Annotated in this window: 55 protein-coding genes (2 of these 55 only partly in view); 31 read left to right on the top strand and 24 right to left on the bottom strand. The window is 28.0% G+C overall.

Features of this window, described 5'->3' with window-relative positions; all coding sequences use genetic code 11:
- The 5 genes from I6E17_RS02655 to I6E17_RS02635 all read left to right on the top strand — a co-directional run.
- Window positions 1–423 carry the final stretch of a bifunctional folylpolyglutamate synthase/dihydrofolate synthase gene (locus tag I6E17_RS02655; protein ID WP_235235378.1) on the top strand. Its footprint begins 807 nt before the window's first position, so the window shows 423 of its 1,230 coding nt (coding positions 808–1,230); its start codon lies beyond the left edge, outside the window; the stop codon is at window positions 421–423.
- Between the two features lie 5 nt (window positions 424–428).
- Window positions 429–626 (top strand): hypothetical protein, encoded by a 198-nt coding sequence (locus I6E17_RS02650; protein WP_235235376.1) that lies wholly within the window; start codon window positions 429–431, stop codon window positions 624–626.
- A 20-nt stretch (window positions 627–646) separates the two neighbouring features.
- A complete protein-coding gene (gene hprK, locus I6E17_RS02645; RefSeq protein WP_235235374.1) occupies window positions 647–2,590 on the top strand; it encodes an HPr(Ser) kinase/phosphatase in 1,944 nt (647 codons plus the stop codon).
- A 12-nt stretch (window positions 2,591–2,602) separates the two neighbouring features.
- Window positions 2,603–3,547, top strand: coding sequence for a DHH family phosphoesterase (locus I6E17_RS02640; RefSeq protein WP_235235372.1), 945 nt, complete (start codon window positions 2,603–2,605; stop codon window positions 3,545–3,547).
- A 70-nt stretch (window positions 3,548–3,617) separates the two neighbouring features.
- A complete protein-coding gene (locus I6E17_RS02635) occupies window positions 3,618–3,923 on the top strand; it encodes a cell division protein SepF (RefSeq protein WP_176829105.1) in 306 nt (101 codons plus the stop codon).
- A 124-nt stretch (window positions 3,924–4,047) separates the two neighbouring features.
- Here I6E17_RS02635 and I6E17_RS02630 read toward each other — a convergent pair whose 3' ends face one another.
- Window positions 4,048–4,401 (bottom strand): RidA family protein, encoded by a 354-nt coding sequence (locus I6E17_RS02630; protein ID WP_176829104.1) that lies wholly within the window; start codon window positions 4,399–4,401, stop codon window positions 4,048–4,050.
- A gap of 163 nt (window positions 4,402–4,564) precedes the next feature.
- Between I6E17_RS02630 and I6E17_RS02625 the strand changes: the two genes are divergently transcribed.
- From I6E17_RS02625 to I6E17_RS02615, 3 genes are all read left to right on the top strand, one after another.
- Window positions 4,565–5,272: a 2-phosphosulfolactate phosphatase gene (locus I6E17_RS02625; RefSeq protein ID WP_235235370.1), complete on the top strand. Its 708-nt coding sequence runs from the start codon at window positions 4,565–4,567 to the stop codon at window positions 5,270–5,272.
- A gap of 59 nt (window positions 5,273–5,331) precedes the next feature.
- On the top strand, window positions 5,332–5,805 hold the full coding sequence (ybaK, locus tag I6E17_RS02620) for a Cys-tRNA(Pro) deacylase (RefSeq protein ID WP_176829173.1): 474 nt from the start codon (window positions 5,332–5,334) through the stop codon (window positions 5,803–5,805).
- Between the two features lie 125 nt (window positions 5,806–5,930).
- Complete coding sequence (locus I6E17_RS02615) at window positions 5,931–6,644, top strand: pirin family protein (RefSeq protein ID WP_235235368.1); 714 nt, start codon at window positions 5,931–5,933, stop codon at window positions 6,642–6,644.
- A 322-nt stretch (window positions 6,645–6,966) separates the two neighbouring features.
- Here I6E17_RS02615 and I6E17_RS02610 read toward each other — a convergent pair whose 3' ends face one another.
- Window positions 6,967–7,893, bottom strand: coding sequence for a radical SAM protein (locus I6E17_RS02610; RefSeq protein ID WP_235235366.1), 927 nt, complete (start codon window positions 7,891–7,893; stop codon window positions 6,967–6,969).
- 50 nt (window positions 7,894–7,943) lie between these two features.
- Window positions 7,944–9,980 (bottom strand): hypothetical protein, encoded by a 2,037-nt coding sequence (locus I6E17_RS02605; RefSeq protein ID WP_235235363.1) that lies wholly within the window; start codon window positions 9,978–9,980, stop codon window positions 7,944–7,946.
- Between the two features lie 532 nt (window positions 9,981–10,512).
- On the opposite strand from I6E17_RS02605, the gene I6E17_RS02600 reads away from it, so the two are divergent.
- The 3 genes from I6E17_RS02600 (at window position 10,513) to I6E17_RS02590 (ending at window position 15,512) form a co-directional block, all read left to right on the top strand.
- Window positions 10,513–13,500 carry a UvrD-helicase domain-containing protein gene (locus tag I6E17_RS02600; RefSeq protein WP_235235361.1) on the top strand — a complete coding sequence of 996 codons (2,988 nt, stop codon included), beginning with the start codon at window positions 10,513–10,515 and terminating at the stop codon, window positions 13,498–13,500.
- A 139-nt stretch (window positions 13,501–13,639) separates the two neighbouring features.
- On the top strand, window positions 13,640–14,809 hold the full coding sequence (locus I6E17_RS02595; protein WP_235235359.1) for a dicarboxylate/amino acid:cation symporter: 1,170 nt from the start codon (window positions 13,640–13,642) through the stop codon (window positions 14,807–14,809).
- 256 nt (window positions 14,810–15,065) lie between these two features.
- Window positions 15,066–15,512 carry a hypothetical protein gene (locus I6E17_RS02590; protein ID WP_235235357.1) on the top strand — a complete coding sequence of 149 codons (447 nt, stop codon included), beginning with the start codon at window positions 15,066–15,068 and terminating at the stop codon, window positions 15,510–15,512.
- Window positions 15,513–15,576: 64 nt separating this feature from the next.
- Here the strand turns inward: I6E17_RS02590 and I6E17_RS02585 are convergent, their stop codons facing one another.
- Window positions 15,577–15,945, bottom strand: coding sequence for a hypothetical protein (locus I6E17_RS02585; RefSeq protein WP_235235355.1), 369 nt, complete (start codon window positions 15,943–15,945; stop codon window positions 15,577–15,579).
- A 158-nt stretch (window positions 15,946–16,103) separates the two neighbouring features.
- Between I6E17_RS02585 and I6E17_RS02580 the strand changes: the two genes are divergently transcribed.
- Together I6E17_RS02580 and I6E17_RS02575 are read left to right on the top strand one after the other, a co-directional pair.
- Complete coding sequence (locus I6E17_RS02580; RefSeq protein WP_235235353.1) at window positions 16,104–16,424, top strand: hypothetical protein; 321 nt, start codon at window positions 16,104–16,106, stop codon at window positions 16,422–16,424.
- A 171-nt stretch (window positions 16,425–16,595) separates the two neighbouring features.
- Window positions 16,596–16,799, top strand: coding sequence for a cold-shock protein (locus I6E17_RS02575; RefSeq protein ID WP_235235351.1), 204 nt, complete (start codon window positions 16,596–16,598; stop codon window positions 16,797–16,799).
- A gap of 60 nt (window positions 16,800–16,859) precedes the next feature.
- On the opposite strand, the gene I6E17_RS02570 is transcribed toward I6E17_RS02575, so the two are convergent.
- The 3 genes from I6E17_RS02570 to I6E17_RS02560 are packed head-to-tail and all read right to left on the bottom strand — an operon-like array spanning window position 16,860 to window position 18,406.
- Window positions 16,860–17,420 carry a thymidine kinase gene (locus I6E17_RS02570; RefSeq protein ID WP_235235349.1) on the bottom strand — a complete coding sequence of 187 codons (561 nt, stop codon included), beginning with the start codon at window positions 17,418–17,420 and terminating at the stop codon, window positions 16,860–16,862.
- Window positions 17,421–17,442: 22 nt separating this feature from the next.
- Window positions 17,443–18,051, bottom strand: coding sequence for a cyclase family protein (locus I6E17_RS02565; RefSeq protein WP_235235347.1), 609 nt, complete (start codon window positions 18,049–18,051; stop codon window positions 17,443–17,445).
- A gap of 16 nt (window positions 18,052–18,067) precedes the next feature.
- Window positions 18,068–18,406 (bottom strand): YchJ family protein, encoded by a 339-nt coding sequence (locus I6E17_RS02560; RefSeq protein WP_235235344.1) that lies wholly within the window; start codon window positions 18,404–18,406, stop codon window positions 18,068–18,070.
- 261 nt (window positions 18,407–18,667) lie between these two features.
- On the opposite strand from I6E17_RS02560, the gene rbr reads away from it, so the two are divergent.
- The 8 genes from rbr (at window position 18,668) to I6E17_RS02520 (ending at window position 25,900) form a co-directional block, all read left to right on the top strand.
- Window positions 18,668–19,204 carry a rubrerythrin gene (gene rbr / locus I6E17_RS02555; RefSeq protein WP_235235342.1) on the top strand — a complete coding sequence of 179 codons (537 nt, stop codon included), beginning with the start codon at window positions 18,668–18,670 and terminating at the stop codon, window positions 19,202–19,204.
- Window positions 19,205–19,286: 82 nt separating this feature from the next.
- Entirely contained in the window at window positions 19,287–20,069 is a 783-nt protein-coding gene (zupT, locus tag I6E17_RS02550) for a zinc transporter ZupT (protein ID WP_235235341.1), read from the top strand.
- A 145-nt stretch (window positions 20,070–20,214) separates the two neighbouring features.
- Window positions 20,215–21,948 (top strand): phospho-sugar mutase, encoded by a 1,734-nt coding sequence (locus I6E17_RS02545; RefSeq protein WP_235235340.1) that lies wholly within the window; start codon window positions 20,215–20,217, stop codon window positions 21,946–21,948.
- Between the two features lie 93 nt (window positions 21,949–22,041).
- Entirely contained in the window at window positions 22,042–23,124 is a 1,083-nt protein-coding gene (gene hemW / locus I6E17_RS02540; protein WP_235235339.1) for a radical SAM family heme chaperone HemW, read from the top strand.
- A gap of 14 nt (window positions 23,125–23,138) precedes the next feature.
- Window positions 23,139–23,819, top strand: a complete 681-nt coding sequence (locus I6E17_RS02535) for a YggS family pyridoxal phosphate-dependent enzyme (protein ID WP_235235337.1) — start codon at window positions 23,139–23,141, stop codon at window positions 23,817–23,819.
- A gap of 8 nt (window positions 23,820–23,827) precedes the next feature.
- Window positions 23,828–24,331: a cell division protein SepF gene (locus I6E17_RS02530; RefSeq protein WP_235235335.1), complete on the top strand. Its 504-nt coding sequence runs from the start codon at window positions 23,828–23,830 to the stop codon at window positions 24,329–24,331.
- Between the two features lie 23 nt (window positions 24,332–24,354).
- Window positions 24,355–25,359 (top strand): 7-cyano-7-deazaguanine synthase, encoded by a 1,005-nt coding sequence (locus tag I6E17_RS02525; RefSeq protein ID WP_235235332.1) that lies wholly within the window; start codon window positions 24,355–24,357, stop codon window positions 25,357–25,359.
- 199 nt (window positions 25,360–25,558) lie between these two features.
- Window positions 25,559–25,900: a hypothetical protein gene (locus I6E17_RS02520; RefSeq protein ID WP_235235331.1), complete on the top strand. Its 342-nt coding sequence runs from the start codon at window positions 25,559–25,561 to the stop codon at window positions 25,898–25,900.
- Between the two features lie 95 nt (window positions 25,901–25,995).
- Here the strand turns inward: I6E17_RS02520 and I6E17_RS02515 are convergent, their stop codons facing one another.
- Window positions 25,996–27,201 (bottom strand): ROK family protein, encoded by a 1,206-nt coding sequence (locus tag I6E17_RS02515; protein WP_235235330.1) that lies wholly within the window; start codon window positions 27,199–27,201, stop codon window positions 25,996–25,998.
- 264 nt (window positions 27,202–27,465) lie between these two features.
- Between I6E17_RS02515 and I6E17_RS02510 the strand changes: the two genes are divergently transcribed.
- The 4 genes from I6E17_RS02510 (at window position 27,466) to I6E17_RS02495 (ending at window position 32,324) form a co-directional block, all read left to right on the top strand.
- The gene (locus I6E17_RS02510) at window positions 27,466–29,268 is read left to right on the top strand and encodes a sulfatase (RefSeq protein ID WP_235235329.1); all 1,803 of its coding nucleotides are present in this window, start codon (window positions 27,466–27,468) and stop codon (window positions 29,266–29,268) included.
- Between the two features lie 48 nt (window positions 29,269–29,316).
- A complete protein-coding gene (locus tag I6E17_RS02505) occupies window positions 29,317–30,285 on the top strand; it encodes a tripartite tricarboxylate transporter substrate binding protein (RefSeq protein WP_235235328.1) in 969 nt (322 codons plus the stop codon).
- A gap of 69 nt (window positions 30,286–30,354) precedes the next feature.
- The gene (locus I6E17_RS02500) at window positions 30,355–30,807 is read left to right on the top strand and encodes a tripartite tricarboxylate transporter TctB family protein (protein ID WP_235235327.1); all 453 of its coding nucleotides are present in this window, start codon (window positions 30,355–30,357) and stop codon (window positions 30,805–30,807) included.
- A 14-nt stretch (window positions 30,808–30,821) separates the two neighbouring features.
- Window positions 30,822–32,324: a tripartite tricarboxylate transporter permease gene (locus I6E17_RS02495; RefSeq protein ID WP_235235326.1), complete on the top strand. Its 1,503-nt coding sequence runs from the start codon at window positions 30,822–30,824 to the stop codon at window positions 32,322–32,324.
- 143 nt (window positions 32,325–32,467) lie between these two features.
- On the opposite strand, the gene I6E17_RS02490 is transcribed toward I6E17_RS02495, so the two are convergent.
- The 4 genes from I6E17_RS02490 to I6E17_RS02475 all read right to left on the bottom strand — a co-directional run bounded on the left by I6E17_RS02490 (window position 32,468) and on the right by I6E17_RS02475 (window position 39,899).
- A complete protein-coding gene (locus I6E17_RS02490; protein ID WP_235235325.1) occupies window positions 32,468–33,613 on the bottom strand; it encodes a mannitol-1-phosphate 5-dehydrogenase in 1,146 nt (381 codons plus the stop codon).
- A 13-nt stretch (window positions 33,614–33,626) separates the two neighbouring features.
- The gene (locus I6E17_RS02485) at window positions 33,627–35,552 is read right to left on the bottom strand and encodes a PTS mannitol transporter subunit IICBA (protein WP_235235324.1); all 1,926 of its coding nucleotides are present in this window, start codon (window positions 35,550–35,552) and stop codon (window positions 33,627–33,629) included.
- Window positions 35,553–36,082: 530 nt separating this feature from the next.
- Window positions 36,083–38,179 carry a BglG family transcription antiterminator gene (locus I6E17_RS02480; RefSeq protein ID WP_235235323.1) on the bottom strand — a complete coding sequence of 699 codons (2,097 nt, stop codon included), beginning with the start codon at window positions 38,177–38,179 and terminating at the stop codon, window positions 36,083–36,085.
- Window positions 38,172–39,899 carry a hypothetical protein gene (locus I6E17_RS02475; protein ID WP_235235321.1) on the bottom strand — a complete coding sequence of 576 codons (1,728 nt, stop codon included), beginning with the start codon at window positions 39,897–39,899 and terminating at the stop codon, window positions 38,172–38,174. The genes I6E17_RS02480 and I6E17_RS02475 overlap by 8 nt, the downstream gene beginning before the upstream one ends.
- A gap of 163 nt (window positions 39,900–40,062) precedes the next feature.
- Here I6E17_RS02475 and nagB point away from each other — a divergent pair, with 163 nt between their 5' ends.
- Window positions 40,063–40,884 carry a glucosamine-6-phosphate deaminase gene (nagB, locus tag I6E17_RS02470; protein WP_235235319.1) on the top strand — a complete coding sequence of 274 codons (822 nt, stop codon included), beginning with the start codon at window positions 40,063–40,065 and terminating at the stop codon, window positions 40,882–40,884.
- A 56-nt stretch (window positions 40,885–40,940) separates the two neighbouring features.
- Here the strand turns inward: nagB and I6E17_RS02465 are convergent, their stop codons facing one another.
- The 6 genes from I6E17_RS02465 to ptsG all read right to left on the bottom strand — a co-directional run bounded on the left by I6E17_RS02465 (window position 40,941) and on the right by ptsG (window position 46,363).
- Window positions 40,941–41,459, bottom strand: a complete 519-nt coding sequence (locus I6E17_RS02465; RefSeq protein ID WP_235235317.1) for a hypothetical protein — start codon at window positions 41,457–41,459, stop codon at window positions 40,941–40,943.
- Between the two features lie 71 nt (window positions 41,460–41,530).
- Window positions 41,531–42,016, bottom strand: a complete 486-nt coding sequence (locus I6E17_RS02460; protein ID WP_235235315.1) for a hypothetical protein — start codon at window positions 42,014–42,016, stop codon at window positions 41,531–41,533.
- Window positions 42,017–42,037: 21 nt separating this feature from the next.
- Window positions 42,038–42,724 carry a hypothetical protein gene (locus tag I6E17_RS02455; protein ID WP_235235313.1) on the bottom strand — a complete coding sequence of 229 codons (687 nt, stop codon included), beginning with the start codon at window positions 42,722–42,724 and terminating at the stop codon, window positions 42,038–42,040.
- Between the two features lie 19 nt (window positions 42,725–42,743).
- Window positions 42,744–44,138, bottom strand: a complete 1,395-nt coding sequence (locus I6E17_RS02450; RefSeq protein ID WP_235235311.1) for a toxin-antitoxin system YwqK family antitoxin — start codon at window positions 44,136–44,138, stop codon at window positions 42,744–42,746.
- 16 nt (window positions 44,139–44,154) lie between these two features.
- A complete protein-coding gene (locus I6E17_RS02445) occupies window positions 44,155–44,625 on the bottom strand; it encodes a hypothetical protein (RefSeq protein WP_235235309.1) in 471 nt (156 codons plus the stop codon).
- Between the two features lie 253 nt (window positions 44,626–44,878).
- A complete protein-coding gene (gene ptsG, locus I6E17_RS02440; protein WP_235235307.1) occupies window positions 44,879–46,363 on the bottom strand; it encodes a glucose-specific PTS transporter subunit IIBC in 1,485 nt (494 codons plus the stop codon).
- A gap of 211 nt (window positions 46,364–46,574) precedes the next feature.
- Between ptsG and I6E17_RS02435 the strand changes: the two genes are divergently transcribed.
- Together I6E17_RS02435 and I6E17_RS02430 are read left to right on the top strand one after the other, a co-directional pair.
- Window positions 46,575–47,681, top strand: a complete 1,107-nt coding sequence (locus tag I6E17_RS02435) for a Mu transposase C-terminal domain-containing protein (RefSeq protein WP_235235305.1) — start codon at window positions 46,575–46,577, stop codon at window positions 47,679–47,681.
- Window positions 47,682–47,700: 19 nt separating this feature from the next.
- Window positions 47,701–48,276 carry a sugar O-acetyltransferase gene (locus I6E17_RS02430; protein ID WP_235235303.1) on the top strand — a complete coding sequence of 192 codons (576 nt, stop codon included), beginning with the start codon at window positions 47,701–47,703 and terminating at the stop codon, window positions 48,274–48,276.
- A 236-nt stretch (window positions 48,277–48,512) separates the two neighbouring features.
- Here the strand turns inward: I6E17_RS02430 and I6E17_RS02425 are convergent, their stop codons facing one another.
- Both I6E17_RS02425 and I6E17_RS02420 read right to left on the bottom strand, forming a co-directional pair.
- On the bottom strand, window positions 48,513–49,376 hold the full coding sequence (locus tag I6E17_RS02425) for a DMT family transporter (protein ID WP_235235301.1): 864 nt from the start codon (window positions 49,374–49,376) through the stop codon (window positions 48,513–48,515).
- A gap of 151 nt (window positions 49,377–49,527) precedes the next feature.
- Window positions 49,528–51,084 carry a nitrite/sulfite reductase gene (locus I6E17_RS02420; protein WP_235235299.1) on the bottom strand — a complete coding sequence of 519 codons (1,557 nt, stop codon included), beginning with the start codon at window positions 51,082–51,084 and terminating at the stop codon, window positions 49,528–49,530.
- 238 nt (window positions 51,085–51,322) lie between these two features.
- Between I6E17_RS02420 and I6E17_RS02415 the strand changes: the two genes are divergently transcribed.
- Together I6E17_RS02415 and I6E17_RS02410 are read left to right on the top strand one after the other, a co-directional pair.
- Window positions 51,323–51,799, top strand: a complete 477-nt coding sequence (locus I6E17_RS02415) for a flavodoxin (RefSeq protein ID WP_235235297.1) — start codon at window positions 51,323–51,325, stop codon at window positions 51,797–51,799.
- A gap of 3 nt (window positions 51,800–51,802) precedes the next feature.
- On the top strand, window positions 51,803–52,144 hold the full coding sequence (locus I6E17_RS02410; RefSeq protein ID WP_235235295.1) for a DUF2023 family protein: 342 nt from the start codon (window positions 51,803–51,805) through the stop codon (window positions 52,142–52,144).
- Window positions 52,145–52,235: 91 nt separating this feature from the next.
- On the opposite strand, the gene asnA is transcribed toward I6E17_RS02410, so the two are convergent.
- Complete coding sequence (gene asnA / locus I6E17_RS02405) at window positions 52,236–53,243, bottom strand: aspartate--ammonia ligase (RefSeq protein ID WP_235235293.1); 1,008 nt, start codon at window positions 53,241–53,243, stop codon at window positions 52,236–52,238.
- A gap of 284 nt (window positions 53,244–53,527) precedes the next feature.
- Window positions 53,528–54,070, bottom strand: coding sequence for a glutathione peroxidase (locus I6E17_RS02400; RefSeq protein WP_235235291.1), 543 nt, complete (start codon window positions 54,068–54,070; stop codon window positions 53,528–53,530).
- Between the two features lie 499 nt (window positions 54,071–54,569).
- On the opposite strand from I6E17_RS02400, the gene I6E17_RS02395 reads away from it, so the two are divergent.
- Window positions 54,570–55,922 carry a Na+/H+ antiporter NhaC family protein gene (locus I6E17_RS02395; protein WP_235235289.1) on the top strand — a complete coding sequence of 451 codons (1,353 nt, stop codon included), beginning with the start codon at window positions 54,570–54,572 and terminating at the stop codon, window positions 55,920–55,922.
- A 151-nt stretch (window positions 55,923–56,073) separates the two neighbouring features.
- On the opposite strand, the gene coaBC is transcribed toward I6E17_RS02395, so the two are convergent.
- Both coaBC and I6E17_RS02385 read right to left on the bottom strand, forming a co-directional pair.
- Window positions 56,074–57,261 (bottom strand): bifunctional phosphopantothenoylcysteine decarboxylase/phosphopantothenate--cysteine ligase CoaBC, encoded by a 1,188-nt coding sequence (gene coaBC, locus I6E17_RS02390; protein ID WP_235235287.1) that lies wholly within the window; start codon window positions 57,259–57,261, stop codon window positions 56,074–56,076.
- 10 nt (window positions 57,262–57,271) lie between these two features.
- Window positions 57,272–57,671 carry the 3' portion of a hypothetical protein gene (locus I6E17_RS02385; protein ID WP_235235285.1) on the bottom strand. Its footprint extends 317 nt past the window's final position, so only the last 400 of its 717 coding nucleotides appear in the window; its start codon lies off the right edge, out of view; the stop codon is at window positions 57,272–57,274.

Raw genomic sequence — 57,671 nt, 5'->3', positions numbered from 1 at the left:
ATAAAAAAAGCTGTTAAAAAAGTTATATGGCAATGCAGATTTGAAAGATTTTCTGAAAAACCTCTTACAGTTTTAGAAGGGGCACATAATATAGATGGAATAAATAACCTGAAAAAAATTCTTATCCAGGAATATACACCTGATGAAATAGTTTTAATTGTTTCCATATTAAAAGATAAAAAAGTTAAGGAAATGCTTGAAGTATGCAGTACATTAAGCAATAAAATAATACTTACTTCCCTTTCAGGAAATCCAAGAGGACTTTCAGGAGAACAGCTTATTGAATATACTGATAATAAATCTATTTTCACTGTTGAAGATAATATTAAAAAAGCCTATGAAGAAGCAAAAGAACTTAATAGAAGAATAATAGTTGTCTGTGGTTCTTTCTATACATGTGAAAAATTTAAAAAGGAAATATAAATATTATGAAAAAAGTGTTAAAAATATTTTATATTTTATTAATTCTTGCTGCAGGCAGTGCTCTTTTATATAAAGAATACGGTTTCTTTAAAGAAGCTGTTGCCTTAAAAGATGAAAAAGAAAGCAGAAAAGAACTTATCCTTAAAGATATAGATGAAAATTACCACTCCAGAAAAGAAGACTTTTACAAAGAAGCAAAATAACAAAAACAGGAGGGTTATAGATGGAACTTAATGAAAAAAGAGTAACTCTTAAACAAATTATAAAGCATTTTAATCTTGAAGTCCTTGCTGACGGAGATTTGGAACAGGCTCTCCATAAAAATGAAATATATAGATCAGGATATGAGCTTACAGGTTTTTTCTCTAAAGATGCACTTGAACTTAAAACTGCTATTCATGTGATGGGAGCAAGGGAAAGCCGTTATCTTTCAAGAATATGTCCTACAGAAAAAAGAAAGATTCTTGAAAAATATTTTTCTTATCCTTTTCCTGCTATGGTTTTAAGTTCTCAGGTGGCAGATCACAAGCTTCTTCTTGAGGTAGCAAAAGAAAAGAAAAAAGTAATTTTAAAATGTAATATGAGGGCAACAAAGTTTATAAGAGAACTTAATTTCTATCTTAAAAATGCTCTTGGAAGAGAAGGAATGCTTGATGAGCATATTTTCCTTGAGGTATATGGAATAGGAATTCTTTTAAGAGGCCCTGATGAACTTAAAATAGGAGCTACTGTAGAACTTCTTGAGAGAGGTCATAAATTTATAACAGATGCAAGGCTTAATTTAAAAGAAACAGAAAGTGGACTTTCTGGAATGAACAGCAAGGCAGAACTTGTCCCTGAAAAAGATTATTTCCTTGAAATGCAGGGAGAAGAAAATATTAATATTACAAACTATTTTGGAATAAAATCCACAAGACCTGTAAAAAAAGTTGATATGATAATTGAACTTGAAATATGGCAGGAAAAAAAATTTTATGACAGACTGGGAATAGATGATATCCGTGAAGATATTTTAGGATATAAGCTTCCAAAAATTACTCTTCCTGCAAGAAAAGGGAGAAATCTTGCTGTAATTATTGAGACTGCAGCTATAAACTACAGACTTAAAGCTATGGGTGTAAACTCTGCACGATACTTTATGGAAGAATCTAAAAAACTTATTGAAAAGAACAAAGAAAGAAGGGAGCGTGGAGAAGCCGTGGGTGAAGACAGCCTTTCTGTAAAAATGTTTGCAGAAGAAAACAGACTTGAAATATTAATTGGAGAAGAAATAGCTGATGAAAGATTTCTGAAAGACACAAGTATTCATAGACCTGCCCTTGCTCTTTCAGGATACTTTGACTTAGATGAAGCACCTTATGAAAATAATGGACTTCAAATTTTTACAATAGTTGAAGTTAAATATTTAAACAGTCTTGATAAAGAAACAAGAATCAGAAATTTAGAAAAGTTTTTCAGTTATAAATTCCCTGCTATTATCATCTGTGGTAAAATGGAAGTTCCAAAATATATAATAGAACTTGTTGAAAAAACAGGAAAAGTTTTACTTAAATCTGAAGAGGAAATTCCTTCCCTTATAATAGCAAAACTTAATACATATCTTGAACAGCACTTTGCTCCTTCTGTTTCTATGCATGGAGTTTTTGTTGAAATGTATGGATTTGGAGTCCTTCTGACTGGAAAAAGTGGAATAGGAAAAAGTGAAACTGCACTTGAACTTATTCACAGAGGACACAGACTTATTGCTGACGATATGGTTAAATTTAAAAAGCGTACAAATGGAGATATAGTAGGAAGAGCTGCAAACCTTCCATACTTTATGGAAATAAGAGGGCTTGGAATTATAGATATAAAAACTCTTTATGGACTTGGAGCTGTAAGAATAAAGAAAAGACTTGATGCTGTAATAGAAATTAAAGAGCAGACAACTGAAAATTATCTTACTTCCATAAACTATATGAGTAGTAAAGCTGTCATACTTGATAAGGAAGTTTATAAAGCTGAACTTTATATGTCATCTGGTAGAAATGCTGCAGCCATGGTTGAAATAGTTGTTATGAACCTTATGGCAAAAAGACTTGGACATAATGCTGAACATGCTTATAACGACGGACTGTCAAGAATGACTGAAGAAGAAAAAAGAGAAATATTCTCTGATGACTTTTAAAAAGGAGTGAATATGTTTTTAAAAAAAATAGAAGAGAGCAAAAGTATAATTATTACTTCCCATGTAAATCCTGATGGAGATGCTGTAGGAAGTGGATTATCACTTTTTCTTGCTCTTAAAAACCAATATAAAGATAAAGATATAAGATTTATACTGGAAGATGAAATTCCTGACAATATGAAATTTCTTGAAGGCTCAGAGCTTATTGAAAAATTTTCTGAAGAGATGGAAAATCTTTCTCCTGATCTTTTTATCACAGTAGATTCTGCTACATTTGAAAGAATAGGAAAAACTGCTTCTCTTAGAAAAAATGCTTTTCTTGTAAATATTGATCACCATCATGTAAGCAATCCTAATTTTGGAGATATTAATATTGTAAAAGAAGCTTCTTCTACAAGTGAAATAATATTTTTCATCTTAAGAGATATGCTTAATATTTCTATAGATAAAAAAACAGCTGAGGCTATATATACAGGAGTTATCACAGATACAGGAAACTTTAAATATGAAAGTACAACAAAAGAAACTTTTTATGTTGGAGGAGAACTTATTGATAAAGGAATAGACAGAACAAAAATTTCTGATGCTGTCTATAAAAATAAATCTCTTGGAGCAATGAAAGCTTTAGGAAAAGCTCTTACTGAAATGACAATAATACCTGAAAAAAAATTAGTTTATTTCACTTTAAAAAATGATTTTATACAAAAAGAAAATATTAAAAAAGGTGAAACAGACGGAATAGTTGAAAACCTTCTTGAGTATAAAGACTGTGATGTTTCTGTATTTTTAAGAGAAATTGAAAATGGAAAAATAAAAGGAAGCATGAGAAGTAAAAATATGATAGATGTTAATGAAATAGCATCTATTTTTGGAGGGGGAGGTCATAAAAGAGCTGCTGGCTTTACAACAAACCTTTCTGAAAAAGAAATAATAGAAAAAATTTCTGAAAAAATATAAAAATAATTTTCTTGAAAAAAACAAAAAATAATATTAAAATTTAATAAGAATAATTCAAGGAGGGCATTTTATGGATTACGATATAGTATTTTTTAAACCCACAAGATTTGAAGATTGTATGAAATGCATAGAATATATAAAAAAAGATAAGATTGTTCATGTAAATCTTTTCGGTCTTGAAGCAGATTTACAACAAAGAATTCTTGATTTTTTAAGTGGAGCTATTTTTATTCAGGAAGGTAAAATAATTAATCCTGGAGAAAAAGTTTTCTGTACAATTCCAAAAACAAAAGAATATTACATGGATTATGTAGATAAATCAAAAGTAAGTCAAAGATACGATGAAGAAGAGGAAATAATTCCAATATATAAATAGAATCAGGGGTATAAGCCCCTGATTCTTTTATTATTTTTATTCTCATTAGTCTTGTATATTTTTTTAATATATTTTTTATAAAAATATATTTTATTCACATTACTATGGAATACTTGAAAATTTTCTAGACTGCTGCTGTAACAACTATTTCAACAAGAAGGTCTCTTTCAGCAAGTGCAGCTTCAACACATGCTCTTGCAGGATAATGTCCCTCTGCTATCCATGAATCCCATACTTCATTCATTTCATCATAATAGCTTATATCTTTTAAATAAATTGTAGCCATAAGAACTTTAGATTTATCTGAACCTATTTCTGAAAGAACTCTATCAATATTTTCAAGTGTTTCTTTTGTTTGAACCTTAACATCTTTTTTTCCTTCATCACCTTCATGACAGCATTGCCCACAAAGATAAGCTACTCCATTATAAATTACAGCTTCACTGTATCTTGTTCCAAGATTATGTCTTTTTATCATTATTTTTTCCTCCTGATTTTAATATGTAACTATAAGATAACATATTTTTTAGTAAAAACACAACCCTATTTTATACAAGAGAAATGCGAAAAATTTTTTAATATTTTGCTATTTGTGGTATAATTCAATTAATACAATATTATCCTATCTCATGGAGGCAGAAATGAAAGTAAATATAATTTTTACAGCTGATGAAGTATCACAATCTAAAACACAAGGAAAAATATGTGTTGTCATTGATGTTCTTCGTGCTACATCTGTTATGATTACAGCTCTTGAAAATGGAGCAAAAAGAATATTTCCTTTTAAAGATATAGAAACTATACAAGAGAAATGCAGAAATCTAAAAAATGTAATCAAATGTGGAGAAAGAAATGCTCTTAAAATACAAGGATTTGATTTAGGAAATTCCCCTCTTGAGTTTACTAAAGAAAAAGTTTTTGGAAAAGATATTTATATGAGCACAACTAATGGAACAAAAGCTATAGAAAATTCTATTTTTGCTGAAAAAATCATTATTTGTTCTTTCTTAAATGTTAAAAGTGCTGCTGAAAAAATTATTGAATATGGAAAAGACTGCACCATTATCTGTGCTGGAACAAATGGGGAATTTTCTCTTGATGATGCTTTATGTGCAGGACTTATTATAAAGGAACTGGAAAAACATATTGATATTTCTTTAAGTGATAAACTTCTTGCTCTTGTAAGAATATCAGAATCTCACGACAATATAAAAGATATTCTTAAAGGAAGCACTCATTATTCCCGTCTTTTAGCTTTAGGATTTGAAAAAGATATGGAACATATCTTTACTTTAAATAAATATTCTTCTGTCCCTGAATATGAAAATGGGTATGTTTCAATAAAATAAATTTTTTTCGCATTACTATTGTATATTTTTATTTTAAATTTTATGGAGGACTTTTTATGATAAAAAAAACAAATGCTGTAAGAGAACTTGATCAGCATAAAATACCTTATAGCACAAAAGAATATGAGGTTGATGAAAGCGATTTAAGTGCTGTTCATGTGGCTCTTGTTACAAATACAGACCTTGACAGAATATTTAAAACTCTTTCTCTCTTAAATGAAAAAAATGAACTTATAATTGCATGTATTCCTGGAGGAGACAGCATTGATTTAAAAAAACTTGCAAAACTTGCTGGAACAAAAAGAGTTGAAATGCTCCCTTTAAAGGAATTAACTAAATATACAGGGTATGTAAGAGGAGGATGCTCTCCTGTAGGAATAAGAAAAAAACATGAATCTTTTATCCATGAATCTGCTTTAAAATTTGACTCAATACTTATTAGTGGAGGAATGAGAGGACTTCAGATAGAAATAAATCCTAAAGATCTCATTGATTATTTAAAAATGAAAACAGGAGATATTATAGTTTTCTAGTTTTTTTATTCTCATTACCCTTGTATATTATATTAAAATTTATACAAGAGTAATGAGAATTTTTATATAAAATTCTTTTTACTTTCTTAATGTAAAATAATGTATAACAACAAAAAGGAGATGAAATGATTAAACAAATACCATCAGAAAATATGTGGAAATCAAATTTAGGCTGGCTAAAAAGTAATTTTCACTTTTCTTTTGCCGAATATTATAATGAAAAAAATATTAATTTTGGAGTTTTAAGAGTTGTAAATGATGATGTAATATCCCCAGGAAAAGGATTTGATGAACATCCTCACATTGATATAGAAATCTTATCCTATGTAATAAAAGGAAAGCTTTCACATAAAGACAGTACTGGAAAAAAAGCTGTTCTTGAAAAAGGAGAAGTCCAGTATATGAGTGCAGGAACAGGAATTTCTCATTCTGAATATAATAATTCTGATGAAGATTTAAGATTTATACAACTTATGATTCTTCCGAATGTTATTGGAAAAAAAGCTGACTATAAAAATTTTAAATTTAAATGGGAAGAAAGAGTAAATAAATTTTTCCATATAGCATCAGAAAAAAATGGAAATGCCCCTGTTAAAATAAATCAAGATATAAATATTTTTGCTGCAGAGATAGAAAAAAATAAAAATCTTCACTTTGAAATTAAGGAAAAAAGACAGGCATATCTTATTCAGGCAGAAGGAGCTTCTCTTATAAATAACAGATATGTAACAAAAGAAAAAGATGGACTTCAGGCAATAGGAGAGTCTCTTGATATAATGGCTTTAAATAAATCTCATATTCTCATCGTTGAAATGAAAGAAAGAATGGATTTAAAATAATATTTATGTTTTTATCTGAAGGAAAAGCTTTTGATAAAAATATAAATCATAAAAAATTTTATATTTAAATAAATTATTTATATATTTTTACTTATAATAAAAATATAATTTTTTTTAATTCTTTATTAAAAAAATAAAAAAAATTGTTTGACAAGCAAAATATTTTATGATATTATTTAGTCAAGATTAATTTCTGCTTTAAGACTTATGGTGATGACGGTCTTAGAGTTCCTACCCTAAACTTTAAAAAACAGAAAAAGCCGACTTTCTTAATAAAGAAAAGGACGGCTTTTTCTGTTTATAAACTTATTTTTTTTAAATTCTATTTTAATCTATAAGTTTTTATTCCCTTATAATCTATTACATTTACTTTACTGTCTTCTTTAAGTCTTTCAAAAATTTCTTTTGTATTTTTTATGTCTCTTGAATTTATAAAGCTTTCAACTTCAAACTGATTCATAGGGTGTCTTCTTATAATACTTAGGACTGCTTCATAATTATCAGATATTTCGCTGAAGAAATTTCCTGAGCTTAACATATCTATTGAAATTCCTCCCAGTTCTTTAACTGCATACTCTATTGTTTCTTTTCCTACACTTTTAACATAATCTTCTGCAGGTGGTCTTACTGGAGTATTGATATATACTCTGTCATAATTTATTTTTTTTAATATTTCTTTAAAAGCTTCTATAGAATTTTTATCGCTGTTAATTCCTTCTACAAGCATTATTTCAAGCCATAACTGCCCTGTATATTCTTTAGAAAATTCTATAAGCCCTTGAAGCTCTTCATCAAATTTTATTGTTCCTAAAGGTCTGTCTATTATCTTTGATGTTTCTTCATCATATCCATCAATTGAAGGAAGAACAATGTCAGCTTCACAAAGTTCTTTTCTCACATTTTTATCATGGAGAAGTGCACCATTTGTTATAACAGCAACTGGTTTAGAAGTAAGTTTTTTTACATCTTTTATAAGCTCTCCTAATTTTAAATATAAAGTAGGCTCTCCCTCTCCTACAATTGTTATTACATCAAATTTATTTGAGTCTTTTAGATATTCTTTAAATTCTTTTAAAATATCTTCCTTTTTAAAAAATTCCTTTCTTTCTCCTGTCATTTTATCAGTTCTTCCAAGCTGACAGTAAATACATGAATAATTGCACACTTTTCTCGGTATAGGACTTATTCCCAAAGAGTTTCCCAATCTTCTTGAGGGAACAGGTCCAAAAACATACTTCATTTCTTCCATTTCAGCCTCCCAAATTAATTCTGCATAAAATATACAAGAGTAATGCAGAATTATTTTTTTATAATTTTTATACTGCTTTCTTTATCTTTTACATATTCTATTTTCATATAATATCCACCTACTGTTGCTTCAAAATGTTTTGAAATTCCTACTATTCTTACTATTTTATCTTGAGTTTCTTGTTCTATTGTATCTAAAAGTTCAAGGAAATCAAGAAGCTCCATTTGAAACAATGAAATTTCATTATAAACTTTTTTAATATCACATATTATATCAGATTTTTTTATTTTCTTTTCAGAAGTACCTTCTTCTTTTTCTTCTGTAAATGTTATATCTTCTATATCTTTATAAATATCTTCAACACTGCTTCCAGATATTTCATTTTCCTTTTCTTTATTAAAATCTTCTCCAAAAATAAGAGTTCCCATATGGATTTCTTTCATCTCTTTTTCTGGTGTTGATTTTTTATCTTTTATTTTTTCTGCATCTGTCTTGTATAAATATTCTTTTATTAAACTTTCCTTTGCTCTTTGGAAAGCTATTTTTTGTGCAGGACCTGCAACTGCTGTTCCTGACATTTTTATATAATCATCAAAAACTTTTTTTGTAACTTCTTCTTGTTCTGCTTCACTTAAATTCTTATAATAAGTATTATAAAGTTCTGTTTTCCTAGATTTTATTTCTTCATCAGCCTTATCTTTTTCTGTATTCTGCATTTCTATTGTATTAAATGTAAGCTGCTGCTCTTTCTTTTTCTGAGATTTACTTTTTTCTATTGTCATAAAGTTTTCTGCCCAGCCTTTTTCTAAAGCTTGTATAAAATAACTTCTTATTTTTGTTACTTTATTTTTACTCATATATTCAGCTGTATATTTAACATATTCAAAACCATATTGACGGATTGCATCTTTTATTGTTCCTGGCATTGTTTTTAATTCTTTTGCTCTTGGAGGAAGTTTTTCAAAAATTATATTAATTTTTTCTTCTGTTGGAGTTATATTTTCTCTTTCATGCTGAATTTCTTTAAGTGCTTCTTCACTTTCTGTTATAATTTCACCCTCTTCACCTTTATCTGTGTAAGTAATAAGAAGGTTATCAAAATGATTTTTATCATCATAAAAGAAACTTTGCTTTATAGCATTATGTTTTTCTTCAAAGAAAAACTCTATTTCAGTTTGAACAAGTTTTCCTTGTTTAATCACATTATAATCTGAAATAAGATCCATTTCTTTAAGCTGCTTACAGCTTTTTTCTAAAGATTTTATACTTCTTCCCAAAGATTTTGCATCATCACTTAAAGGTATTTTTTTTATAAGACTAAGAGCTAAAACTCTCAAGTGAAATTTATTAAATCTTAATTTATTTACAAGCATATAAAGAGCCCTTGTTATAGGACTATCCATATTTAAAAGAAGCTGAGAATCATAAACTAAGTAACCTTTTCTTATAATGTTATCATAAAAATAATTTGAAATAGATATTTTTATAACTTCTTTTGTTCTCTTATCTTGAAAGTATTCCATCTCATCTTTTTCAGCTTGATTTAAAGTTATAATTCTTATATTCATTATATTTGTATTGATTTTATCGTCAATTATCCCCTTCATTTTATTAGAATAAAGAGAATTTTTAAAAGTATAACTTGTTTGGGATAATCTCTGAAGTGCTAAAGTTATTTTTTTATAAAAACTTTTATATGAAGTCTGAGGAATTCCCATGTTATATAAAATTTCTGAAGGTTTAGTATAAAATTCATTGTTATATTTTTTATCCCTCATTATTTTTAAAATAGCAATAAAAACTCTTTCTTCAAATTCCCCAGGAATAAAATCTCCTGAAGTTGGATTAACTTGAATATAAGCTTCTTTATCTCTGTTAAAGAAATATCTTATAATTTGATTTTTTTTTCTTCTTGGATTTTTAGTAAATAAGGGATATTCAATAACATTGATATCTATTCTGACTAAACTGTGTTGTTTTTCATTTTCTACTTCTGAAACATCAAGAAATTTTTCAACTATCTCACTAGGTCCTGTATCTATTACTTCATTTTTAGGAACAGCGAATATTTCATTCTTTTTATTCATTAATCCTCCTGAGAAAAATCTTATGTATCTTGTATAAAATGTGCTTTATATTTTTTTAATTTAATATTATAATAAAATATATATTTTTGTATAACATTTTATACAAGAGATGAGATGAATTTTCTAATATGATTTTATCTTATTCTTACAAAAAATACAAGAGAGATTATAAATAAAAAAAACTGACAAAAAAACAATAAAGATATTGTTAGTATGTTCTTTATTTGTTTATTAATGTTTTATATTGTTTATGGGAAGAAAAAATATGAAAAATTTTATCTTAATACTTTATAATAAAAATAATTATAAAAATATTTTTTATTTTTTTTATTCTCTTTTATATAGTATAACTCTTCTCTTTTCTCATGTATTGTAGGATGTATTTCTCTTGTAGAAAATTCTATTTACTCATGTATTATGGGATGTATTAAAATTGTATAATTTTTCACATTTCTCTTGTAGATAAAATATACAATATAAATGCGAATTTTTGTTATAAATTTATTAGCTTTTATATAGAAAAGGAGATAGAATGAAATTTTTAATTAGAGATAATTTCTTTAAATCTATTCCAAAAGAAAAAATAGATATAGTTTCTGGGAACTTAAAATATTTTTATGAAGAAATTGAAAAAAATTCTAAAAACATAAAAGAAATTCCAAAAGGATTTTGGATAAAAAAGCTTGCTGGAGTAAAGAATCGTTTTGAATTCAGGGTAAATAATGGGGATAGAATTTTTTTCTCTTTTTCTAAAAGAGGAGATGAAGAAGAAAAAATCACATTTCTCTTGTATTCTTCTCACGACCGTGGAGTAAAAAATTCAAAAAGAGCTGAAATTCAGTCAGTAAAAGATTTTGAAATTTTTAAAGATGATTTTGAGCCATCACCAATTGAAGAAATTGATAAGAGTGTCTTTTTAAATTATAACAATGTTATAACTTATGAAATAAAAAATGATAATTTTTTTATTTTTAACAGGGATAATAAATATTTTTATTATTATTTAAATGACGAACAATATGAAACAATAATATCTCCTTCTCCTCTTTTTGTAATAGGAAGTGCAGGAAGTGGAAAAAGCACTATAACACTTAGAAAAATTTTAAATATAGAAGAACATAATGATGTCTATGGATTTAAAAAAGTAGGATATTTTACAGGAAACAGCTATCTTAAAGATAATCTTGAAGAGCAATATTATTTTTTCAGAGATAAAAATAAAAAAGCTCTCTCTTCTTTTTATACTTTAAAAGAATTTTACAGGAAGGAACTAGGAATAGATACAAGAAAAATTATAGATTTTAGAAAATTTATGGAATTCTTAAGTTTTTCATATCCGAACCGTAAAAAACTTAAAGTAGAAGATTCAAATATATATTTTGAAATCATAGGAATTATAAAAGGAATTATGGGAAAAGGAGGAGCTGATAACTGGGAAAAAGATATTTTAAATCCTCTTATATCTTTAGAGGAATATAAAAATCTCAGCAAGAAATACAGTGTATTAAGCAGCAGTCAGAAAGAAGAAATATATAAGATTGCCTTAAAATATGAAGAATGGAAAAAAGAAAATAATTTATATGATGTTAATGATTTAGCTGCAGCAGGAACTAAAATTCAGGAAAAATTTGATTTTATACTTGTAGATGAAGTTCAGGATTTGACAGAAACAGAAATTTATTTTTTATCAAACCTTGTAAAAACTCCTGAAAATATTATTTTTGCAGGGGATATTCATCAAATGGTAAATTTTAATTCTTTTAGTTTTGACAGATTAAAAAACCTTTATTATAAAAATAATATGAGATATTCTCTTTCAACTCTTGTAAAAAATTATAGAAGTTCAAAGGAAATTGTAAAGCTTGCAAATTATCTTACTGACTTAAGAAAAAAATATATAGGGAATCTGGGAATGGACGATTATAAAGAAGGAGCTGTTTTGGATGAAGGGAATATAATTTTCTCAAAAACAGATTTTTCTTTTGCTGAAAATTTTCAAAAAGATGTTAATGCAGCAATAATTGTATCAGATGATGATGAGAGAAAAAAATTCTCAGAAGCTTCAGGTATAAAGCATAGAATTTTTACTGTAGAAGAAATAAAAGGTCTTGAATACAGAGATGTTATATGCTGTAATTTAATTTCAAAAAATTTATGGGCATGGAAAAAAATTCTTTCAGGAAATGTTAAACAGGATCAAAGATATAGAAAATATTTTAACCTTTTTTATGTGGGAATAACAAGAGCAAGGAAAAATCTAATAATTATGGAAGAAGTTTCAGAAGCAAATGAGCTTCTGAAAAATATAAAATCTTTTATGAACATCAAAGAAGAAAAAGAAGTAAATAAAGATAAAATAATAAAAAATAATTCTTTTTCTTCAAAGGAAGAATGGATTTCAGAAGGAATAAAATTATATAAATTAGAAAAATTTGATGAAGCACAGTATGCTTTTGAGCAGGGAGATTATCCAACTTGGATTGCAGAAAAAGAAACAGAAATTGATATAGAAAACGGAGATTACAAAACAGCTATTGAAAAAATAGAAAAAGGAAACTTTAAGAAAAGCCGTATTTATTTTGAAAAGCTTATAATAGATAACATCATTGAAAAAGAAAACTATATAAAAGCACTTAAATATCTTGAGAGCTTTGCCCTTTCTTATAAATACTTTGAAATAAAAAGAAAAATATCAGAAGGGATAAATAAAGGGCTTTATAGTGTAAAAGAAATTAATAAAATAATTCCTATGTTTTTAAACAGAAGAGAATTTACTATTGTTGGAGATTCATATTTTTATATAAAAAAATATGATCTTGCCATAAATTTTTATAAAAAAGCTTCAAATACAGAAGGAGTAATAAGAGCAAGAAGAGAATTTCTAAAAGAAAAATTTAATGATATAGATAAAAGAGATGAAAGAATTCAGATTGTTGAAAATTATATAGGAAAAAAAGATATAAATACAGCAGACAGGCAAGGAAAGACTCCTCTTATGAATATAATGATTAATGATAAGCCAAAAGAGACAGCTGAAATGCTTCTAAGTTTAGGGTTAAATATACACGAAAAGATAAATCTTGGAAGTGTTACAGGGCACTATATTCATTTAACACAAATGATTTTACAAGATAAAATAGGCTGGCTTAAATTTCTTTATAAAAAAGGTGCAGATGTTAACTCTGAATCAAGCAGAAAAGAAACACCTCTTTTTTATGCAGGTATTTTTGAAGATATGCCTTCAGTAGAATTTCTTCTTGAACATGGTGCAGATATAAATCATACAGATACCAATGGAGAAACTGTAGACTTTAAAAAAGCAAGAGAGAGACGGGTAAAATATTTTAAATTTTTTATAGAAAGAATGGATAAACCTGATAAGCTAAATAAGCAAGGAGAAAATATTCTTAATATTTTGGAAGAAATGAAAGAGGCTTTTATTTCCAATGAAAAAGAATTAAGAAAAATATCTCTTATGGAAAAAATTTATAAAAGAGCAGTAGAAAAAAATACAAAATAGATCTGAAAAAGAACAAAATAAAATAAAAAATAAACACTTTTTTTAAAAAATCTATTGATTTTTTTCCAAAAAAAGAGTATCATTGTTTAAGTGGATTTTAATGATTATTTTATTTTAAATTTTTTAGGAGGTAGTTTTTATGGCAAAACTAAAAGATTCTCTAATATTAAAACTAATATTAGGGGTAATAGTTGGTCTACTAGTTGGATTATATTGTAATGAAAATGTAATCGGATTAGTAAATACTGTTAAATTCTTATTGGGACAAGTAATATCTTTTACAATCCCACTAATCATTCTAGGGTTTATTGCTCCAGCAATAACACAAATGAAATCTAATGCAAGTAAGATGCTTGGAGTTATGATTGGATTGGCATATTTTTCTTCTGTAGGGGCAGCAATTATGTCAATGATAGCAGGATATTCTTTAATTCCTATGCTTAATATAACTTCAGCAGCTGATGAAGCAAAAAAAGTTATTCCAGAATTAATATTCAAAGTTGAAATTCCTCCAACAATGTCAGTTATGTCAGCTCTTGTACTAGCTATATTTGTTGGACTTGCAGTTGTATGGACTAATTCTAAAAACTTTGAAAATGTACTTGTTGAATTTGGAAATATAATGCTTGCAATAGTTACAAGAATAGTAATTCCTATTCTTCCTTTATTCGTTGCTACTACATTTGCAACTTTATCTTATGAAGGTGTAATTTTAAAACAATTCCCTGTATTCTTAAAAGTTATAGTAATCGTTTTAATAGGACACTATATTTGGCTTGCAATTCTTTACAGTATCGGTGGTATAGTAAACAAATGTAACCCAATGGATGTTTTAAGATACTATGGACCAGCTTACTTAACAGCTGTAGGAACAATGTCATCTGCAGCAACTCTTCCAATTGCATTATCTTGTGCTAGAAAATCTCCAGTACTTAAAGAAGATATTGTAAACTTTGGAGTTCCATTAGGAGCAACAGTTCACCTTTGTGGATCAGTTCTTACAGAAGTATTCTTTGTAATGACTGTTTCTAAAATATTATATGGTCAATTACCATCATTTGGAACAATGTTGTTATTTATAATTCTTCTTGGAATATTTGCTGTTGGAGCACCTGGAGTTCCTGGAGGAACAGTAATGGCATCTCTTGGAATTATCATTTCTGTACTTGGATTTGATGAAGCAGGTGTAGGACTTATGCTTACAATATTTGCTCTTCAAGACAGTTTCGGTACTGCATGTAATGTAACTGGTGACGGAGCTTTAACAATGATTTTAAACGGACTTTTCAAAAACGAAGTAAGTAAATAAGTCGTAGATTAAAATTAAATATAATAAGAAAGCTGGTACTTTTTGTATCAGCTTTTTTTATTGAAGAGGGATATAGACATTTCTTTAAAAATATGTTATGCTATTCATATATGAAATTTTACTTCGTAAAATAAAAAAATTAAAATTTAGTTAATTTTTTTATTATATGTAGTAAAATTCCGTAAAATAATTTTAGATTTAAGTTTTTTGTAGAAATCTACAATAATCTTTATATTAATTTATGGAGGAAATATTGATGAAGGAAGTAGGAGAATTTTTAAACAAAGAAAGAAAAATTTTAACTGCTATTTTTATTTTTTTAGCAGGAACAACTGCTTTTTGTAATATGAAAGGAGATTTTCAGGATATTATTGTAAGCAAAGAAACAGATTCAATCTGGGCACTTGATACTGGTAAGTATGAAGAGAATGAGGAGCAGGCAGAGCTGTTGTTTAAAATAATGAAACTGAAAGATAATATTTTAGGAGCTGTAAATATAATAGATGAGACAAAAGAAGAAGAAGTTGTATATGCCGATATTATTTACGATCAATGGAACAGCCCAATAAATAATAATTGGCTTTTTTTATCAGAAAAATTTGACAGCAAAGAAATGTATGATAATTTAAAACTTGGTTGTAATCTTATTGAAGAAATGGAAAAAGTTGATAGAGGAAGTTTCGGAAGAATAGAAATAGACTAATCCACCTATCTTTAATTTATATAGTAAAAGAATCCCCTGTATTTATTTACAGGGGATTCTTTTGTTATTTTACAAGTCCAGCTTTTTTATATTTGATAAAATTATCTTCATTAACTAAAAGCTGCACATAATCATCATCACTTTCTACATCAATATAAAATTTATCGTCTTGTAAATCTACTCTGTCAATATATCCGTATACACCTTCCATTTCAAGAAGAACAGTTATTTCATCAACTTTTTCTTTTTCTTTAAGTTCTTTTGCTTTTTTTATAAGGTCAGGAAGATCTCTGTCCCTGTCATAATCATCTGTTGTGTAAGTATAAACAGGAAAACCGTTAAAACCGTCTCTTCTGTCTTTAAAATTCATTTTAAATTCAGAATATGATATAGAAGATAGTATCAGGAATAGAAATAAAACAGTTTTTTTCATAAGTAGTACCTCCTATTGAGACTTTTTCTTAATGATAGTATATAATAAATAAAATTAAAGTCAATGGTTTTAAAGAAAAATTTGCCAAAAAAGCAGTTTTTTTTTATAATAAATGATATAATAGGAATTTTTTAAACTAAGGGCAAGAGGTGATTTTTATGTATTTAACAGATTTAGAAATTGAGGGATATTTGAAAGAGAGCCCTTATAATTATTTAGAAAATAATAATCTTGATTCATGTGACAGAAAAATAGCAAGTGGTAAAGTAGTAAAAACAGATCTTTACAGTGTTCAAAAATTTATATATAAATTGGCAAAAGATCTTTTTAAAAATGGTTTTAAGCCAAATATGACATCAGAAAGGGAATTTGTAATGCTCCTTGAAACTCTTGTTCAAGAAAGATTTAAAAATATTATAAATGCAGATGAATTGTCTCAGAATATAAAAAATGAGCTGAAAGAAAAATATTCTGCATAAAAATTTGACAGAAAGATTTAAAAATGCTAAAATAAGTCGTAATATAAATTTAGGAAGTTTTTGCTTGGTTTATTTTAAAGTATATTTTATCTCAATAAAGTACTTTTAAAGGTTTAACTGAAACAAATTTCTTATTTATGTGAACAATTAGTATTTTATGGAGGTAACAAAATGAACAAAGGTACAGTAAAATGGTTTAATGCTGAAAAAGGATTCGGATTCATCACTTCTGAAGAAGGAAAAGATTTATTCGTACACTTCTCTGAAATTCAAAAAGAAGGATTCAAAACTTTAGAAGAAGGAGAAAAAGTAACTTTTGATGTTAAAGAGGGACAAAAAGGACCTCAAGCTGCTAATGTAGTAGTTGTAAAATAGTTATTAAAAAAATGTAGAAGAGCTGCAATAAAATGTAGCTCTTTTTTTATAAAAGAATTTTTATTTTTTAGTAAGTTCTTTAAAACATACAGCACATACACCATTAAAGTGATTTCCTATAGATATTCCATCTTTATCAGCTTCTATATCTCCAATCATAACATTCATAGTAGCTTTTCTTTTTCCACAATGTCCACAAACAGTTTTTATTTCATTAAGAGTAGTAATAAAAGGCAGCATGTATGCAACTGTAGGGAAAAGTTCACCTCTGAAATTACTCATAAGCCCATAAAGAAAAATATTGATATCTGTGTCAATCATAAGCTGAACTAATTGATCACAATGATTTTTAGAAAGAAATTGAAATTCATCTATAAGTATTAAATCAAACTTATTTTCAATACAGTATTTATAAAAATCAAAATCTTCTTTAACTACAACAGCAGGGATAGTATATTCCATAGCTCTGCTTGATATTACATTTCCGTCTCTGTTATTTTTATAAGGTTGAAATACTTCAACTTTTTTTCCTACACTTTTATTTCTATGAGCAGTCAGTAAAAGTTCAGATGATTTTCTTGAACCTACAACACCGTAATAAAAATTTATTTTTCCTGACATTTAATGCCTCCTTGATTATTTTTTAAAATATTATTGCAGCAGCTCTTACAGGACAGCCGTCAGATTCTGTTTTTAACGGCATACATGAAAAATAAAAATCCTTACCTAAAAGATTTTTAAGAGAGCATAAATTTTCTACAATAATTTTGTTGTTTTTTAAAAGAAGTTTATGATTTTCCATTTCTTCTGAGGAATAAGAATCTGGAGATATACAGTCTATTCCAATTCCTTTTAAATTATAAGATAAGATTTTTAAAATTATTTCTTTTGAAATAACTGGATAATTTTTAAAATAACTACTGTTATTCCAAAATTTATCCCATCCTGTATAAATAAGAAGATAATCTATATTTTTTAAATTTTCAAAATTAAAATTTTTAAGTTCTTCAAAGGAGATACAAAGTCCTTTTCCAAAAAAAGTTTCAACTGGAAAATCACAAATATTTTTTCCATTTTCTGTCATATGCAAAGGAACATCAATATGAGTTCCTATATGTGAAGAGATATTTAAAGATGTGACATTAAACCCATGAATTTTAAAAGAAAAAAGAGATTTAATATGAGGTTTTTCTTCTTCAGAATAAACAGTCATATCATTTTCTATTTTGTGAGTTAAATCATAAATTTTCATAATATCTCCTTGAAATTTATTTTAAAACTGGTAGCCAGCCTTTATAATACCAATGTCTTCCTTTTTTTACAAAATAACTTCTCTCATGATGGATAAATTCTTTATTTTCTTTAATATCAAAATACTTTGCTTTAAATTCTACAATTCCTTCAGTGTCAAAAGTTTCTCCTTTTACTACATCAAGAATTTCAAGTCCCAGCCATTTTGAATTTTTAGACCATTCTTCTGCTTCTTTCCAGTCTATTCCTTTTATAGTTTTAGGATCATGAGTTTTTTTAATAAATTCAATATCTCCTTTAACATAGGCGTTATATCTTGCTTTCATAAGTTCAAGAGCTGTTTTTGGATTTTCCATATATCCTCCTTAAATAAAATTTCAAATATTATTATATCATTTTTTATTATGATTTAAATAAAAAATAAAAAAATTAAACAAAAAAAGAATTTAAAGCATCTAATATAAATATATGAGTAAGATATAAAATATAAAAATTTATGCTGGAGCATTATTTGTAATAATTACAAAATTATATTTTAACCATTGACTTTAAAATGTCAGTGTGTTAAGATTTATATATATGATTCAGCTAATTTTAAAGTATAGGAGGAATTATTTATGAATTTAAAAGGGACAAAAACAGAAAAAAATCTTTTAACAGCCTTTGCAGGTGAATCTCAAGCATTTACAAAATATAATTATTATGCATCTAAAGCTAAAAAAGATGGATATGTACAAATAGGTGAACTTTTTGAAGCAACTGCAAATAATGAGAAAGAACATGCTAAGATTTGGTTTAAACTTTTACATGATGGAATGCCTTCAACTGTTGAAAATTTAAAAGATGCTGCAGCTGGTGAAAATTATGAATGGACTGACATGTATGCAACTTTTGCTAAAGAAGCAAGAGAAGAGGGATTTGAAAAAATAGCTATTTTAATGGAAGGAGTAGCTGCCATTGAAAAAGAACATGAAGAAAGATACAAAAAACTATTAGAAAACATAGAAGCAAAAGAAGTATTTAAAAAACTTGATATAGTTGTATGGGAATGTGGAAACTGTGGTCATTTACACATTGGAACAGAAGCTCCTTTAGTATGTCCTGTGTGTGATCATCCTCAATCTTACTTCAGAGTAAGAGCTACAAATTATTAATTTATCAAAATTATTATAAAAAATATTTTATGGCAGGGAAAAGATTTTTTCTTTCCCTGCCTTTTTTGAAAGGAAGTGATTTATGTTTGAGAATGCAGCAGCAAGAGCTTTGATACTTTCTCTTTTAGCAGGGATGTCAACTCTTTTAGGTGCTTTGATTATTTTTATTACAAAAAAGAAAAGTGAAAAACTTGTGACAGTATCTTTGGGATTTGCAGGAGGAGTAATGATAAGTGTATCATTTATGGATCTTCTTCCAAATGCAAATGAACTTTTAACAAATTATGGAGGATATAAGTTTGGTATTTTATCAGAAGTATTTTTTCTCCTTATAGGAGTTATTACAGCAGGACTTTTAGACAGATTCGTTCCACATGAACCTGAAGAAAACGGTGATGGAAAAGTACATGAAAATCTTTTTCGTGTAGGTTTTGTTTCTACAATGGCAATAGGTCTTCATAATTTTCCTGAGGGGATAGCAACTTTTATGGCAGGATATGAAAATATGGCTCTTGGAATTTCAATAGCAGCAGCAATAGCAATGCATAATATACCAGAAGGAATTTCAGTAGCTATGCCTATATATTTTGCTACAGGAAACAGAATGAAAGCTCTGAAATATACATTTTTATCTGGAATAGCAGAACCAATAGGGGCTCTTCTTGCATTTTTAGTGCTTAAACCATATATAAATGAATTAACTTTAGGAATTATTTTTGCTGTTATTTCAGGAGTGATGCTCTATATTGCTATAGAGGAACTTATTCCTTCAAGCAGACAGTATGGATATGGAAGGGAAGCATTATTTGCAACATTTGCAGGAATAGTTCTAATGCCTTTAAGTAAGTTATTTGGAGCAGTTTAAATTTTTTATTTCAAAAGTTTTAGTTAAATAATTTAATAGAAAAAAGTTTTAACATATTAAAATTAAAAAACATCTAGCTATTTTAACAAAAGTTTTGTAAAATATTAATATGTGTTGTATATTGATGTAAAGGAGATGTTTGGTGATGGATGATAAAATAAGAAAGACATATGAATTATGGATGAACTCTGATTATATAGATGAGGCAGACAGAGAAGAACTTAAGTCAATAGAAGGAAACGAAAAAGAAATAGAAGAAAGATTTTATACAAATATTAGTTTTGGAACAGCTGGAATGAGAGGAATAAGAGGTGTTGGAACTAATAGAATTAATAAATATATGATAAGAAAAGCAACTCAAGGACTTGCTAATTATATAATAGCATCTTCTGGAGAAGAAGGAATGAAAAAAGGAGTGGCAATAGCTTACGACTGTAGAATTGGATCAACAGAATATGCAATAAATACAGCTCTTGTACTTGCAGGAAATGGAATAAAATCATATTTATTTGAATCATTAAGAAGTACTCCTGAGCTTTCATTTGCTGTAAGAGAATTAAAATGTCAAGCTGGTGTAATGGTAACAGCTTCTCACAATCCTCAAGAATACAACGGATACAAAGTTTATTGGGATATTGGAGGACAAATTGTAGAACCTCAAGCTTCAGGAATTGTAAATGAAGTAAATAAAGTTGAAAATTTTGAAGATATAAAAATGATAACAGAAGAAGAGGCAAAAGCTAAAGAACTTCTTGTAATAATAGGAAAAGAAGTTGACGATAGATTCATAGAAGAAGTTAAAAAAGAAGCTATCATTACAGATATTCCAGGAAAAAAAGATTTTAAAATAGTTTATTCTCCTCTTCATGGAACAGGAAGAAGACCTGTACAAAGAATTTTAAAAGAAATGGGATTTGAAAATGTATATACTGTAAAAGAGCAAGAAGAACCAGATGGAATGTTCCCAACTTGTCCTTATGCAAATCCTGAAGATCATAAAGTATTTGCTCTTTCAACAAAGTTAGCTGATGAAATAGGTGCAAAAGTATGTATAGCTAATGATCCTGATGCAGATAGAACAGGACTAGCTCTTAAGAGAGAAAATGGAGAATGGTTCTATCCTAATGGAAACCAAATTGGAATGATTTTTATGGATTATATTTTAAAAATGACTAAAGATCTTCCAAAAAATGGAGCTGTTGTGTCAACAATAGTTTCAACTCCTATTTTAGATGATATTGCTAAAGCTTATGGAGTAAAAGTTTGGAGAACTTTAACAGGATTTAAATATATTGGAGAAAAAATAGAACAGTTTAAAAATAAAGAACTTGATGGAACATATTTATTTGGATTTGAAGAATCAATAGGATATTTAAAAGGAACTCATGTAAGAGATAAAGACGCAGTGGTTGCTTCTCTTCTTCTTGCTGAAATAGCAGCTTATTATGACAGCATAGGAACATCAATACCTGCTGAACTTGATAAAATTTATGACAGATTTGGATGGTATGGAGAAGAAACTATTTCTATAACTAAAACAGGAATGGATGGAGCAAAACAAATTGCTAAAATAATGGAAGTTCTTAGAGAAAAAGAAATTACAGAAATATTAGGAAGAAAAGTATTAATTCTTAAAGATTTCAAAAAACAAGTTGAAATTGATTACGAAAGATGTAACAGAAAAACTATTGATCTTCCTAAATCAGATGTTCTTCAATTTATCCTTGAAGGAGATGTTAAAGTTACAGTAAGACCTTCTGGAACAGAACCAAAAATTAAATACTACTTATATGTAAAAGAAGAAACAAAAGAAAAAGCTGATAAAGCTCTTAAAGAGTTTGGAGAAAATTTTGTAAAATTTGTAGATTCATTAATATAAGAAATATAAAATAGTAATATAAAAGAGGGGCTGTCAGCTGAAAATTTTATTTTTAGTCTTACAGCTCCTCTTTGTTTTTTTGAAAGGAGCAAAATGGCAGATGCAATATATATACACATTCCTTTTTGTGTAAAAAAATGTGATTATTGTGACTTTCTTTCTTTTCAGAGTACAAAAGAAGAGAGAAAAAAATATGTAGATTTTCTTGTAAAAGAAATAGAGCTATATCCTAAATATAATTATGATACAGTGTATTTTGGAGGAGGAACTCCCTCTCTTTTAGAACCTGAAGATGTGAAGAAAATACTTTCCAAATTAAGTATAAATAAAGGGGCAGAAATTACTCTTGAAGCAAATCCTAAAACAGTTGATTATGAAAAATTAAAAAGTTTTAAAGAGGCTGGAATAAACAGACTTAGTATGGGAATACAAAGTTTTAATGAAAAATTTTTAAAGAAACTTGGAAGACTTCATAACTCACAAGAGGGAGAAGAAGCATATAAAATGGCAAGAAAGGCAGGATACGATAATATAAGTCTTGATCTTATGTTTTCTCTTCCTGATCAGACTCTTGAAGAGGTAAAAGAAGATTTACAGAAAATGATTTCTTTAAATCCAGAGCACTTTTCAATTTATTCTCTTATTTGGGAGCCTGATACTAAATTTTTTGAAAAACTTGAAAAAGGTGAGTATAAAGAGACAGATAATGACTTAGAAGCTTCAATGTATGAAATGATAATAGATTATTCTGAAAAATCAGGGTATAGCCATTATGAAATATCAAATTTTTCAAAAGAAGGAAAAGAAGCTAGGCACAATTCAAAATATTGGAGAAATGATGAGTATGTTGGAATAGGATTGGGAGCTTCAGGATATATTGATGGAATAAGATATAAAAACAAGATGAAATTTACAGATTATTATGATAGTATATTAGTAGGGGAAAAACCTATTTTAGAGAAAGAAGAAGTTTCAGAAGATATGAAAGAGGAATATAGACATATTTTAGGGCTTCGTCTTTTAAAAGAAGGTATTATCCCTTCTTCCTTAGAAAAATATAAGAAAAATTATAAAGAATTGGAAGAAGATGGTTTTATTGAAAAAAAATTAGAAAGATATATTCTTACTAAAAAAGGAATTTTCTTAGCTAATGATGTTTTTGAAAAACTTATATAAAGCGGGTGAATGAAATGGGAATAGTTACAAAAAATGTACAAGAAGTTTTAGAGGATATAAAAAAGTATTCAAAAAATCCTGAAAAAGTGAAACTTGTAGCTGTTACAAAGTATCCTAATGTAGGAAGAGCTGAATTAGAAGAACTTATGGAAAATGGAATTTTAAATTTTGGAGAGAACAGAGTTCAGGTTCTTGAAGCTAAAAGAGAACTTATGGATGATGTGAAAGACAAAATAAGCTGGAATTTCATAGGGAATTTACAAAAAAACAAGGTAAAATATATAATTGATTATGTATGTATGATACATTCTGTAAATAAGTTATCTCTTGCTCAGGAAATTGATAAGAGAGCAGCTGCTTGTGGAAGAAAACTTGATGTTCTTGTTGAAATAAATCTTTCAGGAGAAGACAGCAAAGAGGGATATGATCTTGAAGAATTTTATAAAGAGCTTCCAGAACTTATGAAACTTCAGAATATAAATATAAAAGGGCTTATGACAATGGCACCTAATGTTACAGATGAAGATAAAATAAGAGCAAGTTTCAGAAAATTAAGAGAAATTAAAGATGAACTTAATGAAAAATATTTTGATGGAAAATTAACAGAACTTTCTATGGGAATGAGCCATGATTATAAAATAGCTTTGGAAGAAGGTTCTACAATCATAAGAATCGGAACAAAATTATATAATTAGGAGGAGTTATGAGCAATAACGAAAAGTTAAAAAGTAAATTCAGAAGTTTTAAAGAAATACTTGGAATGGGAGAAGGAGAAGAAGTAGCAGAAGATACAGGTATAATAGATATTGACATTCAAAAAAATGCAGGTGAAGAATCTAATCAGTCTGAACCAGTTCAAGGGCTTTTTAAAAAATCTAAGAATGAGAAAAAAGTAAAAGAAAGAGAAAAGGAAAAAACAATGGACACTTCAGCTTATCAAAGTGTTATAATTGATCCTAAAAAATTTGAAGACTGTAAAAAAATAGCAAATTATATAAAAGATGATAAAACAGTAACACTTAATCTTGAGCATCTTGACAATGAAACAGCTCAGAGAATAATAGATTTTTTAAGTGGAGCTATGAGTATAAAAGAAGCTAAGCTTATAGAGATCAGTAAAAATGTATATGTTTCTGTTCCAAAAAATATAAATGTATTTTTTGACGGAGAAAACGAAAGAAAAGAAAAATCATTTTTAAAATTATAAGAAAATAGAAGGGGTTAAAATTAGTGAATAAAAAAGTAAAAGCATTAGCATTATTTTCAGGAGGGCTTGACAGTGCTCTGGCAATAAAATTAATAACAAATCAAGGAGTTGAAGTTATAGCACTTAACTTTGTTTCTCATTTTTTCGGAGGAAAAAATGAAAAGGCTGAAGCTATGGCAAAACAGCTGGGGGTACAGCTAGAATATGTTGATTTTAGTCAGAAACATATAGAAATGATGAAAAATCCAGTATATGGAAGAGGGAAAAACATGAATCCATGTATTGATTGTCATGCTCTTATGTTTAAATTTGCTGGAGAGCTTTTAGAAAAGTATGATGCAGATTTTCTTATTTCAGGAGAAGTTTTAGGACAAAGACCTATGTCTCAGAACTATCAGGCTCTTGAAAAAGTAAAAGGACTTTCTAAATTGGAAGATTTAATAGTAAGACCTTTATCAGCAAAACTTCTTCCTCCTAGCAAAGCAGAACTTGAAGGACTTATTGACAGAGAAAAACTTCTTGATATAGAAGGAAGAAGCAGAAAAAGACAAATAGAAATTGCAGAGCAAATGGGAATAGTTGACTATCCTACTCCTGCAGGAGGATGCCTTTTAACAGATCCTGGATATTCAAAAAGATTAAAACTTATTGAACAAGATGGACTTCTTAATGAAGAAAGTTCAAAAATATTCCATCTCCTAAAAAAAGGTAGATTTTTTAGATTTGAAGAGAGAAAATATCTTTTTGTAGGAAGAATGAAAGAAGATAATGACGAGATTGTAAAATATAAAGATGCAGGTTCTATGTTTATAAGAGGAAAAGGTGTGGGAGGTCCATATATTCTAGGATATGGTGAGCTTTCAGAAGAACAGATTGAATTTGCAAAAAATCTTTTTTCAAGATACTGTAAATTTAAAGGTGAACAGCCTATAGAAATTTTCTTTAATGAAAAACCAGTTTCTGTAGATATTATTGATAAAGAAGCTGTGGAAGAGAACATTAAAAAATATCAAGTAACAATGGAGTGATATGATTAAGGAGGGAAGCCTCCTTTTTTCATATATAAAAAGCAAAAAAATATTTATCAATAAGCAAAAATTTTGTATAATATTAGTGTATATTATTAAATATATTTTTTCTTAAAATATATTAATTAAATTATAAATATACATTTTAAAGAAATTTTTGTTTAATAAGATGAGATTTGGGAAAAGGGAGAGGAGTAATATGACAACACAAAATAAATTATTACTGACAAATATGGAAATAATTCATGCTGATGAAAATTTTGGAGCTGCCTTGACTGACTCTGAAAAAGAATCTGTAGTAGAAAGATATATTCAGCTTTCATTTGACGAAATTGAGGTTTCCCATATATGTAAATGGCTTGGAATATGGTTTCCAAATATGACAGACAGAAAAACAAATCAAATAAATTTCTTTGAGTATATTGAAAAAGGAAAAAAATATCTAGAGATAGCATTAAATTATAATGATTATACATTTTTTTCAGAAACTGTAAAATATGATGAATCAGTTATAGAAAAGATAAAAGAAATTGTAAAATAAATTTTTTAAAATAAGGGCTGTTGCAAATCTATAAAATTTTATTTTTATAAATTAGAAATGCAGCAGCCCTTATTATATTAAAAATATTTTTAGAATTAGATGAGGTGAAAATATTTATTAAGTTCTTCATAGAAGATTTTTTTAATAACAACAACACAACTTGCAAGGGTTTCTTGTTCAGGACTTAATTTACTTAAAGTGATTTTATCCCAAAATTCAGTGAGTTGATATTCTTTTATATATTGTTCAAGAAGGAACATATATGATTTATACGAAAAGAAATCTCCATAAAGAACAATATTACTGCTTCCTGTAAGAGCATATGTGTTTATAATAGACTGTGCCATAAGAGAAGCACTTTTTCTTAAAATATTATTCACTTGTATAGAGCCTTTTTCAAAAGCTGAGAAAAGTTTATTAATGTTAAAACTTCCAAAACTGTTATTAAGTTCTTCTGCTAAAACAGGAGAATCTTTTTTATTAAAATTCTTTTCAAGTTCTTTTTTTATTCTGTTTATTGATATGATGCTTTCAAGGCAGCCCTTTCTTTTACATACAGGGCAATAGTCCTCCTTAGGATCTATTATAATATGCCCTATTCTTCCTACTATATTTTCTTTATTTGTATAAAGAGTCCCATCTTTAAAAAGAGCTCCTCCAATTCCATGAATAGTATATTTTATAAGAAAAAAATCATCATATTCAGGAAAAAAGAAATTCTGTGCTACAGATAAACTTTTTACATCGTTTTCAATGAAAACAGGAAGATTTATTTTTTCTTTTATATGTTCTTTTATTTCTAATTTTTTTTCAAGGAAGTCTTCTCCTATGATTCCTTTTTCAACATCAGTAGTACCTTTTGAACTTACTCCAATTCCTGCAAAATCATTAACAGAAAGAGAATTATTTTCCATATATGAAAATATTATGCTGAAAATAGATTCCATAAGTTTATCTCCATCTTTGAGGTTTGTAGGAATTCTTTTTGAAAAAAGAAGAGATGGTTTTAAGTCAGAAATAACTATTTCACAATATTCACTTGATATATTTATTCCTATTATCTTTTTTAGAGAGTAATTTATATTAAGAGCTATTTCTTTTCTTCCTGCTCTATTTGAAGCAAGAACATCTCCTTCTATAATTAAATTTTTTTCCTTTAAGTGATTACAGATATTTGTAAGAAGGGTAGATGAAAGCCCCGTTGAAGAAGATATGAATTTTTTAGAACAATTTTCATTTAATCTCATAAACTCAAGAACGGACATAATATTATTTATTTTTAATTTTTCAAGCTGTTTCATAGTCTCTCCCTTCAAAATGTTTTGATAATAAAAGTATAGCACATTTTTTTTGAAAATATAAGAGCTCTTAAAATAATTATTAAAAAAAATTTAATAATTATCAAAAAAAGTTTGCTTTTTTTAAATAAATGAGGTATAAATAAAACAAGGAAATTAAAATTTAGTTTATAAATGATAAAATAAATATTAAAATAATACAAAAAATACATAAAATAAAGGGTATAATATATTATTTTATAAAATTTATTAATTAGGAGGTATAAGGTGAAAACAATAATGATATTGTTTGATTCATTGAATAAAAATTATCTTCCACCTTATGGAAATTCTTGGATAAAAGCACCAAATTTCCAAAGGCTTGCAGAACATTCAGTAAAATTTAATAATTGTTTTGCAGGAAGTCTTCCTTGTATGCCTGCAAGAAGAGAGCTTCATACTGGAAGATATAATTTCCTTCATAGAAGCTGGGGACCTTTAGAGCCATTTGATGATTCAATGCCTGAAATTTTAAAAATGAATGGAGTTTATACTCATCTTGCTACAGATCATCATTTATACTGGGCAGACGGAGGAGCAACATATCACAGCAGATTTTCAAGCTGGGAAATGATAAGAGGACAAGAAGGAGATCCTTGGAAAGGGCAGATAAAATTCCCTGAGATTCCTGAAGATGCAAAAGCACCTCAAAGACTTTTCCTTCCTTCAAGAGAAAAACTTGCTGATATATGGCGTCAGGAATGGGTAAACCGTCAGGAATTTAAAGAAGAAAAAGATTATCCTCAGTCAAGAACATTTAAAGCAGGAATAGACTTTATAGAAAAGAATCATAGTGATGATAATTGGTTCTTACAGATAGAATCTTTTGATCCACATGAACCATATGTTGTCCCTGAAGAATATGATGCACTTTATGGGGAACATATTAAAAAGAAAAATTTAGATTGGCCTGATTATCATCCTGTAATTGAAAGTAGTGATGATGTAGAAAATTTAAAATATAAGTATGCAGCTCTTCTTTCAAAATGTGACAGAAGCCTTGGAAATGTTTTAGATCTTATGGATAAATATAATATGTGGGACGATACAATGCTTATTGTATGTACAGACCATGGTTTCCTTCTTGGAGAACATGGATGGTGGGCAAAAAATATGATGCCAGCATATAATGAACTTGTAAATACTCCTCTTTTTATATGGGATCCAAGATCTAAGAAAAAAGGAGAGACAAGACATTCTTTAGTTCAGCTGATAGATATGGCACCTACTGTTCTTGAATTTTTCGGAATGGAGATTCCAAAAGATATGCAGGGGAAACCTTTAAGAGAAACAATAGAAAATGATAAAAAAGTAAGAGAAGCTTGTATTTTTGGTTGGCATGGAAATCAGATAAACTGTACAGACGGAAAATATGTGTATATGAGAGGTGAAGCAGTAAATACAAATGCTCCTCTTTATGAGTATACTCTTATGCCTACACATATAAAATCAAGATTTTCCATAGAAGAACTTAAAGATTTTGAAGTAGCAGAACCTTTCTCGTTCACAAAAGGTTGCAGAACAATGAAAATAGAAGTTAAAAACTTTAATCAGCACTATAGATTTGGAACTCAGCTTTTTGATATAGAAAAAGATCCTCATCAGATAAATTCTATAACTGATATTGATACAGAAGTAAGAATGGCAAATCTTATGAGAGAACTTATGAAAGAAAGCGATGCCCCTTGTGAGCAATATGAAAGAATAGGACTTTCATGTGATAAAGAAGTTACAAGAGAGGATGTAATAAACTATAGAGAAACATTTGAAAGAGAATATTCAATAGATAAAGATATGGAAGATTCTTTAGAATGGGAAGGAAATACAAAAAATGAGCTTACAGCTTTTATAAATCTTGTAAAAACATCTGATAAAGATAAGCTTGTAATGGAATTTAAAGAGGAAGTAAAAGCTAAAAATATTTCTTTAATAACAGAAAAATTTGTTGAAGAATTTGTAAAGGAAAGAGTAGATGAAGAAAGAAAATCTATGATTATGTATTTCTTAAATCTACTTTCAAGAAGAAAATAAATTTTATAAACAAAATAAAACAAACAAAACAAAAGTCAGGAGGAAGTTATGAAAAAAATATTCAGAGTATTAGTAATTTGTATTTTAGCACTTGTAACAGCTTTACCGTCTTTTGCAGCTAAAAAAGTAACTGCAGAAAATTGGCCGAATAAACCTGTAATTATTACAGTTCCTTGGGCAGTAGGAGGTCTTGCAGACCAAGCTAACAGAGCTTTAGCTCAATATGGACAAAAATATCTTGGACAACCTGTTGTTCCTGATAATAAAATTGGAGCTGGAGGAGTAGTTGCTCTTACTGAATATCTTCGTGAAAAACCTAATTCTGTAAAACTAATTTATGGAGGAGAAGGAAACTTTGCAATAGGACCTTTATTTAATCCTGTTCCATTTAAGTGGGAACAATTTACACCAGTAGTTAATATTTACAAATCAAACTTTGTAATGGTAGCTAATCCAAAAATTGGAGTAAAATCTCTTGCAGATTTAAAAGAATATGGAAAAGATAAGAAAATAATATTTGCAGTTGCAGGTCTTAATTCTTCAGAATATCTTATGATTTCAGCTCTTTTAAGTGAAATGGGATTAGATTTTGAAGGTGTTTCTTTTGATGGTGCAAATGAAGCAATGACAGCTACTTTATCAGGAGATACTGTTATAGGAATTACTCATGCTTCCCTTGCTAAAGAATTTGTAAAAACAAATCGTTTAACTCCAGTTGTTGTATTTGATGAAAAACCATTAAAAGATGAAGTTTATAATCTTGAATGTGTTGGAGATTATGGATATGATACATTCTTAGTAAACAGATGTATTCTTTTAATGCCTGCAGGAACTGATCCAGCTATAGTTGATAAAATGTATAAAGCTGTTCTTCAAATATTTGAAGAACCAGGATTTAAAGAAACAGCAACTAATTTAGGATTAACTCTTGATCCTATTGGACCTGAAGAATGTGATAAACATATAAAAGACTCTACTGAAAAAGCTAAAAGATTCTACGAAATGATAAAAAAATAGTTTGTTTTAAAAGAGGGTGGCTGAAAAGGCAGTCGCCCTCATCTTTAAAATTTGAGGTGGTGAAAACAAGTGAAATACAAAATTAAAGTAAATATTGTAGGAGGAGCAATTTTTATCATTCTTTCAATGATATTGTGGTATCTAATTCCTTCGCAAATTCCTATAAATTCAGATGGGATTATAACTTCAAGAAGTTTTCCAAGACTTATTGTTTTACTTATGTTTTTTTCAAGTTTGTTTATTTTTGTTTCAGATATTATAAAATTAATTTCAAAGCGTCCAGTGAGTGAAGTTGAAGTAAATCTTAAAGAAGAGGGAAGGGCAGCAGTTGTATGTGTACTTCTTGTAGCTTATGCTTTCCTTCTTAATAAAATAGGATTTATGATTGCTTCAATAGTTTATTGTTATTCTATGCTTATATTTTTTAAATGTAAAAATTGGAAATATTATATTATAGTAACTATTATATGTATGGCTGTAACTTATATATTTAAAAATATATTGCTTGTACAGCTGCCATAAAAGAGAGGAAAGAGATGATTGCAAATATTATAGATGGATTTTTTGAATTTTTTAAACTTAGCAGTTTTATTTATATGAATCTAGGTCTTCTTGCAGGAGTAGTATTTGGTTGTATTCCAGGTTTAACAGTAATGCTTTGTCTGGTGCTTTTTCTTCCTTTCACTTATAACTTAGAAGCGATTGATTCATTTATGTTTTTACTTGGGATTTATTGTGCTGGAAGTTATGGAGGATCTATTTCAGCAATTCTTATAAATACTCCTGGAACTCCTCATGCAGCTGCAACAATGCTTGATGGAAATCCAATGGCAAAAAAAGGGCTTGCTAAAAAAGCTCTTAATATAGCTTTAGAAGCTTCAACTTTTGGGGGAATATTCAGTGCTCTTGTACTATTATTCTTAGCTCCACAAGTTGCAAAAGTTGCTTTAAAGTTTGGAGCATCAGAAATATTTATTCTTTGTGTATTTGGACTTTCAATAATAGCTGGAGTAAGTGGAGACAGTCTGGCAAAAGGAATAATTTCAGGATGTATAGGTCTTTTCCTTTCAACAGTTGGAATGGATATTATAAGTGGAACATTTAGATTTACTCTTAATAATTATAATCTTTATGCAGGTTTTGATCTTGTAATAGTTCTTATAGGTTTATTTGCTCTTTCTGAAACAATTTCAAATTCAAATGGAAGTAAAGATTTTAAAGCTTCTACCACTATGAGCCTTGAATCTGTAAAAGATACAGGAAAACTTACAAAAGCTGAGTATAAAAGAATGTTTCCTCATGCTTTAAGATCATCAATCATTGGTGTTATAGTTGGTATCATTCCAGGAACAGGAGCTTCAATGGCTTCATTCTTCAGTTATGATAGAGCAAGAAAAACTTCAAAACATCCTGAAGAATTTGGAAAAGGTTCAATAGATGGAATTGCAGCAGCAGAATCTGCAAACAATGCTGTTACAGGTGCAACACTTATTCCTCTTTTAACTCTTGGAATACCTGGAGATGCTGCAGTTGCTATCCTTCTTGGAACACTTATGGCAAATGGGTTAACACCGGGGCCTAATCTATTCCAAGAGCATGGACTTACTCTTTATGCAATAATGGTTGGACTTGTATTTATAAATATTTTTATGTACATTCAAGGAAAATATTTAACAGGTTTCTTTGCAAAAGTTACAAAGATTCCAAGTGAAATATTGATACCTATAATTGTTGTATTCTGTTTTGCAGGTTCATATTCAATAAAAAGTTCAATGTTTGATTTATATATTTCAATAGCATTTGGAATAATAGCATATATTCTTGTAAAACTTAAATTCTCAACAATTCCTGTATTATTAGGACTTGTTTTGGGAGCTCTTACAGAATCAAACTTAAGAAGAACACTTATAATTTCTCAAGGAAGTCTTTCAATATTCTATAAGAGACCTATTTCTCTTGTATTTATTATAGTTCTTGTAATAACAATAGGATTTATTGTAAAAGAAAATATTGCAAGAAGCAAAAGAAACCCTAACTAAGTTTTTATAAAAAGTAAAAGTGGGAGTACATTTCGTACTTCCATTTTTATTTAATATAATTATTTTGAATAAGAAATTAAATAAGCAGGGGATAAAATATCCACCTGCTTATTTAAGTATTTATTGAGAGTTGTGTGTCGGCTTTATAATGTTTTATAAACTTCTATAACTTTATCCTCTATTTCAGGATTATTTGAAAGAGAAGTAATTTCTCTAAATGCTTTGTTTAAATTTTCATGCTCAATTTTATCTTTAAGAATAACTGCTTGTGGATCATTTTCATTTCTGTATGCCATAGCTGCAGCTATACCACGGATAAGGTTATCATTTTTTGTGTTGTATTCAAGAGTTCCTCTAAGAGGTTTTATTAATCTATCATTATATCCTAATTTTCTTAATGGTTCTCTTCCAACTCTATCAACTTCGTCTACAAGATATGGATTTTCAAATCTTGAAACAATTTTTTTAATATATTTTTCATGGGCATCTCTGTCAAAGTTATATCTTTTAATAAGTACTTCTCCACTTTCTTCCATAGCATGAACAACTACATCTTTTATTTTTTCATCATTTATGCTTTCTCTTATTGTTTTATGTCCTTCTAAGATTCCAAGATAAGCAGTAAGAGCATGACCTGTATTTAATGTAAATAATTTTCTTTCAATAAAAGCCATTAAATTATCTGTTAAAGTCATTCCTTCAATGTTTGGTATTTCTCCTTTGAAAAGAGTTTTGTCAACTATCCATTCATTAAACTCTTCAACTCTAACCCTTAAAATATCTGCACCTTTTTCCATAGGAGGTACAATTCTATCTACAGTTGAATCTGGGAATCCTACATAAGTTTCAATATATTCTTTTACAGAGTCATCTATATGTTTATAAACTTCCTCTTTTAAGAATGAAGAACCTTTTATCATATTTTCACAGGCAATTATATTAAGATAATCTTTTATTCCTGCTTCCATTCTTGTTTTTATTCCCTCTGCTAAAGTTTTTGCAATTATTGGAAGTACAACAGGCCCAACTGCTGTTGTGATAAGGTTAGTTTTCTTAATTTCTTCAAATATATCAGAAGAATTTGACATGACTCCATAAACATTTTTTATTAAAATTTCCTGACAATCTTCTCCAACTACTTCAACAATATATTCATGTTTTTTATTAAGTTCATCTATTACAGCTTTATTGATATCTGCAAAACAAACTTCATAACCATTTTGTGAAAGTATATTTCCTATAAAACCTCTTCCTATGTTTCCTGCACCAAATTGTATAGCTTTTTTCATTTTTCATCACTCCTTAAAAAGAAAATTTTTCATATAATTTTGTAAAATCTTTTTCATTTTTTAATAAAAGAACTTCATCTTCATCTTCAACAATATCTGATATGTGAGAGATAATATCTATATGCTCATTGTTTTTTCCTGCAATTCCTATTAAGAAATAAGCTATGTTGCCATTTCCAAAATCTATTCCATCAGGATATTGAAGAATAGTTATTCCAGGTTTTAAGACTTCACTTTTTCCTTCTGAAGTTCCATGAGGAATTGCTACATAATTTCCAATGTATGTTGTTGATTCTTTTTCACGCTCAAATATAAATTTTTCATAATTTTTACTTACATACCCTAAATCTGCTAGTTGTTTACTTACAGCTTTAAGAGCTTCTTCTTTTGGAACAGATGGAAGATTTAAAAGAAGTCCTTCTTTTCTTAAAATACTTCCTTTTTTATTAAAATCATTTGGTGCTGCAGCTTGATGTTCTCTTCCTCCTGTGCTTTTATCAACACCATTTGAGTATACTTTTTTCTTTGCTTCAGTTTCTTCTTCAGCAGTTTCATTTTTAAGTTGATTTACAAGATTGTCATAGAATTCTCCGTCCATAAAGTTTTTAATTGAAAGATGAAGAGGATTTTTTACTTTTGCTTTTGCTCTTTCTGTTAAATCTTCATGTGTTATAACAATATCAATATCTTCTGTAAGATTTGAAATAGAACGGTTTGTTACATCTATATCAAGACCTGCTGCCTTTACTTTTTTTCTTAAAACACTTGCCCCCATTGCACTTGAACCCATACCAGCATCACAAGCTACAACTATTTTTGAAATTTTTCCTGAAGCTATAACAGGAGTTTCTGAATTTTTAGATTGAGCTTTCATTTGTTTCATTTTATTTTTTGCTTTTTCTAAATCTTCTTCACTTTCTTTAGAAGTTTTTAAAATTGCTGATGCTGTTACAAAAGATACAAGTCCACCTGCCATAACTCCTAAAAGAACATTTATAAGTCCTCCTTTTGGAGCAAGAGCCATTATTGCAAAAATACTTCCTGGAGAAGGAGGAGCAATTAATCCAGAACCTAAAACAACATTTGTGAAAACACCTGCCATTCCTCCTAAAATTACAGCTACTAATAAAAATGGCTTCATTAAAATGTATGGGAAATAGATTTCATGTATTCCACCAAAGAAATGAATTAGTGCAGCTCCTGAAGCTGAATTTTTTGAACTTCCTTTTCCAAAGAACATATATGCAAGAAGTATTCCAAGACCTGGGCCAGGATTTGCTTCAATAAGGAAGAATAAAGATTTTCCTGTATCAGAAACTTGCTGAATTCCAAGAGGAGAGAAAACTCCATGGTTGATTGCATTGTTAAGGAAAAGAATTTTTGCAGGTTCTACTAATACTGATGTAAGAGGAAGAAGTCCTAATTCAACAAGTTTATTTACTCCATTTCCAAGTGCTGTATTTGACATTTGTACTAAAGGTCCAACTGCTTTGTAAAAAACAAGTGCTAAAATCATTCCGATAATTCCAGCAGAGAAATTATTTACAAGCATTTCAAAACCTGATTTTATTTTTCCATCTATTGCTTCATCAAATTTTTTTATTGCATATCCTCCAACAGGCCCTGCTATCATAGCACCAATAAACATTGGAATAGATGTTCCTGCAATAACTCCTGCTGTAGTAATTGCTCCAACAACTCCACCACGCTCTCCTGCTACAAGTTTTCCTCCACTGTATCCAATTAAGATTGGAAGAAGATAAGTAAGCATAACTCCTACCATTGTTGCAAAGTTTTCATTTGGCATCCAACCTGTTGGTATGAAAAGAGCTGTTATAAATCCCCAAGCTATAAAAGCTCCTATATTTGGCATAACCATTCCACTCAAAAATCTTCCGAAAGATTGAACCAAAACTTTAATATTTTTTTCTGTCTTCATAATATCCTCCTTAAAATTTATCCTATGTTTATCACTTCTTTTTATAGTTAAATTATATATAATTTGTATTTTTTGTTCAAAGTTCAAACATTTCATTTTAAATGATAGTGGATAAATTCAAAAAAGTGAGAAAGATAATTTTTCAAAAAAAATGGAAAAGAATTGTATGTAAAAAAAATAAAATTTTATACCATGAAAATTATTTTCAATTTCATAAAATTTTATTTTTTATAGTTATTTAATATAATAAAAACACCCTGCATTGAAAAAAAGTTTGTTATTAATACAGTGAACAAAGCGTAAAAAATTCATATGTTTGAGGACATAGTCCGAGTTTATGAATTTTAGCTTTGAGAACAAAATTAATAAAACTTTTTTCACCAGCAGGGCGAGTTTCTTTTCGTCGATGCAGAAGACGAACGACCATCAGGAAGTTCGACGACTAGCAGAGCCGACGAATTAAAAATTTTATTTATTAAATTTTTAATTTGTTCACACTAATTCTTTGCTCGTACAAAGAAAATGAACAGCTACATATTATCTATAAAATTTTTTATATCTTCTTTTGAAGAGTGTTCTATATAATTTAAAAAATCATGTTCTTCTATAAGAGTTACAAATTTTGTAAGTGCATCTATATGTTCTTTATGGTCTACACTTGAAAAACATAAAATTATTTTTACTTTTTTATCTCCTGGGAATACAACTGGTTCTTTTAATTCTAAAAGACTCATTCCTGTTTTCATTACAAGATTTTCTGTCCTTGCATGAGGAAGTGCTATTTTATCATTTATAACCATATAGCTTCCATTAATTTTTACATTTTTTATCATTTCATTAACATATTCCAAAGTTACAGAATTATTATCTACAAGACACTGTCCTGCTTTTTGTATAGCTTCCTCCCATGAAGAAGCTTCTTCTTTAACCTTAATATTTGATATTGGAAGAAGGTCTGCTAATGTATAACTTTTAGCAGAAGAAATATCATCAATATATTTATGTTTTAAAAGTTTTTTCAGTTTATTTATAAGCTCTTCTTCATTTACTATTTCTGTTTCTTCTCTTATTATATCCATAAGGGCTTTTAAAGAAATTCTTTTTTTGCTTTCACTAAGACCATAACTTTCTAAAAGGTTTCTATCCTCTTTTGTTAAAATTGGATGAACTTTTATAACAGGAAGAGGGTAATTTAATTCTTCCATTTCAAGAGTGGTTATAATAAAATCAATATCATTATAGTTATCTATTTCTAAGAATTTATGATAAGGAATAGTATCAACTATATTAACATCATATCTTTCAAGAAGTTTTTGAGCTAGAAGTTTAGAACTTCCATATCCTAAACCACAGACAAGAAGTATGTTTTTAGTTTTCTTCTGAATGCTTAATTTTCTGTCAATAGCAGTTTTAAAATGAATTGTAAGGAAAGCAATTTCTTCTTTTGGAATAGTTTTTCCTATATACTTTTCAAGATATTTTTTGCTGACCATTTCAACTTTTTCATAAAGACTGCTATAAAGTTCTTCTACTTCATTATAAATATTATTTTCAAAAGCAACATTATTTCTTATTCTATAATAAGCAGGTTTTAGATGGTTTAAAAGCCCATCAATTAAAATTTTATCTTGAGAAAGATTTATATTAAGAGCTTTTCCTAAATCTCTTATAATTTCATTTACAGATGTTTCAAGTTCTATCCAGTTTTCAAAAAATGATGAGTTGAAGTTATATGAGTGAGAACCTAAAAACATTTCTGTAAGGAGAAGCATTTCACTCTCATTTATTTCTATGCCAAAATAATTTTTTAAATGTTCAATCTCATTTTTTATAATAGAAAACTCTTTTGTTTCCATTATAAATTTTTTATTTGTCTCTCTTTTTTCCAATGAATGTCCGTCTCTTATTCTTACAATCATAATTCCGATATAAAATCTTAAAAGCATAAAAGCCTCATCAGAGATAACTGCATTTAATTTTTTTTCAATTCTTTTTACAAAAGTCCTTATGATTTTTAAATCAATATCTTCAAAAACAGAAGTAATTTCTTCAAATATTATATTTGAGCCACGGGAATTTTTTTCTCCAGGTTTTTCTATAAAAATATTGCTGCTTGTTATATAAAGATATTTATTCATAAATTTAAGCTGAAGATTTCTTATTTTTTCTTCACTTCCCTGAAGGATTACGCCCTGCTTTGATATGAAAACAAGATTTAAATCATGTTCAAGAAGAAAAATTTTTATTTCTTTTAAATCTAATTTAATTGTACTTATGCTTACATCAAGTTCTTCTGCAAAATCTAAAAATTTATTATCAGGATAAAAAAGAAATCTCATTTCAATATATTCTTTTCTTTCATCAGCATCAAAGACATAAAATCTTTTTGTAAGATCTGCTAAAAAATTTTCTATTCTTTCAGAATCTTCATTAAGCAAATAAGTTCCTTTAGCAGATTTCTCAATTTCATTTAAGTTTGCTCTATTTAGATAATAATTTATATTTTCTATATCATATCTTATACTTCTTTCACTTATTTGAAATTTTTCAGCCATATCTTTAAGTGAAAGGGAAAAATTATTTTTTGTCAGATAGTCTATTATTTCAATACATCTTTTACTAAGCATTTTTCTCTCCCTCTTTAAAAATTTTATTTAATTCCAGTGTCTTAATAAAATCTTCTTCATCATCAGAAATTTCTAATTCTGATATAAGATTTTTATCTTGTGAAATTTCATATATCTTTTCTATGAATCTATTATAAATTTCATCATTTTGAGTACATATTCCAATGACTAAGAAAACTTCACTTTCTTTTATTCCGTATGGATATTGATTTAAAGTTATTTTATCTGAAAAGACATTTTCCCTTTTTGGAACAATAAGAAAATTTTCTCCTATTTGAAAAGAGCTATCAAAATTAAAATCTTTTCCTAAAAAGTTTACACTTTCTTCTTTAGACATGCTTTTTAAATTTAAATTTATTTTAATTTTTTCTTCACATTTATCGTTATTTTTTTTAGATTCCTCCAAAATAAAGTATTTTTTTATAAGTTCATCATAAAAGTTATAATCTGTATAATCTTCCAGTCCTACAACAATATTTTTTGGATAAATTTTTTGTACTTTATTTTTTAAATTATTATGTGTTATTATAAAAGAATGATTTTTTATATTATCTCCTATAAAAGAACTATAAGCTTTTACATTTTCAATTTTATATTTATCAATGGTTTTTTTCAGAATAGTGCTTCCTATATGGCTTGAACCCATTCCTCCATTGCATAAAACAACTATCTCTGTTTCAATATTTTCTGTTTCTTTTATAAAAAATGTTTCTTCTGTAGTTTTATTTTTATCTCTTTGTTTTTCATAAGTAAGTAGCATATAAGCTGTTCCAAAGGACACCATAGAAGATAATAGTATTCCTGTTAAAAGGATAATTCTTGATCCTGAAGATAAAAGAGTTATTAAAATTACACTTCCTGGGGAAGGAACTCCTGAAAGGGAAACATTGAAGTAATAAAAAAATATATTTCCTGCAAGTCCTCCTAAAATAACAGCACTAATAAGTTTTAAATTTTTAAGAACATAGGAAAAATATATTTCATGTATTCCTCCAAAAAATTCTATAATTATACTTGAAAACATATTTTTTCTTTTATTTTTTGATAAAAAATATAAAGCTAAAAGTATTCCAAGTCCTGGTCCTGGATTTGTCTCAAGAAGAAAGAATAAAGATTTTCCATCTAATAAAAGTTCCTTATAGCCCATAACTGCTAAAAATCCATGATTTATAAAATTATTAATAAAAAATATTTTACAGATTTCTATAATAACTGTTAAAATTGCCACTCCCCATATTTCATTTCCTATTTTCAAGAAAATATCAGTTCCCTCTTTAAAGAAAATATTAATATAAGGAATTATTTTTAGAAATATAAAATAATATAAAATTGATGTTGCAGGTACAAAAAAGTTTATAGCAAACATTTCAAATCCTGGAACAACTTTTATAAGAATTTTTTCTTTAAAAAATTTTACTGTATAACTCACTAAAAAGCTTATTAAAATAACTTCCAGAATATTTCTTGTGTCTCCAGTTGAAATAATAAGAGATGTTCCAATTATTCCGCTTATTCCTCCATGTTTTTCATCAATATAATTTCCTGTAGTATATCCTATTGAAAGAGGAACTGCATATTTTGTAAAAATTAAAGATAAAAGTGAAAATGGCGGATAATAAGGAACTAACCACTGTATAAATCCTACTGTAATAAATAACAGTATATTTTTTATAATTATTCTTTGAATGAATTCTCCTGTCTTACAAAGTATATTTTTCATTAAATCACCTGTATTATATGGTTATTATAAATTATATATTATTAATTTGAATTTGTCTCTTTTAATTTGTTTCAAAAAATTATGAAAAGAATAAACTTTGATGTTTTTTTATAAAAACTATACAATAAGTTAAATTAAAAATAAATAGAAGGAGGAATAATTTATGAGACTTGTTATACCTGAAGGAAAAATTGGAGAATGGGCTGCTGTTTATGTTGCAAAGAAAATAATAGAATTTGCTCCTACAGAGGAGAAACCTTTTGTTTTAGGTCTTCCTACAGGAAGTACACCTGTTGATATGTATAAAAATCTTATAAAATTCTATAATGATGGATTAATTTCTTTTAAAAATGTTATAACTTTTAATATGGATGAGTATGTTGGGCTTGGGCCAAATGATAAACAAAGTTATCACACATATATGTTTGAAACTTTTTTCAATCATGTTGATATAAAAAAAGAGAATATAAATATATTAAATGGACTAGCTGAAAACTCAGCAGAAGAATGTAAAAGATATGAAGAAAAAATAAAATCTCTAGGGGGAATAAAATTATTTGTTGGAGGAATTGGTTCTGATGGACATCTTGCATTTAATGAACCTGGTTCTTCTCTTGCATCAAAAACAAGGGTAAAAGATCTTACTTCAGAAACTATTCAGGCAAATGCAAGATTTTTTGACAATGATATAAATAAAGTTCCAAAATCTGCTTATACTGTTGGAGTATCCACTGTTTTATCATCTGAAGAAGTTCTTATAATGGTTGATACACCAAGTAAGGCTCTTGCTCTTCACAAAGCTGTAGAAGAGGGGGTTAGTCATATGTGTACTGTCTCTGCTCTTCAACTTCATGAAAAAGGAATTATTGTTGCAGCAGAAGAAGCTTGTGGAGAATTAAAAGTTGGAACTTATAGATATTTTAAAGATATAGAAAAAGATAATTTAAATACAGAAAAACTTATAAATTCTTTATATTCTAAATAAGCTTTGAATTACATATTATACATAAAATAAGAAGGAGAGATAAAATTCTCTCCTTCTTATTTTATTACTTTGTCAGAAATTTCTATTTCACTTTCATAAATTTTTAACATTTTTGGTGTTCCATCAGCAGGAAATTTAAATGTACTTTTTACAGCAGCTTTCTTTGGTATATTAATATCTCCATACAGCTCTTGAGAAAAAACAGCAAATCCCTCTGTATCTAAAAGCTGTAAAGACTTTTGTTCATTAAGATTTGTAAGCCTTATAAGTTGATCTGTTTTATTTTTTAAACCAACTGTTATTTTATATCCTTCTTCATCTTTTGTTACTGATAAAACTTCAGCTTTTACATTTTCTTCAAATTGTTCTTTATCATAAATTATAAAAGCATTATCAATACTTGTACCATCTTTTCTTCCTGTATCTATTCCTTCTTTTACACCTTTTAAAACATCTTTTCCAGTAGATACCACTCCTGATACTACTGATGATACAGCTTTGGTTACATTAGATTGTTCTTCAGCATATGACACCATACTCACTAATAATCCTAAAATAAAAACTAATTTTTTCATATTTTCTCCTCCTTATTTGTCAATTCTTTTATTAAAGTAAATTCAATATTTACAATACTTAAATTTTTTTATTATAATTTTTTTGTTTTAATTTCTTTAATAGCTTTTTCTAATTCTCTTATATCAAAATCTATATAGCAAAAAGATAAATTTTTATCCTTATAAATAATTTTTAAAATTTTACTTTTTTTAAAAATTTCCATTTCATTATCTATAAGAAGTATAAATATCTCATTAGGTTTATATATGTTTACTACTCCAATTCGTTCAAATTCAATAGGGTGTTCTGTTACTAATTTTACTTCTGTTTTCTGTAGTGTTTTATCCTCGGCAGTTTCTTCAGTAAAAGTAGGATATTCCTCTGTTAATATATAAAGAGAATGATAATTAAGAATACCATCATAAGAACCTTTTCCTATATAAAGAGTCCCTCTTTGAAATGGCTCTGATTTTATTGAATTAGTAAAAATCATATCATAGTTTTTATCAAATTTCCATTCTGCAAAAGAGGAAACAGATAAAATAAAAAAAATTATTATTTTAAAAAATTTTTTCATTTTTTCTTCATAATTATCAAATTATTTTTTTAAAGGTGTTTGATTTAGTAGCCGTACTTTAAAAGCTCTGTTTTCTAAATCAAAATAGATAGTTATACTTCTTTCGTTATTATCTATAATTTTCATAATAGTGTGTTCTGTTGAAACTCCAAATTCAGGGTGATTTCTATAATTTGTTGGGATATGTTCCCATCCATCACTTTGAGTATAATCTTTAAATAAAATATCAGGTGTTAAACTGCTTAATTCTTTATTATCTATTTTAATGTTTGAACATTTTTTATCATAAAAAACAGTAATAGAATTAACTACTCCATCTTCTATTTTTTTATATGGCTCATCACTTTCTGTATCTTGATTTGCAATTGTAACTTCTAAAAATACTCCATTTTTTTCTAAAAGTCTGATAATTTTTCCACCATTTAGAATACCTTTACCATCTTTTGATAATGACCAATCTGTTCTCACAGCATAATAATCTTCTCCAACTAATGGATTTAAAAAATATGGTGTTTTATTACTTATAATCCACCCATCATCAATAAGTTTTTTTAATGAACTTGGAACAGAAAAATATGTATCATTGATAGTAAGTCCAAATTCAAAATTATTTTTTATCATCTTATTTTCACTCTCCTTAGCTGCTCCATATATATTTATAGAAATAACTAATAAAAAACAAGTTATAATCATTAAATATTTTTTCACTTTCTCCTCCTATACTTCTTTAAGAATGATTTTTCACAGATACAGTTATATCAAAAAATTTCTGTAGTATATTATTTTCTCTATAGTAATCATCTATTGCAGGGAAAATAAGTTCTTCAAGATTTATTTTTTTATCTCCTTTTATCTTTTTAAATTTCTCATAATTTTCTGCAAATAATCTATGTTTTCCCTCGCTGTTCTCTTTTAATTCAACCCAAAGATAAGTGTTATTTTCAAAAGGTACATTAACTCCATATATGCCATTTTTATAACTTCTTTTAAATGGAACTTTCTCATTTTCATTAAAAACTAAATTTTCTTCAAGAAATTCTATATTTTCAAAGTTCATAAGGTCAATATATGCAAGTTCTGTAATAACAACAGCATCAAGCATAGAGCTTAAAGGATTTGCAACTTCTTTTCCTAATGTTTCCATTCCTTTTTCAAGTTCTTTTGAAAAATCCTCTGAGTTTTCTGATATTACAATCTCATCATCAGAAACCTCTTTTATAGTTATTTCCTCAGAACTATCAGAAACAGTACCATTTATTATTTTTTCTTTTTCATTGTATGGTGTGCCATCGTGATTAAATCTCTGCTCTTCTACTGTCTGTCCATTTTTTATTTTGGCTTTCAGCTGTGGATTTCCATTTTCATAATAAACCTCATAAACTCCGTCTAAATCATTATTTTTAAATTCTTGTCTTATCCATACATTTCCATTTTTATAATAATCTTCTTTTAAACCATTAAGTTCTCCATCTTTATAATTTACTATTGTTTCCAAAGTACCATCTTCTAAATAAGATTTCCATTCGCCGTCTTGTAAGTTGTTTTTATAGTTTCCAGAAAGTCTTATACTTTTATTTTCGTTATATTCTTTATATTCTCCGTTCATCTCGCCGTTTTTATAAATTACTTCTCCTTGAAGATTTCCATTTGGATAGTATGCTTTAAATTCTCCATCAAGAACTCCATTTTTATAATTTGCTGATACTCTTAATTTTCCTGTATCATTATAAAACTGCTCTGTAAGTCCATCTCTTTCTCCATCTTTAAAAGTATCACTGTCAATAAGGATACCATCTTCTGTGTACATTTGGAAAAGTCCATTTTGTTTGCCAGCTTTCCAATGACCAATCTCTTTAATATTATTTTTATAATAAACAACATTTAAGCCGTCAAGCTCTCCATTTTTATAAGAATAAATATCTGTATATTCTTCACTTGCTCTTTTAGTTCTTCCACTAAAAAGTTTTCCATCTTCATCACAAAGTTTTCCATTTACATTTTTTAATTGTTCTTCTTCAATAGTAGGAAGATATTTAAAAAATGAATATCTATTTTTATAAACACAACTTCCAATACTAACTCCAACTAATAAAATTACTCCTAGTATCATTTTTATTTTCATAAATTGCCCTCCATTTCTAAAAAATAAAGTTAAATATTTTCCTAATAATTGAAATTCCTAAAAAGACTGCTCCTATAATTATCAAAATATATTCTCTGCCTTTGTTAGCTCCATCTTCTGCAATCCAATATTCCTTTGGATTATATTTACTAACTAAAAGTCTGTAATCTTTTCCAACTTCATATTCTGTCAAATTAATATCTTTTATTTTTTTCATAAATTTTCTGGTTTTCTCAGGCATTTCATCAATATTTGTATTTTTTAATTCTTCTCTTGCTTTGCTGTTATATATTCCTCTATATTCTTCTTCATAAGTTACTCCGTCTACAACATATTTAAAAACAGGATAATGTTTATTAAAACTTGGAGAGTAGTTATACCTTACAAGAGTTCCTGTGATATAAAAATTTCCCTCAACAGCTTTATTGTATTGAAAAATATTAAAACTTCCAATTGAAATTAATATAATACCTATTAAAGTTGTCATATTATCAGCTCCTTACATAATAAAAAAATGCTCATGACAAAATTGTTTTTTGATTTTTTCAAAAAATAACTAATGTCATAAGCATCACCCCTTTGTTGTTAGAGTATAAAACTTTATAATTTATTTAACTTAGTATAAGTATACTATATAAATTTGATTTTTCAAAAAAATTTTATTAAATTTTTATACAAAAAAAGAGATTAAAAAATTTTAACCTCTTTTTGTAAAAAAGACTATATTAAGTTGTTGTGAATTAAATTCCTGTCATTGATTTAAGATCATTACAAATAAACTGTGCTTTTGAACCAAAAATTGCTTGAACTCCATTAGCCCCAACTTTTAATACTCCTGAAGCTCCTAATTTTTTAAGCTCTTTATCGTCAACTTTTCCTGTGTCTTTAACTTCTACTCTAAGTCTTGTGATGCAAGCATCAAGAGAAACAAGATTTTCTTTTCCGCCAAGAGCATTTAGAACAAGAACAGCAAGTTCATTTCCATCAACTTTTACATCTGTTTGCTCTTTTTTAGCTTCTTCTCTTCCTGGAGTCATAAGATTAAATTTTCTTATAGCAAATCTGAAACCAAAATAATAAATTACAGAGAAGATAAGTCCTACAATAATTACCATATACCAATGGTTTTCAAATCCACTTGTTCCTGGAAGGACACCGAATACGATGTAGTCAATAAGCCCTCCTGAAAAAGTCATTCCGATTCTTACAGCAAACATATTCATAAGCATAAATGAAAGTCCTGCAAAAATACAATGGATTCCATAAAGAACAGGTGCAACAAAAAGGAATGAGAACTCAAGAGGCTCTGTTATTCCTGTAAGGAAAGATGTAAGAGCTGCTGAAAATAGAATTCCTCCAACCATTTTTTTATTTTCTGTTTTAGCTTCATGATACATTGCAAGAGCTGCTGCTGGAAGTCCAAACATCATAAATGGATATTTTCCTGTTAAAAATTTCCCTGCTCCAGAATAAGTTACACTTGTAAAGTTTGTAACTCCATCTCTAAGCATAGCAAACCATATAGCTTGATCTCCACTTACCACTTGTCCTGCTGCATTTGTATATTCACCAAACTGATACCAGAAAGGAGCATAGAAAATATGGTGAAGCCCAAAAGGAATAAGAGATCTTTCTATAACACCAAATATAAATGTTGAGATATTTGTATTTGTTTCATTTGCAAGATAGCTAAGTTTTGCAAGTCCTACTTGGAAAGGAACCCAAATAACAGGCATAGCTAGTCCTACAAGAAAAGCAAGAAGTGCTGTCATAATAGGAACAAGTCTTTTTCCTGCAAAGAATCCTAGAAATGCAGGAAGCTCTGTTTTATAGAATTTTTTATAACATACAGCTGCAATGATTCCTGCAATTAATCCTCCAAAAACTCCTGTCTGTAAAGTAGGTATTCCCATAACCATACCATAAGCCATATCTCCTGCTGCAACCCCTGCTGCTGCATCAGAAACAATTCCCATTGTTGTATTCATTATTAAAATTGCAACTACTGCTGAAAGAGCCGCTACTCCGTCCCCTCCCACAAGTCCGATTGCTGCTCCCACTGCAAATAGAAGCGGTAGATTAGTAAATATTATCTGTCCTGCCTGTTCCATTAAAGGAATTCCTAATTTGTTACCAAATGCTAAGAAAAGTCCTGCTGCCGGAAGAATTGCCACCGGTGTCATAAGAGCTTTTCCTATTTTTTGAATTTCTGCAAAAGCCTTCATTTTCCCTCCTAAATAATAACATATACTGTTTCATTAAAATTTATTTATAAATGAATGATACTCATTTTTAATAAAAAAGTCAAGTTTTTTATCTAATAAAATGAGCCTTTTTTTAAATAAAAAGTTCAAGAATGATATAGATTGATTTTTAATAATATTTATAGTACAATGGAAATACCAATGAAATATAGGTTTTGAGAGAGGAACATTTATGGATTCGGAAAAAGATACTCAGATAAAAAGATTCAAAATAATTGAGCCTTTTTTAAGAAAAGAAAAAAAGCTGAAAGATATAGAAAAAGAAACTAATATATCCTATGCTACTCTTAAAAGATGGATAAAAGCATATAAAGAAAAAGGTATGCTTGGGCTTGATAAAAAAGAGCGTCAGGATAAAAATTCTTTCAGAGCAATAGATGATGAGGGAATAGATATTATTAAAAAAATATACAGGGACAGTGGAGAAAATAGTATTACAGGACTTTACGATAAATGCAGAGATTATCTTGAAAAGAAAGAATATAATATAAGTTACCCAACTTTTTATAGAATTGTAGGTAATCTTGATGGATTTTTCAAAAAAACAAGCAGACTTCATATGAAAAAAATAAAAAAAGAGCATGAAGTATATGCTGCTATGGAAACTTCTCTTTACATACTTATAAAAGAAAAAGAAAGTTCCTATAAAGTACCAAGACTTTTAATTATTTTTGATGTGGCTTCTCTTGAAATAATAAATTATTTTTTATATTATGAAACAGGAAATATTTATAATATCCTAGATTTTTTCAGAGAAACTATTTTAAAGGTATCTGCTCTCTGTAAAGATTTTATAAAACCAAAAGAGATTCTTTTAAGTTCTGAAACTGTTATAAACAGAGAGATTGTAAAAAATATCTATGATAATACAGGAATAAAAATTTTAGAATACAAAAGTGAAGAGAAAAAAATTGATCAGTTTATAGATTTTCTTAAGGGAGATATTTATAAATATTATCTTTCAAAAGAAAAAAATGTAGATGAGAAAGAGGTTGAGGAATTTATAAATTCATATATATATCTTGACTCTGGGAAATACAGTACAAAGCCATATACAGACAGTTTGGAAGAGGGAAAAATTTTCAGAGAGTTGGATTGTTTTCTTATACCCTCAAAAAGAAAAGTGAGTCTTTCATCAGTGAGATTTAAAAACAGAGTTTACAGAGATGATACTTTAAAAGAGTTAAATGGAGAAGAAATAGAGATAAGATATTCTCCGTCTCATCCAAACAGAATATATCTGTTTAAAGATGGAAAATTTTATAAAAAAATTATATAGATTTAAAAGGAGGCTTTTTGTGACAGAAAAAGAAAAGATGAAAAATAAAATGCTATATAACGCAAATTACGATGAAGAATTAATAAAAGAAAGAATAATAGCAAAGGATTTGTGCTATGAATATAATCAATTAAAACCTTCAGATTTAGAAAATCAAAGGAAAATTATAAAAAAACTTTTTGGAAAAACAAAAGAAAATTTTTCTATCGTTTCTCCTTTTTGGTGTGATTATGGTTATAATATAGAAGTTGGAGATAATTTTTTTGCAAATCACAATATGGTTATTTTGGATGGAGCAAAAGTGATATTTGGAGATAATGTTTTTATAGCTCCAAATTGTGGATTTTATACAGCAGGACATCCTATTGATTCAGAAAGAAGAAATGAAGGCTTAGAATATGCCTATCCTATAATTGTTGGAAATGATGTATGGATAGGAGCAGGAGTTCATGTAATGCCTGGTGTGACTATAGGAGATAATGTTGTTATTGGTGCAGGAAGTGTTGTAGTTAAAGATATACCAAGTAATTCAGTAGCAGTAGGAAATCCTTGCAAAGTAATAAGAGCTATTACAGAAGAAGATAAAAAATTATAGCTGAATATAAAAAGAGGCTATTGCAAATCTATAAAAATAAAATTTTATCTTGTGAAAATATTTTTTATTTATATTGTTTGTTTCACTAAAAATGACAAACTCGGACTTTGTCCTTAAACATGTCATTTTTCAGCGTTCAACTCACTGCATAAATTACAAAAATATTTTCAATATTCTAAAATTTTATTTTTATAAATTAAGAAGTGCAACAGCCTCTTTCTTTATATATATAATATTTATGATTGTTTTTTAGATTTCAGAGTTGAGTAAAGAACAGTTCCTAAAATAATAATTCCTCCTAGAATAACTTTAAAATTTGGAATTTCGTGTATAAGAACAGCTGCCAAAATAATTCCGTATAGTGGTTCAAGGCAAGTTATAATACCAGCTGTCTGAGTTTTAACATATTTCATTCCTCCAATAAATAAAGTGTGAGGAAGAGCTGTAAAAATAGTTCCAAGAAGTATAGTAAGCCATATATTTGAAATAGATATAATAGGCTGAGTCATAAAATAACATGGAATTAAAAATAATGCAGCCATGCTTTGTTCATAAAAAGCAATCATAGCTCCACTATAATCTTTTGTAAATTTTCTATTAAGTACAGAAAGAAAAGCATATGTAAATCCAGAAAGTATTCCAAGAAGAGCTCCTATGGTCATTTCATTTCCAAATTCAAATTCTGGAACAACAAAAAATATTCCTACGAATGTAACAATGGCAGTTATAATATCAGAAATCTGTATTTTTTCTTTGAAAAAATATGGTTCAATAAAAGTAACAAAGACAGGAAAAGTTGAAAATGTTAAAAGTCCTATTGCTACAGTTGAAAGCTTTATTGATTCGTAAAATGTTGTCCAATGCACAGCTAGAAGAAATCCTAAAAATAAAAAAGAAAGATAATGTTTTCTGTCTTTTAAGCTGATATTTTTCTTTGTGATTTTCATATAAGCAAAAATTGAAAATGAAGAAGAAATAAGTCTTCCTAAAACTAAAATTGTACTTGGCAGAGTAATAAGTTTTCCAAATACTCCAGTAAGTCCAAAAAGAAGGACAGCAAAATGTATTTGAAGTAAGCTACGGTTTTTATTGTCAAGCATGGTGTTTAATCTCCTTGAAATGATATATTGTTTTTATATACATGATAAGTAGGATTGTATACCAGAAATCTTATTTAGTCAATAAAAAAATCTCCCCTTAAAAAATAACTTAAGAAGAGATTTTTTGCTGTTTTATTTAGTGAAAAGAAGATTATACTAAGTATGGAGAAACAATTTTATTAAATTCGTCCTCTTTTGTACTTATATATTCTCTGAAAGGCATTTCATTTTTATTAAGTTCAATAGCAAGGTTATTTATAAATTCAGGAATCTGTCTCATGATAAGAGTTCCAACTTTTTTTCCAAGTTCAGTTTTTTCTCTGCTGAATATTCCTCCTATATATAAATCAAAGACATCTTCAAGGGCATCTCCTATTTTTCTTTTTCCTCCTGCAAATCCTATTTCATTAATTTGATGTCTGCTACATGAGTTTTGACAACCTGAAATATGAATAGAAGGAAGATATTCATCAGGAGTATTATTTTCTTTAAGGTATGCAAGAATTTCTGAAAGAAGTTTTTGACTTTGTTCTATACCCATTTGACATGTTGGTATACCAATACAACTTACACTTTGTTGAACTTTTGATTTCATTCTTATATCTTTTGTAATATCAAGAAGTTCTTCAGCTTGTTTTTCATTAAGATTTCTTACATACATACTTTCATTCATACTTAATCTTACTTCTTTGATATCATATTTTTCAAGAAAAGCTGTTATATTTTCAAAATCTTTTTTAGGAAGTTGTCCATTTAATGGATGTATAACAACTGTGTACATATTATCTTGTCTTTGATGAATAAGACAAACTGTTTCAGGAAGTTTATGTGAGTAACTTTCTAAAGTTTCAGATAAAACAACAGGAATGTTTACATCAAGATTTCTTTCTGCTTTTACTTGTGCAAGATGTTTTTCATAACATTCAAGGAAAGCATCAGTTCCCATTCTTCTTGGAATATATCTTGTTCTTGCTTTGGCTTTATTTTTATAATCTCCTTCTGCCATGAAAAGTTGTGTCATAGCTTCAACATGGTGAAGTATATCTTTAGGTTCTATAAGGTTATTATAATGAAGAGAGACTCCAGGATTTGCTCCAAGTCCTCCAGCAAGAAAGACTCTGAAATATGGTTTTCCGTCTTTTATAGTAGCCATAAATCCAAGATCATTTAAAGTCGCATTTGAATCATCTTTGTCACTTGAAGAAAATGCAATTTTTAATTTTCTAGGAAGTTTATAAGATGTGATTTGACTCATTAAATATTCTCCAGTTTTAAGAGCAAAATCAGTCACATCAAAATACTCATTTTTTTCTACTCCAGATAAAACAGAAAGAGAAACATTTCTAGGGAAGTTTCCTCCTCCTCCACGAGTATATAATCCATGATCAATAGCTGTTTCCATAATGTCACACACATCATCAATTCCAAGGTTATGAAGTTGTACAGCTTGTCTTGTAGTAAGATGTATGTTTTCTACTTTATATTGTTCTGCAAAAGATGAGATAAGTCTCATATGTTCTTTGGAAATAACACCTGAAGAAGTACGAAGTCTTATCATAAAACTTTGTCCTCCTCTTTGAGCATATACTCCCATTCCTCCAGAAGCTCCTTTGAAATCTCCCACAGAAACTTCTTTGTTAAAAAATCTATGTCCTAATTCACGGAAACTGCTTATTTCAGATTTAAGCATTTCATTATAATTTTCCATATTTGACCTCCTGATATGTCATTTAATTATCATCTTAATTATACAGCATAAATTCTAGAAAAAACAGATTTAAAGATATTATTTTTTTTTATAAAACGATAAAAAAAACTAATTTATAAGTAATTTAAAAAATATAAAAATAAAAATATTTGACAATCAAAATAAAATAGAATATAATAAGTTCAGAAATAAGAAAAATATATAAATTAAAAATAAATATAAGAGATGGAGGAAAATTATGAAAACAGGAATTTTTTATGGAAGTACAACAGGAACAACAGAAAGTATTGCAGAAAAAATAGGTGCTTTACTTGGAGCAGATGTAATGCCAGCTGCTGAAATTGAGAAAGTTGAAGATTATGATTTTGTAATTTTTGCAACATCAACTTGGGGAATGGGAGATCTTCAAGATGATTGGCAGGGAGCTTTAGAGATTCTTGTATCTAAAAATCTTTCAGGAAAAAAAGTAGGTTTTATAGGAGTAGGTGACCAAGCTTCTTTTGGAGATACATTTGTTGATGGAATAGGAATTATTTACAATGAAATAAAAGATAAAGGAATAACTCTTGTAGGAAAGACATCAGTTGATGGATATTCTTTTTCTGATTCAAAAGCAGTAGAAGATGGTGAATTTATAGGTCTTGTAATTGATGAAAATAACCAAAGTGAATTAACAGATGAAAGAATTAAGCTTTGGGTAGAGAAGGTAAGATAAATTATGAGCAGTGAAAAAAGAAATGAATTAAGTGTATTTTTCCATATGCTGTATGAACTTAATAAAGGATTAAGAAATCTTGCCCTTTTAACAACTACTGTGGAAAATAGAGAGCTTATAGAAGACAGGCTTGAAAAATGTGGTTATGAATGTATAATAGAAGAGCTTAAATCTGGATACATCAATATTTTCTTTGGAATAAAAGAGCCTATAGATGTTTTAAAAAAATTTAAGAAGAATTCTCTTAAAGATTTTACTCCTGAGGAAGATTTTATTCTTGGAATTCTTTTAGGATATAATACAAACCAGCAATGTAAAAGATATCTTACAAGAAAAGCTGGATAAATAAAATATTCCATTAATACCTGAATATATAAATTATAAAAAGAGAGGAATTGAAATAAATTTCCCTCTCTTTTTATTTTAGAATTTAATTTTATAAGAAATGAACTCCATGTTTTTCATATGCTTCAACCATTTCTTTAGGCCATATAGATGCTTGAACTTCTCCAATATGAACTTTATCAAGGAAGAAAAGACAAATTCTTGATTGTCCAATTCCTCCTCCAATTGTGTATGGAAGTTTTCCTTCTAATAATGCTTTATGGAAAGGAAATTCTTTTCTTTCTTCAGCATTTGCAAGTTTTAATTGTTTTGCAAGACTTTCTTCACTTACTCTTATTCCCATTGAAGAAAGTTCAACAGATCTGTTTAAAGGAGGATACCAGAATAAAATATCTCCATTTAGTTCCCAGTCATCATAGTCAGGAGCTCTTCCATCATGTTTTTCTCCTGAGTTTAAAGTTTTTCCAATCTGAGAAATAAATACAGCTTTATATTCTTTTGCTATTGCATGTTCTCTTTCTTTTGGAGTAAGATTAGGATATCTGTCTTCAAGTTCCTGAGAAGTAATGAAAGTAATTTCTTCAGGAAGTTTTTTAGAAAGTTGAGGATATTCTCTTAAAATATATTCTTCTGTTTTTTTGAAAGCTCTGAAAATATTTCTTACAATATGTTGTAAAGTTTTAGTAGTTCTTTCTTCTTTTTTTATAATAAGTTCCCAGTCCCATTGGTCAACATAAAGAGAGTGGATATTTGAAAGATCTTCCTCTCTTCTTATAGCATTCATATCTGTATAAAGCCCTGTATGCATAGGGAACTGATATTTGTAAAGAGCCATTCTTTTCCATTTAGCAAGAGAATGGACAATGTGATAATTTCCATCTTCAAGTTTAGTTGTAAAAGATACTGGTTTTTCATAACCACTTAAGTTGTCGTTAAGACCTGAATCTTCTCTTACAAATAACGGAGCAGAAACTCTTGTTAGATTTAATTCATAAGATAGTGCTCTTTCAAAGAAATCCTTTACTTTTTTAATACTTACCTCTGTTTCAAGAAGGCTTAATTTGTTTTCATATCCTTCTGGTACTAATACATCTTCCATAATTCCACCTCTTTATAAATAATTTTTTATATTCTGAAATTAAAAAAGTCATCTGATTTATACCCAGATGACTTCAATTATACTTTGTTATTGGAGAAAGGGCATAAATCATAATTAACATGTCAAAATGGATTTGCCCTCATTTGAATTATATGAGTTCAAACCCCTTTAGATTGCCATTATTATTATTTATGATTGATGCAATAATAACTTTCATTTTTTTTCCTCCAGAATAATTTCATGTTTATAGGTTATAACATTTTAGTTAAAATGTCAAATAAATTTTATTTTTCAGCTAAAAGTTCTTCAATTTTAGGAGCTATTTCCTCAGGAGTAACTGTAGGAGAATATCTTTTTACTACATTTCCGTTTTTATCAACAAGGAATTTTGTAAAATTCCATTTAATTTCTTTTCCCATTATAGCATGTCCTAATTTTTCAAGTTTTTCTTTAAAAGAAGTAGTTTTTTCATTTTTAATTTCTTCCTGAGCTTTTTCTTTTAAAAATGTGTATAAAGGTTCTGCATCTTTTCCATTTACTTTTATTTTACTGAAAGTTTTAAATTTAGTTCCAAATTTAAGCTGACAGAACTGAATTATTTCTTCATTTGTTCCTGGAGCTTGGTTTAAAAATTGGTTACATGGAAAATCTAAAATTTCAAATCCCATGTCTTTATATTTTTCATACAGAGCTTCAAGTCCATCATATTGTGGAGTAAATCCACATCCTGTAGCTGTATTTACAATAAGAAGAACTTTATCTTTATAATCTGACATTAAAACTTCATTTCCTTTTGAATCTTTTACTTTAAAATCGTAGATAGTCATAGTAACACTCCTTTTTGAAATTTATATGTGTAATTTATTATATCATATTTTCAAGAAATACATAAAAAATACTTAAATAAGAAAATTGTTGGGTAGAAAAATTATCGTGTAAATATTTATTCTTAAGAAACTGTTCTATAACAGTTTCTTAAGAATAAAATTTGACAAATTTGAAATAAAATACTATATATTATTATATAGATAGTGGAATAAATTAGTTTACAGTATTCGGATTTAATATTAAAAATATTTTTTCAAGACACAAAAATTAAAGATTAATTTGAAAAAATTTTTTATTAAAAAAGTATTGAAAATTCTAAATTTCTGATAAAATATTTTTTTCCACAACAAAAAAATATTGCTAAAATGTATGACATGGGGTATTCTTATAATAAGATACTGATTAAATGACTTTTAAAAAAAGTCAAGAAACTTGTTTTTTATAGTAGTGAATAACATTCATACTTGTAGGGAATAAAACTTATTAAAGGGGGAATGTATGGAAAACAAAAAAAGTAGCTTCATAGGATTGGTACCATTTATAATTTTTATTTTAGTTTATTTAGGAAGTGGAATGTATTTCCAAGCTAAAGGTGTAGAAATGGCATTCTATCAACTTCCAGCACCAGTTGCGATATTTATTGGAATCATAGCTGCATTTGCACTATTTAAAGGAAGCATAACTCATAAGTTTGATTCTTTCTTAAAAGGATGTGGAGAAGAAAATATTATTATAATGTGTATTATTTATCTTCTTGCAGGTGCTTTTGCTAGCGTTTCAAAATCAATGGGTGGTGTTGATGCAACAGTTAACTTTGGATTAACTTATATTCCAGCTCAATATGTAACTGCAGGTATGTTTATTATAGCTGCCTTCATTGCAACAGCAACAGGAACTTCAGTAGGTGCTGTAGTTGCTTTAGGTCCAATAGCTATTGGTCTTGCAGAAAAAGGTGGAATCAGTATGCCAATAATTCTTGCTGCTCTTATGGGTGGAGCAATGTTTGGTGATAACTTATCAGTTATTTCAGATACAACTATAGCTGCAACAAGAACTCAAGGTGTTGAAATGAGAGACAAATTCAGAGTAAACTTAACATTGGCATTACCAGCAGCAGTTGTTACAGTAATATTATTATTAATATTTGGAAAACCAGAAGTTATACCTGAAGTTCAAGAATATAGCTACAGTATAATTAAAGTATTGCCATATATTCTTGTACTTGGATTATCTCTTGCTGGAATGAATGTTTTCGTTGTATTGACATTAGGAATTGCTGTTTCAGGAGTTATAGGATTTGCTTATGGTGAATTTACATTCCTTAAATATGCACAAGGAATATATGCTGGATTTACTGGAATGACAGAAATCTTCTTGTTATCATTATTAACAGGTGGACTTGCAGTAATGGTAAGAGAAGCTGGAGGTATAGACTGGCTTATAGAAAAAATACAAAAAATTATGACAGGTAAGAAAAGTGCTATTTTAGGTGTAGGTCTTTTAGTTGGACTTATAGATATGGCAGTTGCAAATAATACAGTTGCTATTATTATAAGTGGACCTATTGCTAAAAAAATTAGTAATCAATATAAGATAGACCCTAGAAAAACAGCTACAGTTCTTGATGTATTCTCTTGTATAGCTCAAGGTGCTATCCCTTACGGAGCTCAAATGCTTATTCTTTTAGGATTTACTCAAGGTGCAGTAAGCTTCTTAGATGTATTCCCATTATTATGGTATCAAGGAATGCTTCTAATATTATCAATTTTATCTTTCTTTATCCCATTTGCTGATTATTATATTAATAAAAATCCTTGGGACTGGAGCAAAGAAGAACTTGATCTTGATTAAAATAAGCTAATAAAAAATTGTATATTATATAAAAAGAGAGTATAAATTACTCTCTTTTTTCTTATATTTTCATTTTAATATTTTCATAAAAATAAAACTCTCCAGTAAAGCTAATTACAAAGAGAGTTTTTTATTCTAATAATATTTAAGCTTAATTTTTATTTAAAATATTTACTGCTTCATTTAGAATATCAAGAGCCAACTCTTTTTTACTCTTTTCACCAGTAGAAATTTGAGTTGTATCTTTTCTGATGATAGTTGCAGCATTATTACTGCTTCTCATAACATGAGCATCATTTGCAACAATCATATCTAAGTTTTTCTTTTTTAATTTTCCAAGAGCATTTTCTAAGATATTTTCAGTTTCAGCAGCAAAACCTATTAAAAACTGATGAGTTTTTTTCTGCCCCATATTAAAAAGAATATCTGGATTTCTATCTAATTCAATGATAAGATCTCCTTCTTTCTTTTTAATTTTTTCTTTAGCACATACTTTAGGTTTGTAATCAGCTACAGCTGCGCATGCAATCGCAATATCAACACTATTAAATCTTTCCATAACAGCTTCATACATTTGGATAGCTGTTCTTGTCTGAACAAATTCTTTAAGACCTTTTGGAACAGGAAGATTTGTAGGCCCTGAAACAAGGATAACATTTCCTCCTAATTTTATTGCTTGCTCAGCAAGAGCATATCCCATTTGCCCACTTGAATTATTACTTAAGTATCTTACAGGATCAATAGGTTCTTCTGTTCTTCCAGCTGTTATTAAAATTGTTTTTCCTTCAAGAGTTTTTTCTGTCTCAATAAAAGAGTCTTCTAAAATTTCAACGATATCATCTTCATTTTTAAGACGCCCTTTTGCATTTACATTACAAGCTAAAAATCCTTCATCAGCTTCTATAAAGTGATAGTTTTCATATTTTTTTAATTTTTCTATATTTTCTTTTAATATTGGATTCTCATACATATTAACATTCATAGCAAGAGCAAAGTATTTTGGTTTTGTACATGCTGATATAACAGTAGAAAGCATATCGTCAGCTATTCCATTTGCAACTTTTCCTACAATATTATAAGTTGCAGGAGCAATAAGCATTACATCTGCCCAATCAGCCAAAGAGATATGCTCAACTTCATACCCTCTGTTTATATCCCACATATCTACAACAACTTTATTTCTTGAAAGAGTTTCAAGAGTAAGAGGGGTAATAATTTTTGTTGCATTTTCAGTCATAATAATTTTTACATTATGCCCTTTTTTCTTAAGTTTTGAAATTATATTTGCAGTTTTATATGCAGCAATACCGCCACAGACACCTATTAGAATATTTTTCATTATTATACTCCTAAATTTTATAAGTTCTGAAGTAATCTTCAGTTATTTTTTTTAATTCTTCAACCATCGCCTTTGTAAATCCACCTTTAACAGATAGAGTTTCAAAATTAAAAGATGCCATTTCATCCATAAATTCTATGTTGTTATCTGAAAGATAATTTACAAATTTTCTGCTTTTTTTAAATATTTTTTGTATTCTTTCTCCTCTGCATAATAATATACGGTTATCCCATGACACTTCATTTTTATCACGGAAAGCAATGTATTTTTTCTTTGCAGCAGTATAATTTTTTATTTTTATAAATTCAGGAAGGTTAATTACAGATTCAAGTTCCTGAATAAATACTATGCCTGATTTTGTCAGAAAATCTTTAACAAGATTGAATTTTGCAGCTGAAAAAAATTCATCT

This window comes from Fusobacterium perfoetens, from assembly GCF_021531595.1.
Lineage (GTDB): Bacteria > Fusobacteriota > Fusobacteriia > Fusobacteriales > Fusobacteriaceae > Fusobacterium_B.
This window is presented reverse-complemented; position numbering and strand designations above follow the sequence as displayed.

Coding starts and splice junctions, on each gene's coding strand:
- I6E17_RS02650 (WP_235235376.1), top strand. CDS start 429: ATGAAAAAAGTGTTAAAAATATTTTATATTTTATTAATTCTTGCTGCA.
- hprK (WP_235235374.1), top strand. CDS start 647: ATGGAACTTAATGAAAAAAGAGTAACTCTTAAACAAATTATAAAGCAT.
- I6E17_RS02640 (WP_235235372.1), top strand. CDS start 2,603: ATGTTTTTAAAAAAAATAGAAGAGAGCAAAAGTATAATTATTACTTCC.
- I6E17_RS02635 (WP_176829105.1), top strand. CDS start 3,618: ATGGATTACGATATAGTATTTTTTAAACCCACAAGATTTGAAGATTGT.
- I6E17_RS02630 (WP_176829104.1), bottom strand. CDS start 4,401: ATGATAAAAAGACATAATCTTGGAACAAGATACAGTGAAGCTGTAATT.
- I6E17_RS02625 (WP_235235370.1), top strand. CDS start 4,565: ATGAAAGTAAATATAATTTTTACAGCTGATGAAGTATCACAATCTAAA.
- I6E17_RS02615 (WP_235235368.1), top strand. CDS start 5,931: ATGATTAAACAAATACCATCAGAAAATATGTGGAAATCAAATTTAGGC.
- I6E17_RS02610 (WP_235235366.1), bottom strand. CDS start 7,893: ATGGAAGAAATGAAGTATGTTTTTGGACCTGTTCCCTCAAGAAGATTG.
- I6E17_RS02605 (WP_235235363.1), bottom strand. CDS start 9,980: ATGAATAAAAAGAATGAAATATTCGCTGTTCCTAAAAATGAAGTAATA.
- I6E17_RS02600 (WP_235235361.1), top strand. CDS start 10,513: ATGAAATTTTTAATTAGAGATAATTTCTTTAAATCTATTCCAAAAGAA.
- I6E17_RS02595 (WP_235235359.1), top strand. CDS start 13,640: ATGGCAAAACTAAAAGATTCTCTAATATTAAAACTAATATTAGGGGTA.
- I6E17_RS02590 (WP_235235357.1), top strand. CDS start 15,066: ATGAAGGAAGTAGGAGAATTTTTAAACAAAGAAAGAAAAATTTTAACT.
- I6E17_RS02585 (WP_235235355.1), bottom strand. CDS start 15,945: ATGAAAAAAACTGTTTTATTTCTATTCCTGATACTATCTTCTATATCA.
- I6E17_RS02580 (WP_235235353.1), top strand. CDS start 16,104: ATGTATTTAACAGATTTAGAAATTGAGGGATATTTGAAAGAGAGCCCT.
- I6E17_RS02575 (WP_235235351.1), top strand. CDS start 16,596: ATGAACAAAGGTACAGTAAAATGGTTTAATGCTGAAAAAGGATTCGGA.
- I6E17_RS02570 (WP_235235349.1), bottom strand. CDS start 17,420: ATGTCAGGAAAAATAAATTTTTATTACGGTGTTGTAGGTTCAAGAAAA.
- I6E17_RS02565 (WP_235235347.1), bottom strand. CDS start 18,051: ATGAAAATTTATGATTTAACTCACAAAATAGAAAATGATATGACTGTT.
- I6E17_RS02560 (WP_235235344.1), bottom strand. CDS start 18,406: ATGGAAAATCCAAAAACAGCTCTTGAACTTATGAAAGCAAGATATAAC.
- rbr (WP_235235342.1), top strand. CDS start 18,668: ATGAATTTAAAAGGGACAAAAACAGAAAAAAATCTTTTAACAGCCTTT.
- zupT (WP_235235341.1), top strand. CDS start 19,287: ATGTTTGAGAATGCAGCAGCAAGAGCTTTGATACTTTCTCTTTTAGCA.
- I6E17_RS02545 (WP_235235340.1), top strand. CDS start 20,215: ATGGATGATAAAATAAGAAAGACATATGAATTATGGATGAACTCTGAT.
- hemW (WP_235235339.1), top strand. CDS start 22,042: ATGGCAGATGCAATATATATACACATTCCTTTTTGTGTAAAAAAATGT.
- I6E17_RS02535 (WP_235235337.1), top strand. CDS start 23,139: ATGGGAATAGTTACAAAAAATGTACAAGAAGTTTTAGAGGATATAAAA.
- I6E17_RS02530 (WP_235235335.1), top strand. CDS start 23,828: ATGAGCAATAACGAAAAGTTAAAAAGTAAATTCAGAAGTTTTAAAGAA.
- I6E17_RS02520 (WP_235235331.1), top strand. CDS start 25,559: ATGACAACACAAAATAAATTATTACTGACAAATATGGAAATAATTCAT.
- I6E17_RS02515 (WP_235235330.1), bottom strand. CDS start 27,201: ATGAAACAGCTTGAAAAATTAAAAATAAATAATATTATGTCCGTTCTT.
- I6E17_RS02505 (WP_235235328.1), top strand. CDS start 29,317: ATGAAAAAAATATTCAGAGTATTAGTAATTTGTATTTTAGCACTTGTA.
- I6E17_RS02495 (WP_235235326.1), top strand. CDS start 30,822: ATGATTGCAAATATTATAGATGGATTTTTTGAATTTTTTAAACTTAGC.
- I6E17_RS02490 (WP_235235325.1), bottom strand. CDS start 33,613: ATGAAAAAAGCTATACAATTTGGTGCAGGAAACATAGGAAGAGGTTTT.
- I6E17_RS02485 (WP_235235324.1), bottom strand. CDS start 35,552: ATGAAGACAGAAAAAAATATTAAAGTTTTGGTTCAATCTTTCGGAAGA.
- I6E17_RS02480 (WP_235235323.1), bottom strand. CDS start 38,179: ATGCTTAGTAAAAGATGTATTGAAATAATAGACTATCTGACAAAAAAT.
- I6E17_RS02475 (WP_235235321.1), bottom strand. CDS start 39,899: ATGAAAAATATACTTTGTAAGACAGGAGAATTCATTCAAAGAATAATT.
- nagB (WP_235235319.1), top strand. CDS start 40,063: ATGAGACTTGTTATACCTGAAGGAAAAATTGGAGAATGGGCTGCTGTT.
- I6E17_RS02465 (WP_235235317.1), bottom strand. CDS start 41,459: ATGAAAAAATTAGTTTTTATTTTAGGATTATTAGTGAGTATGGTGTCA.
- I6E17_RS02460 (WP_235235315.1), bottom strand. CDS start 42,016: ATGAAAAAATTTTTTAAAATAATAATTTTTTTTATTTTATCTGTTTCC.
- I6E17_RS02450 (WP_235235311.1), bottom strand. CDS start 44,138: ATGAAAATAAAAATGATACTAGGAGTAATTTTATTAGTTGGAGTTAGT.
- I6E17_RS02445 (WP_235235309.1), bottom strand. CDS start 44,625: ATGACAACTTTAATAGGTATTATATTAATTTCAATTGGAAGTTTTAAT.
- ptsG (WP_235235307.1), bottom strand. CDS start 46,363: ATGAAGGCTTTTGCAGAAATTCAAAAAATAGGAAAAGCTCTTATGACA.
- I6E17_RS02435 (WP_235235305.1), top strand. CDS start 46,575: ATGGATTCGGAAAAAGATACTCAGATAAAAAGATTCAAAATAATTGAG.
- I6E17_RS02425 (WP_235235301.1), bottom strand. CDS start 49,376: ATGCTTGACAATAAAAACCGTAGCTTACTTCAAATACATTTTGCTGTC.
- I6E17_RS02420 (WP_235235299.1), bottom strand. CDS start 51,084: ATGGAAAATTATAATGAAATGCTTAAATCTGAAATAAGCAGTTTCCGT.
- I6E17_RS02415 (WP_235235297.1), top strand. CDS start 51,323: ATGAAAACAGGAATTTTTTATGGAAGTACAACAGGAACAACAGAAAGT.
- I6E17_RS02410 (WP_235235295.1), top strand. CDS start 51,803: ATGAGCAGTGAAAAAAGAAATGAATTAAGTGTATTTTTCCATATGCTG.
- asnA (WP_235235293.1), bottom strand. CDS start 53,243: ATGGAAGATGTATTAGTACCAGAAGGATATGAAAACAAATTAAGCCTT.
- I6E17_RS02400 (WP_235235291.1), bottom strand. CDS start 54,070: ATGACTATCTACGATTTTAAAGTAAAAGATTCAAAAGGAAATGAAGTT.
- I6E17_RS02395 (WP_235235289.1), top strand. CDS start 54,570: ATGGAAAACAAAAAAAGTAGCTTCATAGGATTGGTACCATTTATAATT.
- coaBC (WP_235235287.1), bottom strand. CDS start 57,261: ATGAAAAATATTCTAATAGGTGTCTGTGGCGGTATTGCTGCATATAAA.